This is a genomic window from Allobosea sp. (assembly GCF_048595345.1).
Lineage (GTDB): Bacteria > Pseudomonadota > Alphaproteobacteria > Rhizobiales > Beijerinckiaceae > Allobosea.
The window spans coordinates 1-54,748 of record NZ_JBMDWH010000214.1 but is presented as its reverse complement, the minus strand read 5'-3'; the positions used below and the strand labels follow the sequence as shown (position 1 = coordinate 54,748).

51 protein-coding genes and 2 pseudogenes (1 of these 53 cut by a window edge) are annotated in these 54,748 nt (G+C 66.9%); 35 read left to right on the top strand and 18 right to left on the bottom strand.

Annotated elements, in window-relative coordinates; genetic code table 11:
* The 5 genes in view from ACOJTB_RS18690 to ACOJTB_RS18670 are tightly spaced (at most 47 nt apart) and all read left to right on the top strand, a layout consistent with a single transcriptional unit that may run on beyond the window.
* On the top strand, positions 1-697 hold the 3' portion of the coding sequence (locus ACOJTB_RS18690; RefSeq protein WP_420104026.1) for a branched-chain amino acid ABC transporter permease. It extends 290 nt beyond the left edge of the window; 697 of the gene's 987 nt are visible here — the last part of the coding sequence; the start codon falls outside the window, past its left edge; the stop codon is at positions 695-697.
* Positions 694-1,416, top strand: coding sequence for an ABC transporter ATP-binding protein (locus ACOJTB_RS18685; protein WP_420104025.1), 723 nt, complete (start codon positions 694-696; stop codon positions 1,414-1,416). The genes ACOJTB_RS18690 and ACOJTB_RS18685 overlap by 4 nt, the downstream gene beginning before the upstream one ends.
* Before the next feature lie 47 nt (positions 1,417-1,463).
* Positions 1,464-2,165 (top strand): ABC transporter ATP-binding protein, encoded by a 702-nt coding sequence (locus ACOJTB_RS18680; protein WP_420104048.1) that lies wholly within the window; start codon positions 1,464-1,466, stop codon positions 2,163-2,165.
* 41 nt (positions 2,166-2,206) lie between these two features.
* A complete protein-coding gene (locus ACOJTB_RS18675) occupies positions 2,207-2,602 on the top strand; it encodes a carboxymuconolactone decarboxylase family protein (protein ID WP_420104024.1) in 396 nt (131 codons plus the stop codon).
* A gap of 40 nt (positions 2,603-2,642) precedes the next feature.
* A complete protein-coding gene (locus ACOJTB_RS18670) occupies positions 2,643-3,434 on the top strand; it encodes an N-acyl homoserine lactonase family protein (RefSeq protein WP_420104023.1) in 792 nt (263 codons plus the stop codon).
* A gap of 80 nt (positions 3,435-3,514) precedes the next feature.
* On the opposite strand, the gene ACOJTB_RS18665 is transcribed toward ACOJTB_RS18670, so the two are convergent.
* The 3 genes from ACOJTB_RS18665 to ACOJTB_RS18655 all read right to left on the bottom strand — a co-directional run bounded on the left by ACOJTB_RS18665 (position 3,515) and on the right by ACOJTB_RS18655 (position 6,417).
* Complete coding sequence (locus ACOJTB_RS18665; protein WP_420104022.1) at positions 3,515-4,738, bottom strand: alpha/beta fold hydrolase; 1,224 nt, start codon at positions 4,736-4,738, stop codon at positions 3,515-3,517.
* Entirely contained in the window at positions 4,738-5,649 is a 912-nt protein-coding gene (locus tag ACOJTB_RS18660; protein WP_420104021.1) for an NAD(P)-dependent oxidoreductase, read from the bottom strand. Before ACOJTB_RS18660 ends, ACOJTB_RS18665 begins: the two co-directional genes overlap by 1 nt.
* A 72-nt stretch (positions 5,650-5,721) precedes the next feature.
* On the bottom strand, positions 5,722-6,417 hold the full coding sequence (locus tag ACOJTB_RS18655) for a GntR family transcriptional regulator (RefSeq protein WP_420104020.1): 696 nt from the start codon (positions 6,415-6,417) through the stop codon (positions 5,722-5,724).
* A gap of 113 nt (positions 6,418-6,530) precedes the next feature.
* On the opposite strand from ACOJTB_RS18655, the gene ACOJTB_RS18650 reads away from it, so the two are divergent.
* Both ACOJTB_RS18650 and ACOJTB_RS18645 read left to right on the top strand, forming a co-directional pair.
* A complete protein-coding gene (locus tag ACOJTB_RS18650) occupies positions 6,531-7,502 on the top strand; it encodes a Bug family tripartite tricarboxylate transporter substrate binding protein (RefSeq protein WP_420104019.1) in 972 nt (323 codons plus the stop codon).
* Between the two features lie 394 nt (positions 7,503-7,896).
* Positions 7,897-8,787 carry an AraC family transcriptional regulator gene (locus ACOJTB_RS18645; protein ID WP_420104018.1) on the top strand — a complete coding sequence of 297 codons (891 nt, stop codon included), beginning with the start codon at positions 7,897-7,899 and terminating at the stop codon, positions 8,785-8,787.
* A 49-nt stretch (positions 8,788-8,836) separates the two neighbouring features.
* On the opposite strand, the gene ACOJTB_RS18640 is transcribed toward ACOJTB_RS18645, so the two are convergent.
* Positions 8,837-9,199 (bottom strand): winged helix-turn-helix transcriptional regulator, encoded by a 363-nt coding sequence (locus ACOJTB_RS18640; protein WP_420104017.1) that lies wholly within the window; start codon positions 9,197-9,199, stop codon positions 8,837-8,839.
* Between the two features lie 229 nt (positions 9,200-9,428).
* On the opposite strand from ACOJTB_RS18640, the gene ACOJTB_RS18635 reads away from it, so the two are divergent.
* The 7 genes from ACOJTB_RS18635 (at position 9,429) to ACOJTB_RS18605 (ending at position 16,146) form a co-directional block, all read left to right on the top strand.
* Positions 9,429-10,265: an alpha/beta fold hydrolase gene (locus ACOJTB_RS18635; protein ID WP_420104016.1), complete on the top strand. Its 837-nt coding sequence runs from the start codon at positions 9,429-9,431 to the stop codon at positions 10,263-10,265.
* Positions 10,266-10,334: 69 nt separating this feature from the next.
* Positions 10,335-11,075, top strand: coding sequence for an alpha/beta fold hydrolase (locus ACOJTB_RS18630; RefSeq protein ID WP_420104015.1), 741 nt, complete (start codon positions 10,335-10,337; stop codon positions 11,073-11,075).
* Positions 11,072-11,350 (top strand): XapX domain-containing protein, encoded by a 279-nt coding sequence (locus ACOJTB_RS18625; RefSeq protein WP_420104014.1) that lies wholly within the window; start codon positions 11,072-11,074, stop codon positions 11,348-11,350. The genes ACOJTB_RS18630 and ACOJTB_RS18625 overlap by 4 nt, the downstream gene beginning before the upstream one ends.
* A complete protein-coding gene (locus ACOJTB_RS18620) occupies positions 11,350-13,320 on the top strand; it encodes an amidohydrolase (RefSeq protein ID WP_420104013.1) in 1,971 nt (656 codons plus the stop codon). The genes ACOJTB_RS18625 and ACOJTB_RS18620 overlap by 1 nt, the downstream gene beginning before the upstream one ends.
* Before the next feature lie 2 nt (positions 13,321-13,322).
* Entirely contained in the window at positions 13,323-13,739 is a 417-nt protein-coding gene (locus ACOJTB_RS18615; RefSeq protein ID WP_420104012.1) for a DoxX family protein, read from the top strand.
* Complete coding sequence (locus ACOJTB_RS18610; protein ID WP_420104011.1) at positions 13,736-15,364, top strand: MFS transporter; 1,629 nt, start codon at positions 13,736-13,738, stop codon at positions 15,362-15,364. The genes ACOJTB_RS18615 and ACOJTB_RS18610 overlap by 4 nt, the downstream gene beginning before the upstream one ends.
* A 107-nt stretch (positions 15,365-15,471) precedes the next feature.
* Entirely contained in the window at positions 15,472-16,146 is a 675-nt protein-coding gene (locus tag ACOJTB_RS18605; protein ID WP_420104010.1) for a hydrolase, read from the top strand.
* 150 nt (positions 16,147-16,296) lie between these two features.
* Here the strand turns inward: ACOJTB_RS18605 and ACOJTB_RS18600 are convergent, their stop codons facing one another.
* Entirely contained in the window at positions 16,297-20,253 is a 3,957-nt protein-coding gene (locus ACOJTB_RS18600; protein WP_420104009.1) for an autotransporter outer membrane beta-barrel domain-containing protein, read from the bottom strand.
* A 219-nt stretch (positions 20,254-20,472) separates the two neighbouring features.
* Here ACOJTB_RS18600 and ACOJTB_RS18595 point away from each other — a divergent pair, with 219 nt between their 5' ends.
* From ACOJTB_RS18595 to ACOJTB_RS18585, 3 genes are read left to right on the top strand one after another with little or no spacing between them, the layout of a single operon-like run.
* The gene (locus ACOJTB_RS18595; RefSeq protein WP_420104008.1) at positions 20,473-20,838 is read left to right on the top strand and encodes a hypothetical protein; all 366 of its coding nucleotides are present in this window, start codon (positions 20,473-20,475) and stop codon (positions 20,836-20,838) included.
* A gap of 38 nt (positions 20,839-20,876) precedes the next feature.
* Positions 20,877-22,040, top strand: coding sequence for an acyl-CoA dehydrogenase family protein (locus ACOJTB_RS18590; RefSeq protein ID WP_420104007.1), 1,164 nt, complete (start codon positions 20,877-20,879; stop codon positions 22,038-22,040).
* Positions 22,040-23,173 carry a CaiB/BaiF CoA transferase family protein gene (locus tag ACOJTB_RS18585; RefSeq protein WP_420104006.1) on the top strand — a complete coding sequence of 378 codons (1,134 nt, stop codon included), beginning with the start codon at positions 22,040-22,042 and terminating at the stop codon, positions 23,171-23,173. Before ACOJTB_RS18590 ends, ACOJTB_RS18585 begins: the two co-directional genes overlap by 1 nt.
* Before the next feature lie 293 nt (positions 23,174-23,466).
* On the opposite strand, the gene ACOJTB_RS18580 is transcribed toward ACOJTB_RS18585, so the two are convergent.
* Positions 23,467-24,129 (bottom strand): DUF1684 domain-containing protein, encoded by a 663-nt coding sequence (locus ACOJTB_RS18580; protein ID WP_420104005.1) that lies wholly within the window; start codon positions 24,127-24,129, stop codon positions 23,467-23,469.
* Between the two features lie 218 nt (positions 24,130-24,347).
* The gene (gene hutC, locus ACOJTB_RS18575; protein WP_420104047.1) at positions 24,348-25,082 is read right to left on the bottom strand and encodes a histidine utilization repressor; all 735 of its coding nucleotides are present in this window, start codon (positions 25,080-25,082) and stop codon (positions 24,348-24,350) included.
* Between the two features lie 273 nt (positions 25,083-25,355).
* Between hutC and ACOJTB_RS18570 the strand changes: the two genes are divergently transcribed.
* From ACOJTB_RS18570 to ACOJTB_RS18540, 7 genes are read left to right on the top strand one after another with little or no spacing between them, the layout of a single operon-like run.
* The gene (locus ACOJTB_RS18570; RefSeq protein ID WP_420104004.1) at positions 25,356-26,357 is read left to right on the top strand and encodes an ornithine cyclodeaminase family protein; all 1,002 of its coding nucleotides are present in this window, start codon (positions 25,356-25,358) and stop codon (positions 26,355-26,357) included.
* Positions 26,358-26,410: 53 nt separating this feature from the next.
* Positions 26,411-27,298 (top strand): glycine betaine ABC transporter substrate-binding protein, encoded by an 888-nt coding sequence (locus ACOJTB_RS18565; RefSeq protein WP_420104003.1) that lies wholly within the window; start codon positions 26,411-26,413, stop codon positions 27,296-27,298.
* Positions 27,299-27,320: 22 nt separating this feature from the next.
* Positions 27,321-28,829, top strand: a complete 1,509-nt coding sequence (locus ACOJTB_RS18560; protein WP_420104002.1) for an HAL/PAL/TAL family ammonia-lyase — start codon at positions 27,321-27,323, stop codon at positions 28,827-28,829.
* 2 nt (positions 28,830-28,831) lie between these two features.
* The gene (locus ACOJTB_RS18555) at positions 28,832-29,455 is read left to right on the top strand and encodes an ABC transporter permease (protein ID WP_420104046.1); all 624 of its coding nucleotides are present in this window, start codon (positions 28,832-28,834) and stop codon (positions 29,453-29,455) included.
* Between the two features lies 1 nt (position 29,456).
* The gene (locus tag ACOJTB_RS18550) at positions 29,457-30,116 is read left to right on the top strand and encodes an ABC transporter permease (protein WP_420104001.1); all 660 of its coding nucleotides are present in this window, start codon (positions 29,457-29,459) and stop codon (positions 30,114-30,116) included.
* Positions 30,113-31,057 carry an ABC transporter ATP-binding protein gene (locus ACOJTB_RS18545; RefSeq protein WP_420104000.1) on the top strand — a complete coding sequence of 315 codons (945 nt, stop codon included), beginning with the start codon at positions 30,113-30,115 and terminating at the stop codon, positions 31,055-31,057. Before ACOJTB_RS18550 ends, ACOJTB_RS18545 begins: the two co-directional genes overlap by 4 nt.
* Positions 31,054-31,866, top strand: coding sequence for a phosphate/phosphite/phosphonate ABC transporter substrate-binding protein (locus ACOJTB_RS18540; protein WP_420103999.1), 813 nt, complete (start codon positions 31,054-31,056; stop codon positions 31,864-31,866). The genes ACOJTB_RS18545 and ACOJTB_RS18540 overlap by 4 nt, the downstream gene beginning before the upstream one ends.
* 202 nt (positions 31,867-32,068) lie before the next feature.
* Here the strand turns inward: ACOJTB_RS18540 and ACOJTB_RS18535 are convergent, their stop codons facing one another.
* Positions 32,069-32,977 (bottom strand): LysR family transcriptional regulator, encoded by a 909-nt coding sequence (locus ACOJTB_RS18535; protein WP_420103998.1) that lies wholly within the window; start codon positions 32,975-32,977, stop codon positions 32,069-32,071.
* Positions 32,978-33,086: 109 nt separating this feature from the next.
* On the opposite strand from ACOJTB_RS18535, the gene ACOJTB_RS18530 reads away from it, so the two are divergent.
* Both ACOJTB_RS18530 and ACOJTB_RS18525 read left to right on the top strand, forming a co-directional pair.
* On the top strand, positions 33,087-33,407 hold the full coding sequence (locus ACOJTB_RS18530; RefSeq protein WP_420103997.1) for a nuclear transport factor 2 family protein: 321 nt from the start codon (positions 33,087-33,089) through the stop codon (positions 33,405-33,407).
* A pseudogene (locus tag ACOJTB_RS18525) lies at positions 33,407-34,180 on the top strand (SDR family oxidoreductase); the annotation flags it as partial. The gene ACOJTB_RS18530 and the pseudogene ACOJTB_RS18525, both read left to right, overlap by 1 nt.
* Before the next feature lie 69 nt (positions 34,181-34,249).
* On the opposite strand, the gene ACOJTB_RS18520 reads toward ACOJTB_RS18525, so the two are convergent.
* The 3 genes from ACOJTB_RS18520 to ACOJTB_RS18510 form a co-directional block, all read right to left on the bottom strand.
* Positions 34,250-35,662, bottom strand: a complete 1,413-nt coding sequence (locus tag ACOJTB_RS18520) for an amidase family protein (RefSeq protein ID WP_420103996.1) — start codon at positions 35,660-35,662, stop codon at positions 34,250-34,252.
* A gap of 31 nt (positions 35,663-35,693) precedes the next feature.
* Positions 35,694-37,724, bottom strand: coding sequence for a molybdopterin-containing oxidoreductase family protein (locus ACOJTB_RS18515; protein WP_420103995.1), 2,031 nt, complete (start codon positions 37,722-37,724; stop codon positions 35,694-35,696).
* A 122-nt stretch (positions 37,725-37,846) separates the two neighbouring features.
* Entirely contained in the window at positions 37,847-39,430 is a 1,584-nt protein-coding gene (locus ACOJTB_RS18510; protein ID WP_420103994.1) for an ABC transporter substrate-binding protein, read from the bottom strand.
* Positions 39,431-39,668: 238 nt separating this feature from the next.
* Here ACOJTB_RS18510 and ACOJTB_RS18505 point away from each other — a divergent pair, with 238 nt between their 5' ends.
* On the top strand, positions 39,669-40,043 hold the full coding sequence (locus ACOJTB_RS18505; RefSeq protein ID WP_420103993.1) for a cupin domain-containing protein: 375 nt from the start codon (positions 39,669-39,671) through the stop codon (positions 40,041-40,043).
* A gap of 3 nt (positions 40,044-40,046) precedes the next feature.
* Here ACOJTB_RS18505 and pdxR read toward each other — a convergent pair whose 3' ends face one another.
* The gene (pdxR, locus tag ACOJTB_RS18500) at positions 40,047-41,609 is read right to left on the bottom strand and encodes a MocR-like pyridoxine biosynthesis transcription factor PdxR (RefSeq protein ID WP_420103992.1); all 1,563 of its coding nucleotides are present in this window, start codon (positions 41,607-41,609) and stop codon (positions 40,047-40,049) included.
* A 157-nt stretch (positions 41,610-41,766) separates the two neighbouring features.
* Between pdxR and fdxA the strand changes: the two genes are divergently transcribed.
* A complete protein-coding gene (fdxA, locus tag ACOJTB_RS18495; RefSeq protein ID WP_420103991.1) occupies positions 41,767-42,096 on the top strand; it encodes a ferredoxin FdxA in 330 nt (109 codons plus the stop codon).
* 37 nt (positions 42,097-42,133) lie between these two features.
* Positions 42,134-42,907, top strand: a complete 774-nt coding sequence (locus ACOJTB_RS18490; protein ID WP_420103990.1) for a ferredoxin--NADP reductase — start codon at positions 42,134-42,136, stop codon at positions 42,905-42,907.
* A 64-nt stretch (positions 42,908-42,971) separates the two neighbouring features.
* Here ACOJTB_RS18490 and ACOJTB_RS18485 read toward each other — a convergent pair.
* From ACOJTB_RS18485 to ACOJTB_RS18470, 4 genes and pseudogenes are all read right to left on the bottom strand, one after another.
* Positions 42,972-43,103 (bottom strand): annotated as a pseudogene (locus ACOJTB_RS18485) (DUF6538 domain-containing protein); the annotation flags it as partial.
* Positions 43,104-43,391: 288 nt separating this feature from the next.
* Positions 43,392-44,705: a type II toxin-antitoxin system HipA family toxin gene (locus ACOJTB_RS18480; protein WP_420103989.1), complete on the bottom strand. Its 1,314-nt coding sequence runs from the start codon at positions 44,703-44,705 to the stop codon at positions 43,392-43,394.
* A complete protein-coding gene (locus tag ACOJTB_RS18475) occupies positions 44,705-44,953 on the bottom strand; it encodes a helix-turn-helix domain-containing protein (protein WP_420103988.1) in 249 nt (82 codons plus the stop codon). Before ACOJTB_RS18475 ends, ACOJTB_RS18480 begins: the two co-directional genes overlap by 1 nt.
* A 388-nt stretch (positions 44,954-45,341) precedes the next feature.
* Positions 45,342-46,232: a LysR substrate-binding domain-containing protein gene (locus ACOJTB_RS18470; RefSeq protein WP_420103987.1), complete on the bottom strand. Its 891-nt coding sequence runs from the start codon at positions 46,230-46,232 to the stop codon at positions 45,342-45,344.
* A gap of 139 nt (positions 46,233-46,371) precedes the next feature.
* On the opposite strand from ACOJTB_RS18470, the gene ACOJTB_RS18465 reads away from it, so the two are divergent.
* The 6 genes from ACOJTB_RS18465 (at position 46,372) to ACOJTB_RS18440 (ending at position 51,905) form a co-directional block, all read left to right on the top strand.
* The gene (locus ACOJTB_RS18465; protein WP_420103986.1) at positions 46,372-47,124 is read left to right on the top strand and encodes an SDR family NAD(P)-dependent oxidoreductase; all 753 of its coding nucleotides are present in this window, start codon (positions 46,372-46,374) and stop codon (positions 47,122-47,124) included.
* Complete coding sequence (locus ACOJTB_RS18460) at positions 47,117-47,992, top strand: transketolase (protein ID WP_420103985.1); 876 nt, start codon at positions 47,117-47,119, stop codon at positions 47,990-47,992. Before ACOJTB_RS18465 ends, ACOJTB_RS18460 begins: the two co-directional genes overlap by 8 nt.
* The gene (locus tag ACOJTB_RS18455; RefSeq protein ID WP_420103984.1) at positions 47,989-48,999 is read left to right on the top strand and encodes a transketolase family protein; all 1,011 of its coding nucleotides are present in this window, start codon (positions 47,989-47,991) and stop codon (positions 48,997-48,999) included. The genes ACOJTB_RS18460 and ACOJTB_RS18455 overlap by 4 nt, the downstream gene beginning before the upstream one ends.
* 71 nt (positions 49,000-49,070) lie before the next feature.
* On the top strand, positions 49,071-50,087 hold the full coding sequence (locus tag ACOJTB_RS18450) for a TRAP transporter substrate-binding protein (RefSeq protein ID WP_420103983.1): 1,017 nt from the start codon (positions 49,071-49,073) through the stop codon (positions 50,085-50,087).
* Between the two features lie 4 nt (positions 50,088-50,091).
* Positions 50,092-50,649, top strand: coding sequence for a TRAP transporter small permease (locus ACOJTB_RS18445; protein WP_420103982.1), 558 nt, complete (start codon positions 50,092-50,094; stop codon positions 50,647-50,649).
* Entirely contained in the window at positions 50,646-51,905 is a 1,260-nt protein-coding gene (locus ACOJTB_RS18440) for a TRAP transporter large permease (protein ID WP_420103981.1), read from the top strand. Before ACOJTB_RS18445 ends, ACOJTB_RS18440 begins: the two co-directional genes overlap by 4 nt.
* A 383-nt stretch (positions 51,906-52,288) precedes the next feature.
* On the opposite strand, the gene ACOJTB_RS18435 is transcribed toward ACOJTB_RS18440, so the two are convergent.
* Together ACOJTB_RS18435 and ACOJTB_RS18430 are read right to left on the bottom strand one after the other, a co-directional pair.
* The gene (locus ACOJTB_RS18435) at positions 52,289-53,500 is read right to left on the bottom strand and encodes an IS91 family transposase (protein ID WP_420103980.1); all 1,212 of its coding nucleotides are present in this window, start codon (positions 53,498-53,500) and stop codon (positions 52,289-52,291) included.
* A 57-nt stretch (positions 53,501-53,557) separates the two neighbouring features.
* On the bottom strand, positions 53,558-54,379 hold the full coding sequence (locus tag ACOJTB_RS18430; protein ID WP_420103979.1) for a tyrosine-type recombinase/integrase: 822 nt from the start codon (positions 54,377-54,379) through the stop codon (positions 53,558-53,560).
* Positions 54,380-54,748: the final 369 nt, after the last annotated feature.

The following is a 54,748-nucleotide window of genomic DNA, read 5'->3' as shown; positions in this document are numbered from 1 at the left end:
TTTCGCGGCGCTGCTGATCAGCCTGCCGACCATGCGCCTGCGCGGCCATTACTTCGCGCTCGCGACGCTGGCCTTCGGCGAGGTGATGCGGGTCATCGCCAACAGCTGGGGCGGGCTCACCGGCGGCCCTGTGGGCATCTCGGTGCCTTTCTCGCAGCCGAGCTTCGCGCTGCTCCAGTTCAAGGAGACGCGGTCCTATTACTGGCTGATGCTGGCGGCGCTGGTTCTGGTGACGCTGATCTTCGTCGCGATCAAGCGCAGCCGCCTCGGCTACCGCCTGCGCGCGATCAAGGAGAACGCCGATGCCGCCGAGGTGATCGGCGTCGACACCACCCGCACCAAGATCCTGGCTGCAGTCATCTCCGGCGCGCTGACAGCCTGCATGGGCACGCTCTATGCCCAGTTCCAGTTCTTCTTCGATCCCGACACCGTCTTCGGCGTCGCCTCGGTCTCGGTGCGGATGGCGATGATCGCCATCGTCGGCGGCATCGGCACCGCGGCCGGGCCGATCCTCGGCGCCCTGTTCGTGATCCCGTTGGAGGAGGCGGCCAATCAGGTCTTCTCCAGCCAGGCGGCGGGGCTGTCGCAGCTCGTCTTCGGCGTGCTGCTGATCCTGGTGATCCTGATCGAGCCGCGCGGTTTCATGGCCATCGGCCCGCGCCTGGCACGTCTCTTCGCACGGGGAGATCGCCCATGAGCGAGCCGCTTCTCCAGGTCTCGGGCATCGGCAAGCGCTTCGGTGGCCTGCAGGCCCTCTCCGACGTCTCGCTCTCGGCCGGTGCGGGCGAGATCGTCGGGCTCATCGGCCCCAATGGCGCCGGCAAGACCACGCTGTTCTCGACGCTGGTCGGCCTCCACAAGCCCGATAGCGGCACGATCCGCCTGGGGGGCCGCGACCTCGTCGGCTACAAGCCCCACAAGATCGCCGCCGCCGGCATGGTGAAGACCTTCCAGAACGTCGCGCTCTTCCTCGATTCCTCCGTGCTCGACAACGTCCTCACCGGCGGGCTGATGCGCCATGGCGTCCAGGAGGCGCGCGAGCTGGCGCGGACCTGCCTGGAACGGGTCGGCATCGGCGCCATCGCCGGCAAGCTGGCGCGGGACCTCTCCTTTCCCGAGCGCGCGCGCGTCGAGGTTGCCCGCGCGCTGTGTACGCAGCCGCGCATCCTGCTGCTCGACGAGGCGATGGCCGCGCTCAACCAGTCCGAGATGGACGAGTTCATGGCGCTGCTGCGCCAGCTGCGCGAGGAGGGGCTGACCCTGATCATCGTCGAACATCACATGCGGGCGATCATGTCGCTGTGTCAGCGCCTCGTGGTGCTCAACTTCGGACAGCTCATCGCCACCGGAACCCCGGCCGAGATCGCGCGCGACCCTGCGGTGATCGAAGCCTATCTCGGCCGCTCGGCCGCATGAGGATGGGCGCCATGACCTTGTCCTCCGCGCCGACCTCTTCCGCCCCGCTGCTGGCGGTCAGCGGCCTGAAAGCCGGCTATGGCGCCGTCGACGTCCTGCACGATGTCGACATCTCGGTCGGCGCCGGCGAATTCGTCTGCGTCATCGGCGCCAACACCGCGGGCAAGAGCACCTTGCTGCGGACTGTTTCCGGGCTTGTCGCCGCCCGCGGCAGCATCCGCTTCGACGGCACGGAGTTGGTCGGCCGGCCCGCCCACGAGATTCCGGCGCTGGGCATCGCACATGTGCCGGAAGGCCGCCACGTCTTCCCCGAGATGACGGTGGAGGAGAACGTCATGCTCGGCGCCTATTCGGTGCGCTCCAGCCGCGACCTCGCCGAGCGTCGCGAGGCGGTGCTCACCATGTTCCCGCGCCTGCGCGAGCGCATCGGCCAGCTCGCCGGCACGCTGTCCGGCGGCGAGCAGCAGATGGTCGCGATCGGCCGGGCGCTGATGCTGAAGCCGCGCCTGCTGCTTCTCGACGAGCCGAGCCACGGGCTGGCGCCGAAGATCGTCGACGAACTGCACGACACCTTCCTTGCCGTCAGCCGCACCGGCACCGCCATTCTGCTCGTCGAGCAGAACACGACGCTGGCCCTCTCGGTCGCCAGCCGCGGCTATGTGCTGGAGAGCGGCCGCGTCGTCCTCTCCGGAACGAGCGCGGAGCTTTCCGGCAACGACGCCGTCAGAAGCGCCTATCTCGGGCTCTGAACGCCAGAGCCCTCCCGATTTCGAAGCGAAAGGACCATCCGATGTCGCATAGCGATCAGTTCAACAAGGGTCTCGAAGTCCGGCGCAAGGTGCTGGGAACGGACTATGTCGATGGCAGCCTCGCCAAGGCCGACGACTTCATGATGGCTTTCCAGAACATCACCACCGAATGGTGCTGGGGCTATGCCTGGACGCGGCCGGGCCTGGAGCACAAGACCCGTTCCATGCTCAACCTCGCCATGCTGACCGCCCTCGGCAAGCCGGCCGAGCTGAAGCTGCACGTCAAGGGCGCGCTCGCCAACGGCGTCACCGTCGACGAGATCAAGGAGATCTTGCTACACGCCACGGTCTATTGCGGCATCCCGGCGGGTCTCGATGCCTTCAAGGCCGCCCATGAGGTCCTGAAGGCCGAAGGCGCCGTGCCCGCAGGCAAGTAACGTCGCAAGAGAGCCGGCAAGAGCAGGGTGAGGGCTGACGATGGCGAGTTGGGACGTCTATGCCCTGCGCTATGCCGTGCATGAGCGCCGGGCCTTCGAGAACTTCATCCGCCCGCCGGATCCGCATGACGCGCCGATGCCCATGGACTATTTCGTCTGGGTGGCACGGCGCGGCGAGCGGGTGATCGTGATCGACACCGGCTTCACGCCCGAGGGGGGCGCCCGGCGCGGGCGCACCCTGATCCGCCCGGTCGATGCGGCGCTGCGTCAGCTCGGCGTCGAGCCCGGCGCGGTCGAGGATGTGGTGATCACCCATCTTCATTACGACCATGCCGGAAATCTCGATCTGTTTCCCAAGGCCCGCTTCCACCTCCAGGAGGCGGAGATGGGCTTCGCCACCGGCCGCCACATGTGCCAGGCCTGCATCCGCTACCCCTTCGACGTCGAGGACGTCGTGCGGATGGTGCGCGCGGTCTATGCCGAGCGCGTGGTCTTCCATGATGGCGATGCGCTGATCGAGCAGGGCCTGAGTCTGCACAAGGTCGGCGGACACAGCGCCGGCCTGCAGATGGTGCGCGTCGAGACCGGGCGCGGGCCGCTGGTGCTCGCGAGCGACGCGGCGCATTTTCTCGCCAATATCGAGCGCTCGAACCCGTTTCCGATCTATATCGATCTCGGGGACCTGACCCAGGGCTGGCACGCCGCGCGCCGCCTGGCCGGGGACGAGGCCCGCATCATCCCGGGTCATGACCCGCTGGTTCGAGAGATCCACCCGGCCGTGGAGGGGTCCGGTGGGGAAACGGTGGCGCTTCACCTCCCGCCGCTGCGCTGACGCGCGCAAAGCGAGGTCATTCGAGGCAAGGTCATTCGAGGCAAGGTCATGCGAGGCGAGGTCCTGCGGGGCAGGGCGCCTCAGTCCTCCACGGCCGAGCCGGCGACATGGTTCAGTCCCGCCACGAGATGCGGCCTGAACAGGTCGGGATGCTCGCACATCGGGAAGTGGCCAAGGCCCTCCATCACACGGAGCATCGCGCCGGGGATGCGTTCGGCGAGCTTGCGGCCATCCTCCGGGGTCGCCGAATAATCATAGGTCCCGCAGAGCAGCGCGACCGGCGTGCGCGTCGTGTCGATGCGGGGAGCGATAGCGGCGCCATCGAACTCGTCCGAGTAGAAGGCGAGATCGCCCGCATAGATCTCGGGCGCGCCCTGTGAATAGATCCATGCGGCACGGCGCCGGGCGTCGAGCGGGCTGGTCGGGCTCATCAAGCCGCGCACGAAGGCGGCGTTGTGGAGCCCCGCATGCACGCCGACATGGTGCTGGAACGGGTTGCGCCGCCCATTGGAGCGAAAGGGCGGTTCGATGGCCACGATCCCGGCCACGAGATCCGGCCTCTCGGCCGCGAGGAGCAGCGCCAGCGCCGCCCCCATCGAGCCGCCGGCGACGATCGCCTTCTCGCCGATCACCTGTTCGATGATCGCCGCGCACCAGCCGAGATAGCGCGCCCCGGTCAGGCGATAGGGCTCGCCCTGCCAGCCCTCCGGAGGCATCGAGCGGCCGTGGAAGGGCATGTCGGGTGCCACCATGTGCCATGTCGCGCCGAGATCGAGATCCGAGAGCTGCCCATGGAACTGACGCGCATCGGCGCCTGCGGTGTGAAGGAACAGCACCGGATGGCCGGCGCCTGCGCTCTCCACATGGAGATCGGCCTGGCCTTCCGGCAGCGCCACCCGGTGATAGCGCCCGCTGATCGCGATGAGCGTGCGCGCCATCGGCGCCGCCGGCGCTGCGGGGGAGGTCGTCACCAGCTCGAACAGCCGCTCGAGCACGGCCCTGGCCTGCGCGACGAGCTTCGGATCGCCGGTGATCGTGAAGGCGGGGTTGGCCATGGCGAGCGCGGTGAAGGCTTGATAGCGCGGCAGGGGCGGCGTGCGCAGCACCGGCTGCCAGTCCTGCGCAGGCGCGGCGATCACGATGTCAGCGTTCCCACTGCTGTCGAAGCAGGGCTGGCCGCCATCCAGCCGCAGCAGAATATCATCCCCCGCGCCCTCGATTCGCAGCGTCGCGACGAGCCCGGCCCCGAGGCGCCTGAGCTCCGGATCGCCGAGGGCCTGGGCGAGCCGCGCCCGCAGTTCCATCAGCCGGTCTTTCCGCCGTCTGCCAGCGCCTTGAGATGCCGGTGGATTTCGGTGTGGTCCGCCTGCGCCGGCAGTTCGGCCTTGGCCTCTTCCCACAATGTCGCAACCGCCTGGATCTGCGGCAGCGGCAGCTCGAGATGCTCGGCGAGGTCGGCGGCGATGTGGAGGTCCTTGGCCATCAGAGCCAGAGAGAAACCGGAATTATAGGCTTCCGAGATGATGAAGGGCTTCATCTTCACCTCGGTCGAGTTGTTGCGACCGGTCGAGGCGTTCAGCACGTCGACGATGGTGTCGGGGGCCAGGCCGAACCGACCACCGACGAGCAGCGCCTCGCAGGCCGCGATCAGCCCCGCCGCGGAGACGTAATTGTTCAGCGCCTTCATCGCATGGCCCGAACCGATCGGCCCGGTCGCGAAGATCGACTTGCCCATCGCTTCGAGCACCGGGCGCACCCGCTCCACCGCCTCTGCCGGTCCGCCGACCATGATAGCGAGCGAGCCGTCGATCGCCCGCTTCACGCCGCCGGAAACCGGTGCGTCGAGCAGGACGAGGCCCATCGGCGAAAGTTCGGCCGCGAGGCTGACCGTATCGGTCGGCGCCGACGAACTCATGTCGATGACGGGGGTGCCCTCGGACAGCGCCGCCGCTGCGCCGCCGGGCCCCAGAAGCGCTTCGCGGACGATGCGCCCCGTCGGGAGCATGGTGATGACGGCATCCGCCCCCGCAACGGCCTGCTTCGCCGCGGAGAAGGCGGATCCCCCCGCTTCGACGAGGGCCGCACGCGCCGCTTCGGCCGGATCGGCGCCACGCACCGAAAAACCGGCCGCGATCAGGCGGCGCGCCATCGGCAGGCCCATCTGGCCCAGTCCGATGAAAGCGATGGTGGCGGGCGCAGCGAGCGCGTTCGACATGGCGGAATCCTCCGACGGCGCGTTATCGCTGCGCCTGATCGGTCGAATTACTGCTCGCCATCAGACAATCTGTCAATCTGTCTGCGGTGGTGACGGCTGGTCTCCGGCGAGCACGGCCAGCGCGATCTTGGCCGCCATCTGGATGTGATGCTTGGCGCGCTGCTCGGCACGGTCCCCGTCCCGCGCGGCGATCGCCTCGAAGATCGCCTCGATCTCGGACACGCTGTCGGCCAGCCGCCCCTTTTGGGTCATAGAGGTCACGCGCAGGAGCGTGATCCGGTTGTGCAGCGTGGTCAGCGACTGTTTGACGAAGACATTATGCGCTCCGTTCATCAGCACGCTGTAGAACCGGGTCTTGGCCGCGACGAGATGGGCGCGGTCGGCACTCTCGGCCGCCCGCCGGAAGCCTGCCACCGCCGCCCGCAACTCCTCGAGCGCCGCCATATCGCCACGCTGGGCAAAGGAGCGCGCCGCGAAGCCTTCCAGCAGCGCGCGGACCTCGTAGAGCTGCCGGGCCTCCTCATAGCTGATCGACGAAACCTCCGGGCCGCGATGCGGCACCGTGACGACCAGCCCCTCGGCCTCCAGCTGCCGCAGCGCCTCGCGTACCGAGGTCCGGCCGACGCCGATCTGCTCGCACAGCTCGCGCTCCACCAGGCGCTGCCCCGGCTTGAAATGGCCGCTGGAGATCGCTTCGCGGATGCGATCCTCGACGAGAAGGCGGAGGGTGGCGGCCTGCCGCGGAATGCGCAGATTGACGTCGTTCATGAGCAACACATTGCCGCGGGCGAAGCCGCCGTCAATCTCCCCTCTTGACGCCGCGTTTGTCGGATTGTCTGATGGCAGTCAATTAAAACAATACATCATCCGGAGGAAGCGACATGAAGATTCTGTGGGCGGCGGCGGCGGCCGTTTTCGCTGCTGTGGCGGCAGTGCCGGGCCAGGCGGAGACCTATCCGAGCCGGCCGGTCACGATGGTCGTGCCCTTCGCGGCCGGCGGGACGACGGACGTGCTCGCGCGGATCATCGCCGAGGCGATGGGCAAGGAACTCGGCCAGAACGTCATCATCGAGAATATCGGCGGCGCCGGTGGGCGCACCGGCACGGAGCGGGTGGTCCGCTCGGCCCCTGACGGGCAGACCATCCTGTTCGGCAATATGGGCCCGATGGCGGCGAGCAAGGCGTTGTTCGCCGATACGCGCTATGATCCGCGAACGGATCTGAAGCCGATCGGCATCGTCGCCGACGTGCCGATGGTCCTTGCGGCCAGCAAGAAAAGCGGCGTCGCCGATCTCAAATCCTTCCTGGACAAGATCAAGGCCGAAGGCGGCAAGATCAGCTTCGGCTCGGACGGATACGGTGCGACCTCCGACATGGCGCCGACCCTGCTCCTTCATCTGACCAAGCTGAAGGCAACCGTGGTGCCGTACCGTGGAGCCGGCCCGGCGATCCAGGATCTGATGGGGGGGTTCGTCGATGGCGTCATCGATCAGACCGCGACCCTGCTGCCATTGCATCAGGCGGGGTCGGTCACGGCCCTCGCGGTGAGCGGCGAGGGGCGGCTGGCACAGGCGCCCGACGTGCCGACCTTCAAGGAGGCGGGTCTTCCGGCCTTCAACATGACGGTCTGGAACGCCCTCGCGGTGCCGAAGGACACCCCGCCCGCCATTGTCGACAAGCTGGTGGCGGCGCTCGACAAAAGCCTGTCCTCCGAATTCGTGAAGAAGCGCTTCGACGACCTCGCCGTACCGGTGCCGCCGGCGACCATGCGGGGACCGGCCCCGCTGGGCAAGCTCGTGACGGCGGAAGTCGATCGGTGGGCGGACGTGTTCAAGGACGTGCCCAAGCAGTGAGCCAGATGCTCGGCCTCGCCCATCTCCCCCACTGCGGTTAAAATCGCCTGTCGACGGAGTCCGATCCGGCAGGCCCGTCCCTTCGCTGCGGACCCGAGATGGAACCCACGCCCGTCCGAGCTGGCACCGGCTCTCCCTTGAGGGCCACGTCTCGTGACCGGCGCGGTTGGCGGGATGGGCATGATCGGCCGGGGAGGGCGACCTCATGCGCAACGCAGCGGGGCGTTTGGTGCCGGAGACCGATGAAGTGCTCCGGCAGGACGACCGGGTCGGTGCGGGCATGCCGCGCCCAACGAAAGCTGCCATTCATCGGCGGCCGAAAGCGGACCTCGGTCACGCCTCGGCCGAGAGTAGCGATTGACAATCGGCGCAGGCTCCTAGGCTAATCGGGCCCATGTCCGCTCAACTTCAAGAGACCTGCCGAGCCGCCTCTCTTGACAGCCTCGGCTGCGATCTGGGCGGTCTTCTGCGCAATGAGCGGCTGCAGGCTGGACGCTCCGTCGTCATGCGCAAGACGTCGAGGCGGCCCCTCGGGCGGGTCACGACCAATGAGAGTATCCGGGGGGCATTGCTGGGCGTTTCGCTCTCGGGGCATCACCGTCGCTCGATCGTGATCGACGGCCGCGAAAAGTCCTTCACCTTCCATCCGGGGCAAATCTATCTGCGCGACTTCGCAGAACCCTACCGCGCCGAGCTGCAGACCGCGTTCGATTTCCTGCTGGTCGAAATTCCCTATGACGATCCGGCAGACGAATGGCTGGAGGCCCGTTCTCTCTCGCTCTTGCCGCGCCTCCAGGCCGACACCGACCCCGTGCTGCCGCATCTGGCCGCGGCGCTGCTGCCGAGCCTTTCGGAAGCATCCCTCGTCTCGACCCTGTTCGTGGACCAGATGGTGCTGGCCATGCAGGCGCATCTGATCAGCCGGTTCGGCCCGGTTCCCTCTTCGCCCCGCCGCAGGCCTCTGCTGTCGCGGGCTCAAGAGGCCCGTGCCAAGGAGTTGCTCGCCGGCCATCTCGACGGCGATGTTCTGGTCGGAGACATTGCTGCGGCGTGCGGGATGTCTCGCAGCAGCTTCATGAAGGGCTTCCGCGCGACCACCGGCACGACGCCGATGCAATGGCTCACGCAAAGGCGGATCGAGGCGGCCAAAAGGCTCCTGGAAGGCAGTGAACTGTCGCTGGCGGAAATCGGCGCGCGATGCGGCTTCGCCGACCAGAGCCACTTCACCCGCGTCTTCTCCGCGAGGACGGGTGCTCCGCCGGGAGCCTGGCGCCGCGGGGCCTGAGGCGGGGCTGGCCCGGCTGGACGATCGGGCCAAAAGCCCGGACGATCGATCAAGACCCTGACGTCTCTTTCTGGCCAGTTTTGGAGAGGCCGGCAGACATCAGGCTTTCGCTGCTGGCGAGAGCCGCGTCGACCGCCAGACCCGAGGGCGTCAGGGAGTACTCGACATGCAGCACGCGTCCGCTGAGGTCGCGGCGCTCGACATAGCCTGCCGCTTCCAGCGCCTTCAACCGTGCCGACAGGACCCGTGCCGAGAGGCCGGGCGGGAGCTGCCGGCGGAGCGCACCGAAGCGAAGCGCACCATGGCGCGCCAGCGCGAGCACGATATGGCTCGTCCATTCCTGCGCGAAGAACTTGAGGAAGCCATCGGCGGCGCAGGCTTCACGGGCATCGGGGCCGGCGGGCCGCTCCACGCTCTCGTCGGCGTCCGGTATCCGAGAGGTAACTAATGGCGTTCGCACGATGGCCTCGCTAACATATCGACGAAAGTTCGTTAAAGCACAGCGGGACTATTGAAGCCAACTCGGTTTCCTCGGCGTGAAGATCGACTTTCCGGTGCTTTAGGCGCAAACCGGAAGACCTGCACGTCCGATCTTGAACCATGAAATATTTGTGAAATCAGCTCAGAAGAAGGATTTGAACATGCCGATCGTCAAGACAGGAGATGGGGTCGAGATCTTCTACAAGGATTTCGGGCCCAAAGACGCGCAGCCCATCATGTTCCATCACGGCTGGCCCCTGTCATCCGACGATTGGGACGCGCAGATCCTGTTCTTCCTCGGCAAGGGCTATCGCGTCGTCGCGCATGACCGCCGCGGCCATGGCCGCTCGGCTCATGTCTGGCAGGGGCACGACATGGACCATTACGCAGCCGACGCCTTCGCCGTCGTCGAGGCGCTCGACCTTCGCAACGCAGTCCATATCGGCCATTCCACCGGCGGCGGTGAAGTCGCCCGCTATGTCGCCAAATATGGCGAGCCGGGCGGGCGCACAGCCAAGGCGGTACTGGTCAGCGCCGTGCCGCCTTTGATGCTGAAGACCGAAGGCAATCCTGGCGGGCTGCCGCTCGAGGTGTTCGACGGATTTCGCAAGGCCACTGCCGAAAACCGCGCGCAGTTCTTCACCGATGTGCCAGCGGGTCCGTTCTACGGGTTCAACCGCGACGGCGCGAAATCCTATCCCGGCGTCGTGCAGAACTGGTGGCGGCAGGGGATGATGGGCAGCGCTGTCGCCCATTACGAAGGCATCAAGGCCTTTTCCGAAACGGACCAGACCGAAGACCTGAAGGCGATCTCCGTCCCCACGCTCGTGCTCCATGGCGAGGATGATCAGATCGTGCCGATCGACGCCTCGGCCCATGCCTCGATCAAGCTGCTGCGCAACGGCACGCTCAAGACCTATCCCGGCTTCAGCCACGGCATGCTGACGGTCAATGCGGATGTGCTGAACGCCGATCTGCTCGCCTTCATCGAGAGCTGAGCGACGGGCCGGCGCCCCGTTCGAGGGACGCCGGCCACACTTTCCCAGTCATCGCAAAGGATTTTGGTCATGACGACCCTCTCCAAACGCGCCTGTACCGTGGTGCTCGTCCACGGAGCCTGGGCCGACGGCTCGAGCTGGCGGCGCGTCATCGCCCGTCTCCTTGCCGATGGGCTCGATGTCGTCGCCGTCCAGAATCCGACGAGTTCGCTCGCCGATGACGTCGCTGCGACGCAAGCCGTTCTCGCGACGGTGAACGGCCCGGTTGTTCTCGTCGGGCATAGCTGGGGCGGAACCGTCATCACCGAGGCTGGCAACGATCCGAAGGTTGCGGGCCTTGTGTATGTCGCGGCCTTCGCACCGGACGTCGGCGAATCCACGGGCGATCAGGTGGGCGCCCATGCCCCGCCGCCCGGCCTCTCCGGTGTCGCCGATGACGGCACGGGCCGCCTGCGCATGAGCGTCGCCAGCTGGATCGAGAATGTGGCGCAGGACCTGCCGGAACATGAGGCGCGCGTCCTCGCGGCGATCGCCCCGCCGCTCGGCGCTGCCACCTTCGGCGACAAGATCACGCAAGCGGCCTGGAAAAACCGGCCGAACTGGTACGTCCTTTCGAGCGGGGATCGCGCGGTCAGCGTGCCGCTCCAGCGCGAACTGGCGGTTCGGCTCAAGGCCCGCACGATCGAGCTTGCCGCGAGCCATATGGCCCTGCTGTCGCAGCCCGATGCAGTCGCCGCCGTCATCCGCGACGCTGTCGATAGCATCGCGGGCGCCAGCGAGGCGTCCTCGGCAGCCCCGGCCGCGCGATGAAGATCTACCTGATGTCCCTCGGCGCCGGCCTTCTGGTCGGCGCGATCTACGCCTTGATCAATGTGCGCTCTCCGGCTCCGCCCGTGGTGGCGCTCGTTGGACTGCTCGGGATTCTGGTGGGCGAGCAACTGCCGCCTCTGGCGCGAAGCCTCTGGTCGAAGGCGCCGGCCGCTCAATCCTGCGAGCATCAGGTCAAGCCGCATGTCTTCGGGCATCTCCCGGGCGGCAAGGCGTCCGGCAGAAAGCCTGGATCCGAGCTCGAGGGGAACGGCTGATGCCGACCCGCCGCGCCATTCTGGGCGGGCTCGCCGTTCCCGGCCTGGCCGCCTCTGCCCTGGGCCAGCCTTCACCCTCCGGAGACAAGCCGATGTCCGCCGATCTCATTCTGCATAGCGGCCTGATCACCACGCTCGACCGCGGCAATCCCGCGGCCAGCGCGGTGGCGATCAAGGACGGGCGCTTCCTCGCGGTCGGCAGCGAGTCCGAGGTGATGGCCCATGCCGGGCCGGAGACGAAAATCGTCGATCTCGAGGGCAGGCGCGTTCTGCCGGGCCTGATCGACAACCATCTCCACATCATTCGCGGCGGGCTCAACTTCAACATGGAGCTGCGCTGGGACGGCGTGCGCTCGCTGGCCGACGCGATGTCGATGCTGAAGCGCCAGGTCGCGGTGACGCCGCCGCCGCAATGGGTCCGCGTGGTCGGCGGCTTCACCGAGCACCAGTTTGCCGAAAAGCGCCTGCCGACGATCGACGAGCTCAACGCCGTCGCGCCCGAGACTCCCGTCTTCATCCTGCATCTTTACGACCGGGCGCTGCTGAACGGCGCCGCCCTGCGAGCCGTCGGCTACACGAAGGACACCCCCAACCCGCCGGGAGGCGAGATTACCCGCGACGCCAACGGCAATCCGACCGGCCTGCTGCTCGCGCGGCCCAATGCCGGCATTCTCTACGCCACGCTCGCGAAGGGGCCGAAGCTGCCGTTCGATTATCAGGTCAATTCGACCCGGCATTTCATGCGCGAGCTCAACCGGCTCGGCGTCACCGGCGCTATCGATGCCGGCGGTGGTTTCCAGAACTACCCTGACGACTACGCCGTCATCCAGAAGCTGGCCGACGAGAACCAGCTGACCATCCGCCTCGCCTACAACCTGTTCACGCAGAAGCCGAAGCAGGAAAAGGAGGACTTCCTCAACTGGACGAAGACCTCCACCTACAAGCAGGGCGACGACTATTTCCGCCATAACGGCGCCGGCGAAATGCTGGTGTTCTCTGCGGCCGATTTCGAGGATTTCCGTGAGCCGCGCCCCGACATGCCGCCCGAGATGGAGGGCGATCTCGAAGGGGTCGTCCGCATCCTCGCCGAGAACGGCTGGCCCTGGCGCTTGCACGCGACCTATGACGAGACGATCTCCCGCGCCCTCGACGTCTTCGAGAAGGTCGACCAGGATATTCCGCTGAAGGGCCTCAACTGGTTCTTCGACCATGCCGAGACGATCTCGGAGCGCTCGATCGACCGGATCGCCGCGCTCGGCGGCGGCGTCGCCGTTCAGCACCGCATGGCCTATCAGGGCGAGTATTTCGTCGAGCGCTATGGCATCGGCGCTGCCGAGGCGACGCCGCCCGTTGCACGGATGCTGGAGAAGGGTATCAGGACCTCGGCCGGCACCGACGCCACCCGCGTCGCCTCCTACAACCCCTGGGTTTCGCTCGCCTGGCTGATCACCGGCAGAACGGTCGGTGGGCTGCGCATCACGCCGCAGCGCAACTGCCTCGACCGCGAGACGGCGCTGAGGATGTGGACCGAGAACGTCACCTGGTTCTCGAACGAGGAGGGCAAGAAGGGACGCATCGCCGCCGGCCAGCTCGCCGATCTCATCGTGCCGGACCGCGATTTCTTCTCCTGCGCCGAGGACGAGATCTCCCATATCAGCGCGGATCTGACGGTCCTCGGCGGCAAGGTCGTCTACGGCGCCCGCGATTTCGCGAGCCTCGACGAGAGCGCCCCGCCGCCGGCCATGCCGGACTGGTCCCCGGTCAGGACCTTCAAGGGCTATGCCGCCTGGGGCGAGCCGGAGGGTGGCGGCAGGAACTCGCTGCGTCGTGTGGCCATGGCGAGCTGCGGTTGCGCCAGCGCCTGCGGCGTCCATGGGCACGACCATGCCGGCGCCTGGTCGAGCAAGCTGCCGATTTCGGATCTGAAGAGCTTCTGGGGCGCGCTGGGTTGCGCCTGCTGGGCGGTGTGACCATGGCCGCGACCCATGCCGCTTCGCGGACCGGCGCGTTTCACCGCCTCGCGCTGCTCCTGCTTTGCTCCGCCTATATCCAGGGACCGCTGACCAAGATCCTCGATTTTCCCGGCGCGATGGCCGAGATGGAGCATTTTGGACTGGCCCCGGCACCGCTCTTCGCGGTCGGCGTCATCGTCTTCGAACTGGCGATGAGCGCACTGATCCTGATCGGGCGCTGGCGGTGGTTGGCGGCGCTGGCGCTCGCAGCCTTCACGCTGGCCGCCACTTTCGTCGCGATCCACTTCTGGGAGCTGCCGGCCGGGCAGGGGCGGGCCATGGCCATGAACGCCTTCTTCGAGCATCTCGGCCTGATCGGCGGCTTCATTCTGATCGCGCTCGACGACCGGTCGAGCCACAGGGGAGGCGCCCGATGAGCGCCGCCACGCCGCCCGCGCCGTCGGCTTCAGGTTTCGCACCGCTCCGCCAGAAGGTCTTCGCGGTCCTATGGGCCGCGACGATCATCGGCAATATAGGTTCCTTCATGCGGGACGTGGCGAGCGCCTGGCTCGTCACCGATCTCTCGGGGGCGCCCGCCGCCGTCGCACTCATCCAGGCGGCGGCGACGCTGCCGGTCTTCCTGCTGGCGATCCCCGCCGGCGTGCTCTCCGACATTCTCGATCGCCGCAGGTTTCTGATCGCGACCCAGCTCCTGCTCGGCTGCGTCAGCCTTTCGCTCATGGCGCTGGCGAGCTTCGGCCAGCTCAGCGTGCCTGCGCTCGTCGGCCTCACCTTCCTCGGCGGCGTCGGCGCGGCGCTGATGGCGCCGACCTGGCAGGCGATCGTGCCGGAGCTGGTGGAGAAGGCCGACCTCAAGAGCGCGGTCGCGCTCAACTCCCTCGGCATCAACATCTCGCGCGCCATCGGCCCGGCGCTAGGCGGCTTGATCCTCGCCGCCTTCGGCGCCGGCTTCACCTATGGCGCCGATGTGCTGAGCTATGTCATCGTCATCGGGGCGCTGCTCTGGTGGCGCCGGCCGCAAGGCGCCGACGATGCGCTGAGCGAGCGCTTTGCCGGTGCGTTCCGGGCCGGGCTGCGCTATGCGCGGGCGAGCCGCGAACTCCATGTCGTGCTGCTGCGCGCAGCGATCTTCTTCGCCTGCGCCAGCGCGGTCTGGGCCCTGCTGCCACTGGTGGCGCGCAACCTTCTCGGCGGCGGCGCCGGTTTCTATGGCGTGCTGCTCGGCGCGGTCGGCGCGGGCGCGATCGGCGGCGCGGTGCTGCTGCCCCGCCTGCGCGCCCGGCTCGACGCGGACGGGCTGCTCCTGCTTTCTGCAGTCGTCACGGCCGTGGTGATGACGACGCTGACGCTCGCGCCGCCGCAATGGCTCGCGATCATCGTCCTGCTGCTGCTCGGCGCGGCCTGGATCGTGGCGCTGACGACGCTGAACGGCGTCGCGCAGGCGATCCTCCCGAACTGGGTGCGCGGCCGGGCGCTGGCGGTCTATCTCACCGTGTTCAACGGCGCGATGACCGCTGGCAGCCTCGGATGGGGCGCGGTGGCGGAAGCTGCCGGCATCCGTGGCACGCTGCTGATCGGCGCCGCGGCCCTGCTCGTGGCCGGGCTCGTGATGCATCGGATCAAACTGCCGGCCGGCGAGGCCGATCTGGCGCCGTCCAACCACTGGCCCGAGCCGCTCACCGCCGGCGAGATCGAGCATGATCGCGGCCCGGTGCTGATCCTGATCGAATACAGCGTGCCGCAAGCCGATCGCGAGGCCTTCCTTAGCGCCATTCATGCGCTCTCGGTCGAGCGGCGGCGAGACGGTGCCTATGGCTGGGGCGTCACCGAGGATACGGCCGATCCCGGAAAGCTGGTCGAGTGGTTCATGGTGTCGTCCTGGGCCGAACACCTGCGCCAGCATCGCCGCGTCTCCAAGGCCGATGCCGATCTCCAGGCCGAGGTCCGGCGCTTCCATGTCGGCGAGGCCGGGCCGGTCGTTCGCCACTTCCTTCATCTCGAGGCGCTGCAACAGGGCGCTCGGTCGATCGCGACGGAATAGCCGTGAGCGTCGGTGCCAACCGGCTCCATCGCCCGGCTCCTTCGCCGCCGGCTGGGCGGCCGTCACCTTCTGAAAGCCCCACCGAAGAATTCCAAGAGGAGAACATCATGTCCCATCTCGAAGTCCTGACCCCGCAGAACAGCCAGCTTATCTTCATCGACCAGCAGCCCCAGATGGCCTTCGGCGTGCAGTCGATCGACCGGCAGGTGCTGAAGAACAACGTCGTCGGCCTCGCCAAGGCGGCCAAGACCTTCGATATCCCCACCACCATCACGACCGTCGAAACCAAGGGCTTCTCAGGCCACACCTATCCCGAACTGCTCGCGGTGTTCCCGCAGAACAAGATCCTCGAGCGCACATCGATGAATTCCTGGGACGACCAGAACGTTCGCGACGCGCTCGCCGCCAATGGTCGCAAGAAGGTCGTCGTCGCGGGGCTCTGGACCGAGGTCTGCAACACCACATTCGCGCTCTGTGCGATGTTGGAGGGCGGCTACGAGATCTACATGGTCGCCGACGCCTCCGGCGGCACCTCGGCCGATGCGCATAAATACGCCATGGACCGGATGGTGCAGGCCGGCGTGGTGCCGGTGACCTGGCAGCAGGTGCTGCTAGAATGGCAGCGCGACTGGGCCCGCAAGGAGACCTATGACGCCGTGGTCGCGATCGCCAAGGAGCACTCCGGCGCCTATGGCATGGGCATCGACTACGCCTATACCATGGTCCACGGCGCGCCCGAGCGCGTGTCCCATGGCGAGACGATCGGACCCCGCCCCGCGTGACAGGCTGTTATCGGGACGTCAGATAGCGACTTCGTCGAGCATGAAGCGCGCAGAACGGTCCCGTGTGCAGTTCCGGCTGCTGCGGGGGCGGCTGCCGATCGCATGCGGGAATGAGCGCCTTCGAGGTCCTGCTTGGCACAGCGAGGGGCTTTACCAACTGTAGCGGAGCGCGCCCTTGCCGCCGAAGCTGCGGGAGTTGGCGGCAAACTCGCCTTCGAAGAGGGCGGCGAGCGAGAGGCCTTTGCCGAGGGTGAGTTCGGCCGAGGCGGTCGTGCGCAGGGCGTTGCGGTCGAGCGCTGCGCCATTGACCGAGAAGGTGGCGCCGGGCAGGCCCAGGAAGGTCGCGATCGCGCTGTTGCCGATGGTGTAATTGTGGACCCAGGCAATGCCGCCCTGCAGTTTCAGCGGCAGATGGGCGACGGCGAGGTCCGCATCGGCGCGCAGGCCGAGTTCGCTGCGCGTCCGCGTCGTGTCCCGGCCGGCATAGCTCAGCGCGAAGGGCGAGGTGCCGGTCAGCGCGGTCTCGCTGTAGCCGGGCAGCGCGACCGTGGTGACTTGGGCGGCGGCATAGGGCGTGACGCCGAAGGCGGCCCACCCGAAACGATGACCGGCCTCGACCCGCCCCGACCAGGTGTTGGCGTTGAAGCGGGCCTGGAGATGATCGGCGCCGGTGATCGAGCGGTCCGTCGTGACATCCTGCCAGGCATAGCCGAGCGCGGCGCTGACATAGCTCGCGCCGAAGCGTTGGCGGATGAAGGCGCCGGCCTGGAACAGATCCGACGAGCCCGAGCCCAGCCCGTAGGTGTTGAAGCTGGTGGCCCCGCCGCCGAGCGCGAAGCCGGCGATCGTATCCCGCGAGATCCGGTAATCGGCGCCCGCGATGGCGCCGTAGATGCGGTTGGTGCTGGCGGCCGTGCCCGCTCCGGCATCGGCCCCGACGAACTGCGCCGTGCCGAAGCCGCCGGCCCAGACGCTCCAGCGCCAAGCATCGGGGTCCGCGGCCAGAGGCAGCTGCTTGGCGGGGAGGTCACTTCCCTTGCCGCTCGAGGACGAGTAGCCTGCGAAGCCGGTGGGCCCCGGAGCGATCGAGACCCCGCGCCCCTCCGGCGAGACATCCGCGAGCGTCGCCATGAACTGCCCCATCGCGTTGACGCTGGTCTGCGGCGTGCCGGTGGCGGGCTCGCCGGCGGCTTGCGACAGGCCCGCCGGCGTCAGGCTGCCGAAGACGACCGGAATCCCGCCCGTGCGGTCGAAGAACTGTGTCAGGGCGTTGGCGGCGGCGGTCTGGTTCGGGTTGAGGCCGCGATTGGGAATGGGCGAGGTCGGCGCGGGCGTGGGGGGCACCGCGGCGGTGGATGCGGGGGCGGGAGCTGCCGTCGGCGCGGCTGTCGGAGCCGGCGTGAAATCCAGCGCGAGGTTGAGATAGGCGTTGTTGGCGTCGTAGCCGAGGCTGGACTTGAATCCCGAGGGCAGATTGGTATCGACCTTGCTGCCGAAGGTGCCGCTCACCCCACCCGTCGCGTTGAGGATGGTGTACTGCTTGGCGACATAAATTCCGGCGGCGAAGGACGCCGCCACCGTCGCTCCGCCCAGCGTCGCCGTGCCGCTGACGTTGACCCGGTCCGAATCCGAGGGCGAGACCTCTACCGCATAGGTCGAGCCGGCGCTGAAGGACAGGTTGCCGGCGACCGAAAGCGTGCCGATCGAATTGCCCGGCGCCAGCGTGCCGCCGGCGATCGTCGTGGTGCCCACCGTGCCCGAACCGCCGAGCGTACCGCCGGGATTCACCGTTACGCTGGATGAGGACGCGATCGAGCCGTTGACGGAGAGCGTGCCGGCCGAGACCGAGGTGGGACCGGTATAAGTGCTGGTGCCGGTCAGGGTCAGCTTGCCCGCGCCGATCTTGCTGACACCGCCATTCCCTGAAATGACGCCGGCGAAGCTCGTCGTATCGGAGCGATTGAAGGCGAGCGTTCCGAGATTCACCACGTCGCTCAGAATCGAGCCGCTCGTACCGCCGTCGCCGATCTGTAGCGTTCCATCGACGATGACCGTACCACCCGTAAAAGTGTTCCCGCCGGTCAAAGTGAGTGTGCCGACGCCGCCCTTGCCCAAGCCGCCCGTGCCGGAGATCGTACCGCCGAAGCTTATTGAGTCGGAGCGGACGAAGGCGAGTGTGCCGTTGTTCACGACATCGCCAGTAATGGAGCCGCTCGTGCCGCCATCGCCGATGCGGAGCGCGCCGGCGTTGATCGTCGTCCCGCCCGTGTAGGTGTTCGTCCCCGTCAGCGTCAGCGTGCCCGTGCCGTTCTTGCTGACCGAGCCGGTGCCTGAAATCGCGCCAGCGAAGCTCGTCGTGTCGGAGCGGTCGAAGGCGAGGACGCCGTTGTTCCACACTTCGCCGATAATGGCGCCGCTCGTGCCGCCATTGCCGACACGGAGCGTGCCGGCATTGATCACCGTCCCACCCGTATAGCTGTTCGTCCCGGTCAGGGTCAGCGTGCCAGCGCCGTTCTTGGCGACCCTGCCGACGCCTGAAATCGCGCCAGCGAAGCTCGTCGCGTCGGAGCGGTCGAAGATCAGGACGGCGGTGTTCACGACATTGCCGGCGATGGAGCCGCTGGTGCCACCATTGCCGACGCGGAGCGAGCCGTTGGCGATCGTCGTCCCGCCGGTATAGGTGTTCGTTCCCGTCAGGGTGAGCGCGCCCAAGGCGTCTTTGGTGAGCGATCCGGTGCCTGAGATCGTGCCGGCGAAGCTGGTCGTGTCGGAGCGGTCGAAGGCGAGGACGCCGTTGTTCACGACATCGCCCGTGATGGAGCCGCTGGAGCCACCATTGCCGACCCGGAGCGTGCCGCTATTGATCGTTGTTCCGCCCGCATAGCTGTTCGTCCCGGTCAGGGTGAGCGTGCCAAGGCCGTCTTTGGTGAGCGATCCGGTGCCCGAGATCGCGCCTGCGAAGCTGGTCGTGTCGGAGCGGTCGAAGGCGAGGACGCCGTTGTTCACGACATTGCCTGTGATGGAGCCGCTGGTGCCACCATTGCCGACGCGAAGCGTGCCGCTATTGATCGTTGTTCCGCCCGCATAGCTGTTGGTCCCGGTCAGGGTGAGCGCGCCCAGGCCCTCTTTGGTGACCGACCCAGTGCCCGAGATCGCGCCTGAGAAGCTGGTCGCGTCGGAGCGGTCGAAGATCAGGGCGGCGTTGTTGACCACATTGCCGGCGATGGTGCCGAGCACGCCGCCATTGCCGACGCGGAGCGCGCCGGCGCTGATCGTCGTCCCACCCGTGTGGCTGGTGTTTCCGGTCAGGGTCAGGACTCCGCCGCCGGTGATGCTGACCGAACCGCCGCCGGAGATGTTATTGACCAAGGTATAGTCGTTCGATTGGTCGAACTGGAGCGTCGTGGTGTTGGTGCCGAGCGAGATGCCGCCCGTCAGGATCGCGCCGGCCTGGAGCGACAGGATGTTGTCTCCGCCCGTGAAGACCAAAGACGCACTTTGATACAAGTTGTTGACGTCACGGCCGCCGGCAACGGTCGCGCTGGCGCCGAGCCTCACTGTCAGGCCGGCGCCGACGATGCCCGCGCCACCTCGGGCGACACCCGGGCTGACACCCTGCCCGCCCCTGACCGTCGCTGAGATGAGGGCGGTGCCGCCATTCGTAAAGACCAGGCCCGCGCCGCCCGCGCCGTCATCACCTTCGATCTGATTGGTAAAAGCGTCGCGGCCCCCCGTTCCGCCGGAGCCACCGGAGACAGTCGCATTGATCGCCGCCGTTCCTCCCAGGGTGACTTCCAGGCCCGTGCCCCCTGTGCCACCCGTACCCCAGTTGGATGCACCTGAGCCACCAGCGCCGCCCGCGCCGCCCGTTACGGCCTGATTGACGGTCACGGTCCCGGTCTGGCCATACTGGTAGCCTACGAGGCCTGCGGCGCCATTCCCCGGCGCCGACAAGTCATCCGCCCCGTTCGCTCCATTCGCGCCAGTCGTCGTCGTGTTGATGGTCACGTCCGCCGCCTGCGCCACCGCCAACGGCACAGCCTGCGCCAGCAGGAGGACCGGGAGGCCGGCAGCGAAAAGGGCGCGCCGGGCGGCGCTGCCCAGCATCGCGGCCCGCAGCCCGGCGCAGACGGATCGGCGGCGATGCGCGCTCGCTCTGGAGACCGTGGAAACCCGATCAGATGCAGCGACCGCCATCATGCCCCCCGGCACTTGAGGGCGCCTCGTCACGCCCGCCGAATCGCCGGGCAGCAGCCCCGGCTCTCCCTGCGATTTGCCATCTCGTATGGTTAGCGGAGGGTTAAAACGGAAGCGGTCTGCTCCCGCATGGGCCGGATGATGACGCATGGTCCATGGCCGCGTCGCTACTCGGCTCGGCCGCTTGCCGAATTGCCCGGCGTCGACAGCGTTCACAACAGCACGTTCGACGTGGGGATGACGGCTCTGCTCGGGCTGCTCGGGGTCGCCCTGATCAGGCTCGGCTGCGAACCGGCGCCGCTTGCGCTGGGTTTCGTGCTCGGTCCCCTCATGGAGGAGAACTTGCGTCGTGCCATGCTGCTCTCGCGGGGAGACCCGATGGTCTTCGTGACGCGACCGATCAGCGCGAGCCTGCCGGTCATTGCGGTGCTGCTCCTCGTGATGCTGGTCCTCCCGTCACTGCGCAGCCGACGAGAGGTCGCGTTCCAGGAGTGAACGAAGACGCTTACAATCGCGCATCGGAGATTGGATTGATGCAGACGACGGCCGGGCAGGGGTTTGACGAGATCAGGGAAGCGGTCCGCGGGTTGTGCGCGGCGTTTCCCGCCGAATATCATCGCAAGATCGACGAGGCGCGCGGCTATCCTGACGCTTTCGTCGAGGCGCTGACCAAGGCCGGCTGGCTGGCGGCGCTGATCCCGGAAGACTATGGCGGCTCCGGGCTCGGCCTTGCCGAGGCATCGGTCATCATGGAGGAGATCAATCGGGCCGGAGGTAATTCCGGCGCCTGCCACGGGCAGATGTACAATATGGGTACGCTCATCCGGCACGGCTCGGAAGAGCAGCGCCGGCGTTACCTGCCGAAGATCGCGACGGGCGAGTTGCGCCTGCAATCCATGGGCGTCACCGAGCCGACCACCGGCACAGACACGACCCGGATCAAAACCACGGCCGTGAAGAAGGGAGATCGCTATGTCATCAATGGCCAGAAGGTGTGGATCAGCCGTGTCCAGCATTCGGATCTGATGATCCTGCTGGCGCGCACCACGCCGCTCGATCAGGTTACGAGGAAGTCGGAGGGCATGTCGATCTTCCTTGTCGACCTGCGCGAGGCGGTCGGCAAGGGGCTGGAGGTTCGCCCGATCCTAAACATGGTCAACCACGAGACCAACGAACTCTTCTTCGACGATCTGGAAATCCCCACCGAGAACCTGATCGGCGAGGAGGGGCAGGGTTTCAAATATATCCTCACCGGGCTCAACGCCGAGCGCACGCTGATCGCCGCCGAATGTATCGGCGACGGCTACTGGTTCATCGACAAGGTGACGGATTACACCAAGGATCGCATCGTGTTCGGCCGCCCGATCGGGCAGAACCAGGGCGTGCAGTTCCCGATCGCGGAGGCCTTCATCGAGATCGAGGCTGCAAACCTGATGCGCTTCGAGGCCTGCCGCCGCTACGATGCGCGCGAACCCTGCGGCAGCCAGGCGAATATGGCGAAATACCTCGCGGCCAAGGCCTCCTGGGAGGCGGCGAACGCCTGCCTGCAATTCCATGGCGGCTTCGGCTTCGCATGCGATTACGATGTCGAGCGCAAGTTCCGGGAAACGCGGCTCTATCAGGTCGCGCCGATCTCGACGAACCTGATCCTCTCCTATGTCGCCGAGCATATCCTCGGCCTGCCGAGGTCGTTCTGATGACGGCCTCCCACCGGCCTCTGGAAGGGCTGCTCGTCGTCGCTGTCGAGCAGGCGGTCGCAGCGCCCTTCTGCACCTCGCGCCTGGCCGATGCCGGAGCCCGCGTCATCAAGATCGAGCGGCCGGAGGGCGATTTCGCCCGCGGCTACGACGATGTCGCCAGGGGCCAGTCCAGCTATTTCGTCTGGCTCAATCGCGGCAAGGAATCGCTGGTGGTCGATCTCGCCACACCGGCAGGCAAGGCGCAGCTCGGCGAGCTGATCGCCAGGGCGGACGTGCTGGTGCAGAACCTCAAGCCCGGCGCGCTCGGCCGCCTCGGCTTTGCGCCCGAAGCGCTCCGCCAGCGTCATCCGCGTCTGATCTGCTGCTCGATCAGCGGCTATGGCGAGACCGGCCCGCTCGCCGATCGCAAGGCCTATGACCTGCTGATCCAGGCGGAATCCGGCCTGGCCTCGATCACCGGCGGGCCGGAAGGGCCGGCCCGCGTCGGCATCTCGATCGTCGATATCGCCACCGGAGCCACGGCCCACGCCGCCGTGCTGGAAGCCCTGATCGGGCGCGGCATCACGGGGCAGGGCGCCGATATCCGCGTCTCGATGTTCGATGTCATGGCCGACTGGTCGGCGGTGCCGCTGCTCCACGCCGAGGCGGGCAAGCCGCCGCAGCGCGTCGGGCTCGCCCACCCCTCGATCGCGCCCTATGGCGTCTTCACAACGCGCGACGGCAAGCCGATCCTGATCTCGATCCAGAGCGAGCGGGAATGGGCGAAGCTCTGCGACGAGTTCCTCGGCGATGCCGCGCTGGCCCGCGACCCGCGCTTCTGCAGCAATGTGATGAGGGTGCGCCGCCGGGGCGAGACTGACGCCCTGGTGGCGGCCGCTTTCGCCCGAATGGATGCCGGGGAGGCTGTCCAAGCGCTGACGCATGCCGATATAGCCTTCGCCTCGGTCAACGACATGGCTGCGCTCTCGGCCCACCCGCATTTGCGCCGCATGACCGTCGAGACGCCGGCCGGCCCGGTCTCTCTGCCCGCGCCTGCTCCGATCGTCGAAGGGCAGGGACGGGCTTATGGGCCGGTACCTCGCATCGGCGAGCACAAGCCTCTGGACGAAAACACCAGGACAGTCGCGTGAGCGAACTTATCGACATCGACCATCTCCGCTTTTGGATCGGTCGGGAGGACGAAGCAGGTGGCGTCGTCTTGATCTGGCGCGAGGCTGACACGCCACTCTGACCAAGCGCTCATCCCGCAACCCGGACGAGTCTGGGATGGGAGAGACGCAGGGCGTGACCGCGCAGCAACGGCAGACCATGCCGCGGGATCGGCTGCTGCTGATGCGGCTTCTGGGTCGTCTGAGGCGGCTCGTTTTTGCCTTGGCAGCACAGCGCGCGACCACTCCCCCGAGATACCGCAGGCCTCTGTTCCTCAAAAAGGAGTCGTGCGTTCGCCGGCGCGGATCGGAACCGGCAAGCGATTTTCGGAAGGCGAGAGCGGACACACCCAGGCTTCCGAATAGGCACAGGACGGATAATAGGCGAAATTGAAATCGAAGATCATCTGGCCGTCGCCGGATTGGCCGAGATCCGCGCTCTTGATGGTGTCGAGCAGATAGCGCCCGCCGGCGAAGGTCTCCTTCGCGTTCGTCGCATCGCCGAAGGGAACGAAGACCCCGCCGCCATACCCCTCGATCCAGTAGAGCGTGAGCTCTGCACCGAGCCGCTCGCGCAGCCCGCGCGTCAGCGCATAAGGCGTGAGCCTCATGCGGCCGTCCCTGCCGAGTTCGATGTCGATGACGTCCAGGTCCGAGGCCGGGCCCAGCGCCACTTCGAAACGCAGGGCCGGATCGTAGGGAAAGTAGTTCAGAGTCTGAAAATGAGCGCGCCGGCCGGCGTCCAGCGGCGACTGCGCGTGCCCGCCGAACAACCGATCGCGAACCTGCCGCCAGTGAGCCCAGCCCTCGGCGGGAGGCATCGCCCGCACCGCTGAATAGAGGTCGGAGATCCGGCGCCGCCAGTCATGCAGGCTCGACAAGGTGTCGAGCGTTGTCTGGGGCGACGGGGTGGCTCCCGCCTGGACGCTTTCGGTCATCGCTGATGCTCCAGGCTCTCCATGTGAGCGGATGAGCCACTTTGATGGCTTCGACGCAGTCCTGGATCATACGTCGACCACGGATTTCGGATCGCCGGATTGTGCGTTCGCGACAATCGTGCGTCCGAACCGACGCGGTCGCGATGCTTTACGCTGATGCTGGAGCATCGGATCTTCCCGGAGAGGGCTCGTCCTGTTCGGTCCGGTGCTTTGAGGCTTCAGAGTTTCGATGGCGCGAAACGGGCGAACAGCTGGTAGCAGTCTCCGGGATGGGTGATCGTCACCGCGGTGATGCTGTTCCCCCCGCGCCAGGTTCTCCGCGACAGGTTCAGGCACGCCGAGCCGGCATCGATGCCCAGTAGCAGCGCGATCTCCCTGTCCGCATTGTTCGCCGAGATGCGGTGCTCCGCCTCCGTCCATGGAATCTGTCCGACGAGCCAGGTATTGGGGGGCAGCAATGAAAAGTCCTGCTGTTCCGCCTCCGGCACCTCGGCGAGGTTGATCAGGCGGTCCTCGACGGCGAAGGGCCTGCCATCGCGTCGGTGCCTGCATCGCAGTGCCAGAACCGGAGTCTTGATCGCCACGCCCAGCCGTTCGGCCTCGGGCCGACGTGCCGCCACCCGCTGCCGGAATAGGAGTTCATAGCCATAGGAATCGCCGCTGTTCTCGACCTCGGCCTTGAGGTCCGGCACGTCCAGCAGGGCTTGCTGCACCCTGGGCCTCGCGACGACGCTGCCGGCCTTCCGCTTGCGCTCCACCAGGCCCGCCGCCGCCAGGTCGCTCATCACCCGGTTCACCGTCATGCGCGAGCAGGAAAACTGCTGGACCAGCTCGTGCTCGAACGGAACGCGATATCCCGGCGGCCAACGCCCGGAGATGATGTTGTCCTCGATCTCGCTGCGGATGCGGCGGTACAATGTCGAGGCCTGTGCCGTCCTGGAGCCTGACATCATCTCTGGATCTGCTCTCCGCGGCCCGTTTTCACCGCATGCCGTCACGGACGATCATCCCGCCATACGACGAACCTTCGGGGATCGCCAACCGGCATCCTCCGTCCGGGGCCGCGATCGACGAGGTACGGAGGCGGCTCCACCGAAGGCGAGCGGCAGTTGCTCGCGGCGCGGGCAAGGTGTGCCGAAAGTTTCGTCAGTCGTCGAAAATATCCCCTTTCTCGACCGCTATTTGTATGTACATAATCGAGAGATAAGGGAACGGGAACAGCCGCCATGAAGCCGATCTACATCGATTTCCTCAATCGGCTCGATGTCGAAGAGCTCGCCATGACCGACGCCGAGATCCTCGCGGCGATCGAGACCAGCCTGGCCACCCAGGGCCGCGGCGAGGCGGTCATCGAGCCGCGCGTGCATCTGGAGCCGGGCGTTGCCGACGGGCATTTCAATGTGCTGCGCGGAGCCTTGAAGGAGCCGATCGACAGCGCGGGCGTGAAGGTCGTCGGCGACTTCGTCGACAACTACAAGCTCGGTCTTCCCTCGGAGCTGGCGACGCTGCTTCTGCTCGATCCGCGGACCGGTATCCCCAAGGCATTCCTCGATGCAAGCGGCATCACCGACATGCGCACCGGCGCGGTGACGGCGATCGGGGCGAAATATCTGGCCCGCAAGGGCTCGAAGGTCCTCGGCCATATCGGCGCGCGCGGCACCGCCTACTGGAATGTCAGGCTGCTCGACCACCTCTTCGATTTCGATGAGATCCGGGTGCATTCGCGCCGGCCCGAGAGCCGCAACGCCTTCGCCGAAAAGCTCAGCCGCGACCTCGGAAAAACGGTGGTCGCGACGGAGGACTGGCACAGCTGCGTGGCGGGCGCCGATATCGTGGTCGAGGCCTCGCGCCTGTCCGAGCCGACGCCGATGCTCAAGACCGAATGGATCAAGAAGGGCGCCTTCGTCGTGCCCTACGGCACCATGAGCGCGGTGGAGCTCTCGCTGACGGACATCATGAACAAGCTCGTCGTCGACGACTGGGGCCAGTGCAAGGGCGGCAAGTTCGGCAGCCTGCGCGCGCATGTGGAGGCCGGAAAGCTGTCCGAGGCGACGCTCCATGCCGAACTCGGCCAGATCGTCGCTGGCCTCAAGCCGGGCCGGACGAGCGACGACGAAACCAACCTGTTCTGGCATCGCGGCCTGTCGCTCTCCGACATCGCGCTCGGCCATGCCATGCTGGAGAAGGCGCGCGCGATGAAGATCGGCCAGCGCCTGCGCTATGCCTGAGCGGTCGTCCGCATAACGTCGAGCACTACCGAAAACGAAAAAGGAGAGGGGTCATGAAGATGTTCAAGATGCTGGGCGCGGCGGCCGCCGCGATCGTCCTTGCGGGCGTTGCAGCGCCCGCCTCGGCGCAGACCGTGAAAGTCGGCAGCAAGAACTTCACCGAGCAATATGTGCTGGCCGAGATCTACGCCGCGGCGCTCGAGAACGCCGGGATGAAGGTCACCCGCAAGATCAATCTCGGCGGCACGCTGATCGCCCATCAGGCGCTGACCGCAGGCGAGATCGACCTTTATCCGGAATATACCGGCACCGCCCTGATCTCGGTGGTGAAGGGCAAGATCCAGAGCGACCCGACCGCCGTCTACAACGAGGTCAAGACCTTCTACGAGCAGAACTTCAAGATCACCTGGCTGAAGCCTGACGCGATCAACAACGGCTATGCGCTGCTGGTCCGTCCGGAAACTGCTGCGACCTACAAACTGAAGACGCTGAGCGATCTCGGGAAGGCCGCGTCCAATCTGGTGCTCGGCGCCGGCCCGGAATTCAGCGAGCGCGCGGACGGCCTGCCGGGGCTGAAGGCGACCTATGGAGCGGAGTTCAAAGAGTTCCGGCAGTTCGCCAAGCTCGGCCTGCGCTACGACGCGCTCGCGGCCAAGCAGATCGATGTCGCCAACGGCTTCGCCACCGACTGGCAGATCGCAGACGGCAAGCTCGTGCCGCTGGACGACGACAAGGGTCTCTTCCCGCCCTATTTCGTCGCTCCCGTCGTCAGGCAGGATGCGCTCGCCGCCAACCCCAAACTCGCCGAAACGCTGGATGCCCTGTCGGCGATGCTCGACAACGACACGATGCGCAAGCTCAACGCCAAGGTCGAGAAAGACCGCGAGGAGCCGAAGGATGTGGCCAAGGCCTTTCTGAAGGAGAAGGGCGTCATCAAGTAAGCCCGCGTCTGGAGCGCTCGCGATGTCGCCGCCCGTTCTGCTCGGAGCGTCGCTCGTCACCATCAGCGATATCGCCGATATTGCGGATGGACGGCGCGTGGCCGCCTTTGCTCCGGCCGCCGAAGCGCGCATCGCCGCATCCGCCGATGCGCTCGGCCGGCTGGCCCAGGCCGGCGAGCGCATTTATGGCGTCACCACCGGGCTCGGCGCGGCGGTCGATACCACGCTGACCCATGACGACGGCGTACAGATGCGGGTGCCGCTGGCGCGCTGCGTCGGAGTCGGGCGCTCTGCGACCTTGCGCGAATGGCGGGCCATCGCCGCCGTGCGAGCCGCGCGGCTGGCGCAAGGCCGTTCGGGCGCGAGCCTTGCCGCAAGCCGCGGCCTGCTCGATCTGCTCGCCCATGATGTTCGCCCGGTCGTTCCGATGATCGGCTCGCTCGGCGAAGGTGATCTTGCACCCCTCGCGGCCATCGCGGCGGTTCTCAGCGGGCAGGGCCAGGCGATCGTCGACGGGCATATCGTCCCGGGCGCCGAAGCGCTGGCGCAGGCCGGGCTGAAGCCGGTGGGGCTTGCCGGTAAGGACGGGCTCGCTCTGGTCTCCTCCAACGCGGCATCGGTCGGGCTGGCCACGCTTTGCGTGGCCGATGCGGAACTCGTGTTTTCGGCGGCCATCGCCGCCTGCTCACTGTCCTTCGAGGCCTATCGCTGCTCTCTCGCGCCGCTCGCTGCCGAGGCGCTGCGCCTCAGGCCCTTGCCGGGCCAGGACGAGGTGGCCGCTGCCCTGGGCCGCCAGTTCGAGGGCGGAGACCTCGTCGGGCAGGGCGCTGCGCGCCGCCTGCAGGATCCGCTGAGCTTCCGCTGCGTCGCGCAGGTCCTGGGCGCCATGCGGGTTGCGCTCGATGCTGCGCGCCGCATCACCGAGATCGAACTTGGCAGCAGCGACGACAATCCCGCCATTCTGGCCGAAGGCGTCTCTTTGCCGAATGCGAATTTCGACACGACGCATCTGACGCTCGCCTTCGAAACCCTGGGTCTCGCGCTTGCCCGCAGCGCCGCGATGATCGGCGAGCGGGTGATGAAGCTGATGTCGCCTGCCTCGAGCGAGCTGCCACGCTTCCTGAGCCCGCTCCAGAACGGCCGGAACGGCTATGCGACCGTGCAGAAAACCGTTTCGGCTCTGGTCGCGGACATCCAGCACCGTTCGAATCCGATGCCGGCCTTCGTCGTTCCCGTGGCCGACCGGGTCGAGGATTATGCCACCATGGCGACGGCCGTCGTCGAGAAGACCGCGGTCATCGTCGAGAGGCTGAGGCTGCTGGTCGCCGTCGAACTGATGGTCGCGGCCCAGGCGGTCGATCTGCGCACCGGCATCGCTCTGGGGGCCGGCACGGCGCAGATCCACCGGATCGTGCGCTCAGCCGTCGCGGGGCTGTCCGAAGACCGGCCGGCCACGCCCGACATCGAAGCGCTCGACGCGCTGATCGCTACGGGTGCCTTCACCCTCGCTGTCGCGGGGAAGGACGTGTGATGCTGCGCTGGGTCCCGACGCATCTTCCCGAGATCGCCGAGGCGCTGTGGGAGCACATGCTGCTGGTCGTGGTGTCGGTCGCGATCGCCTTCGCCATCTCGCTGGTGCTGGGCATCTACAGCGCCCGCCGGCCGCGGCTCTATGCCGTCATCATGTTCCTGACGGGCGCGATCTTCGTCGTGCCGAGCTTGGCGCTGTTCGCGCTGCTGATCCCGCTGCTCGGCCTCGGTTTCAAGCCGGCGGTCGTCGGCCTCGTCTCCTATTGCCTGCTCGCGCTCATCCGCAACGTCGCGCTCGGCATCCGCTCCGTGCCGCCGGAGGTGCTCGATGCCGCCACTGGCATGGGTTACGACCCCTGGCGGCGCCTGTTGAGGATCGAGCTGCCGCTGGCCATGCCGCTGATTATTTCCGGCGTCCGCATCGCGACGATCACGGTGATCGGCATCGCGACCGTCGCGGCCTACATCAACGCCGGCGGGCTGGGGACCATCATCTTCGCCGGCATCGACCAGCGTTATCCCGAGAAGATCCTGACCGGGGGCCTGCTGGCCTCGGCCATGGCGGTGATCGCCGATTTCGCGCTGACCCGTGTCGAGCGGCGCATCCGGCGCGGGCGGGCGAACTGAGATGACGCTGCTCGCCGGAACCTTCGCCTGGGTCGCCACCAACTGGTCGCTGATGCGGACCGCGCTGCTCCAGCACGCCGAAATGAGCCTGTGGTCGCTCGGTCTTGCGCTGGCCATCGGCATTCCGCTCGCCATCGCGGTGCTCGGCCGCGAGCGGCTCGCCGCTGTCGTGATCAATCTCGTCAACACGCTGCGGACCATTCCGAGCCTCGCCATTCTGGCCGCCGCCCTGCCGATTCTCGGCATCGGCCTCGTGCCGTCGGTGGTCGCCCTGGTGGTGCTGGCGCTGCCGCCGATCCTGCTCAACACCTATGTCGGCCTGCGCGAGGTCGATCCCGATCTCGTCGATGCGGCGGCCGGAATGGGCATGACGCGCGGCCAGATCCTGCGCAAGGTTCAGCTTCCGCTGGCGGCGCCGGCGATCTTCGCGGGCATGCGCACCGCCGCGATCCAGGTCATTTCGGGCGCGACGCTCGCAGCCTTCATCGGGGGCGGCGGCCTCGGCGACTTCATCACCGCCGGGATTGCGGTCATGGACCAGCAGCGGCTTCTGGCCGGTGCGATACCGATCGCGGTTCTGGCGCTCGGCGTCGAGATCCTGCTGGGCTTCGCTGAGCGGCGCTTGTTCCGGAACGTTCACGAGGGGGCGAGCGCGCGATGATCAGGCTCGAAGGCATCACGAAGCGCTTCGGCGCCTCCCCCAGGCCCTCGGTCGACGATGTCTCGATCGAGATGCCGGAGGGCACGACGACGGCCCTCATCGGTCCCTCCGGCTGCGGCAAGACCACGACGATGCGGATGATCAACCGCATGATCGAGCCGACATCGGGCCGCATCTTCATCGAGGGGCAGGACGTCACCGGGCTCGATCCGGTGCTGCTGCGCCGGCGCATCGGCTATGTCATCCAGCAGATCGGGTTGTTCCCGCACATGACGGTGGCGGAGAACATCGCGACGGTGCCGAAGCTGCTGGGCTGGACACGCGCCAGGACGGACGCGCGCATCGACGAACTCCTCTCCCTCGTCGGGCTCGAGCCGGAGCGTTTCCGCGCGATGATGCCGCATCGCCTGTCGGGAGGGCAGCGTCAGCGCGTCGGCGTAGCGCGGGCCCTGGCGGCCGATCCGCCGGTGATGCTGATGGACGAGCCCTTCGGCGCGATCGACCCCATCGCCCGCGAGCGCCTCCAGGACGAGTTCAAGGAGATCCTCAAGCGCGTCCGCAAGACCATCGTCATGGTCACGCATGATCTCGACGAGGCGATGAAGATGGGCGACCGCGTGGCGATCATGCGTGACGGGCACCTGGTCCAATATGCGACGCCGGACGAGATTCTCGCCGCGCCGGCGGACCCGTTCGTGGAAAGCTTCGTCGGCCCGGACCGGGCGCTGAAACGGCTGAGCCTGCGGACCGTCGGAAGCGTTCTCCAACCCGGAGTGCTGCCGGGCGCCCCGGTCATGAACTCGTCAGGTTCGCTGCGCGAAGCGCTGGCGCGGCTGATTGGCTCCAGCGCCCCGGGAGTCAACGTCGCCGCGGCCGACGGCGCCGTGATCGGTCATGTCTCGCGCGAGGCGATCCTTGGCGGCGGGAACGAAGCCGCATGAGCTGGGTCGCCAATGCGCGGATGTATTCCGTCACGGCCGACGCCACGGCGGCCTGGACCGAGATTTTCGAGTGGGTGGCGCAGCAGAGCGGCGTCAACCTTGCGACGATCGCGCATCCGACCAGCCTGCCCATGGCCGAATTGTGGACACGGGCCGATCTGGGGGCGGGTTTCATGTGCGGTCGTCCTTGGCTGCGGGCGCAGCCCAGGCCCGTTCCTCTGGTCGCGCCGGTGCCGTTGCCTGCGCGCTATGGCGGCACGGCCCGCTACATGACCGATCTCGTCGTGCTCGGGAGAGGCCCTTTCGAGACGTTGGAGGCGACCTTCGGCCACCGTATCGGCTACACGATCGAGGAATCCCAATCGGGCTTCAACGCGCCCCGCCATCATCTGCTGAGCCACCGCTCCGCAGAGCGCCCCGCGCTCTATGCCGAGAGCATCGGGCCGCTCCATACGCCGCGCGGGGTGGTGAACGCGCTGCTTTCTGGAGCGATCGACATCGGCCCGCTCGATTCCTATGCCTTCGACCTGATGCGCCTCGACCCGGCCGATCCGGCCCATCGGCTGCGCAGCGTCGCGACGACGGCTCCGGCGCCCATCCCTTTCATCGTCGCCGCGCCGACCTGCCCCGAAACGGTGACAGTCCCGCTGCGTGAGGCCTTCCTCGCCGCCGGGCAGTCACCGGCACTGGCAGCGGCGCGTCATCGCCTGCTGCTGCAGGAGTTCAGGCCGGTGGATATCAGCGCCTATGACCTTCTCTCGCACTGGGATCGGGAGGCCTCGGCACAGGGTTACGCGCAGCCCGCCTGAATGCAGACCCTCCAGCATCGCGCGATTTGGGCAGGTGTTGCAGCATCCATTGGGCTTCTCGCCGACGATCGCCTGCATGCGCCGACTGCGGACACAAGCCGGTCGCCCTCAAGCGGACCTTCGATTGGCCTGCTCATCGTGCCAGGCGCTGCCGGCCAACTCCGGCGCCTTTCCGGTAAGCGCAGTGGCGCAGGGGCGTTCATCACTCAGGACGCTCACGCGCGGCGATCTCTCGCGCGAGAGTCAGGAAGGCCTTCATGCCGGCCGAAAGGTTTCGGCGGCCGGGGTAGTAGAGGCAGAGCCCGGGGTAGGGGGGCGTCCAATCGTCCAGGATGCGGATGAGATCGCCGCTTGCGATGTCGGCGAGGACGTCCTGCTCGAGGAAGAAGCCGATGCCGATGCTCTCGCGGGCGGCGATCCGTGCGAGGCTGCCTTCGTCCAGAATGATCGGGCCGCGGACCTCCAGCTGAGCGATCTCCCCGTCTTTCTCGAAGCGCCAGCGAAACAGCCCGCCATCCGGCAATCTCACGCGGATGCAGATATGACGGAGAAGGTCCGGCGGAACCCGTGGCTTGCCGTGGCGCTCGAAATAGCCCGGTGATCCGACGACCGCATAACGCTGCGGGCGACCAAGCGGCACGGCGATCATATCGCTGGGCACGAGGCCCGCGACCCTCACGCCCAGATCGAATCCCTCGCTGACGACGTCGACCAGTCGGCCCTCGGTGACGATGTCGACGGTCATGTCGGGATAGCGTCGCAGGAACGCGACGACGAGCGGCGACATGATCTCGCGCGCGGCGAACGGCGCGGCGTTGATCCGGATCGTGCCCGACGGCGTCTCGCTGTGCGACCTGACGCTGTCCAGCGCGCTGCGCATGTCCTGCAGCGTCGGGCCGACCTGCTCGACGAAGAGGCGGCCTGCCTCGGTCAGCGAGACGCTCCGGGTCGTGCGGTTGAACAGGCGCACGCCCAGATCCGCTTCGAGCTTGCCGATCGCATGGCTGAGCGCTGTGGCCGAGAGGCCGAGATCGACGGCCGCCGCACGGAAGCCGCCCTTGCGCGCGATCGCCAGAACCGCCTCCAGGTCATTGACGGCCAACCGATCCATTGTCCCGATTCTTTCATCTCTCCATCCCGCAGTATCCCGCTTATCAGAACAATCGTCGAGGCCTATCTTAGGTCGCATCAGACCATTGTTGGTCGAGTGGAGGCACAAGATGGACCTGCCGAATTGCATCCGGGCCTATTTCGAGGCCGATCAGCGCGACGACGCCGCGGCGCTGATGGCGACCTTCTCACCGGAGGCGGTTGTCGAGGACGAGCGCCATCGTCATGCCGGGCTCGATGCCATCCGCAGCTGGTGGATCGAGGCGAAGCGGAAGACCCCGCATGTCAACGCGCTGCTCGACGCGACCACGACCGGCGACGTCACGCGGGTCCGCACCCGTGTCAGCGGCGACTTCCCCGGCAGCCCGGTGACCCTGCTCCTCACCTTCACCGTCGCGAACGACGCGATCGCACACCTGGAGATCGCGTGATGACCGGCTTCATCTCGCTCGAGGGCAAACGTGCCCTGATCACGGGGGGCACCAGGGGCGCCGGCGCGGCCACGGTCGCGCTGTTTCGCGAACTCGGCGCGACAGTGCTGACGAGCGCCCGCTCACGACCCGATACGCTGCCGGACGACCTTTTCGTCCCGGCCGATCTGACCACCGAAGACGGCGCGAGAACGGTCGCCGACGCCGTTGCCGAGCGCCTCGGCGGCGTCGATATCCTCGTCCACATGCTGGGAGGCTCGTCCGCCCCGGCCGGCGGATTTGCGGCGCTCACGGAGGAGGAGTGGCAGAAGGAACTGGCCCACAATCTTCTGCCGGCCGTTCGCCTCGACCGCCTGCTCCTGCCGGACATGGTGGCGCGCGCAAGCGGCGTCGTCATCCATGTCACGTCGATCCAGCGGCTTCTGCCTCTGCCGGAATCGACGACGGCCTATGCCGCGGCCAAGGCGGCGCTTTCCGCCTACAGCAAGGCGCTGTCCAAGGAGGTCTCGCCCAGAGGCGTGCGTGTCCTGCGGGTCTCGCCCGGCTGGATCGAGACCGAGGCCGCGACCCGGTTCGTCGAGCGCGTGGCGCAGAAGGCGGGCACCGATTACGAGGGCGGAAAGACGATCATCATGGACGGGCTCGGCGGCATCCCCCTCGGGCGCCCGGCGCGGCCGGACGAGGTCGCCAGCCTGATCGCGTTCCTGGTCTCGGACCGCGCCGGCGCGATCACCGGCACCGAGCACATCATCGACGGCGGGACCGTGCCGACCGGCTGCGCCGCGCTATGGGGCACGATCCGCCACACGCGCTCCGATCAGATGGCGGGAGCGTTTCCGGAGCTATGAAGGCAGCCGGCTCCGCCAGACGGGCGCGGGTGAAGCGGCGAGGAAGGCGCGCGCGGCGCTCATGACCCGGGCATCGGACAGGCGCGGCCCGGCGATCTGGAGGCCGACCGGCAAGCCGCTGGCCGTCAGGCCGCAGGGGACGGAAACGGCCGGGCAGTGCGCCAGGTTGAACGGGTAGGAGAATTCGGCCCAGCTCAGCCAATCCCAGCCATGGGCCGGCCAATGGTCCGGCACTTGCCGCCCATGCGGGAAGGCCGCGACGGAGGCCGAGGGCGTCAGCAGCAGGTCCCAGCCTTCGGCGAACCAGCGCCCGATCGCACTCGCATAGGCATTCCGGCGGGTCTGGGCTGCATGCAGGACCGGCCATGAGACGGCACCCGTCTCGCGCAGACAGGCCATCAGACCCGGATCGGTCGCGGTCTCCGCAGCCTCGTCGGCCGGCGCGTAGGGGAAAAGAGGCGCTGGCCAGAGCGCCCGGATGAGGTCCGGGCCCATGGTACCCCAAGGCGGCTCGACCTGTTCGACGTGCGCCCCGAGCCCCGCCAGGAGGCGAGCGGCCCTGGCGACAACCTCGGCGACATCCGGATCGACGCGGGCATGGCCGAGATCGGGGCTGAAAGCGACCCGCAGACCGGAGAGATCCGCTGGAGCTTCAGCGGCGCGGAAGCCCCCGGGCAGAGTCGTGTGATCGGCGGGGTGGGGACCGGTCATCACCTCGAGCATCAGTTCGACATCGGCCGGGTCGCGGGCGATCGGCCCGATATGCGACAAGGCGCCGTTGTTGGGCACCGGCACATAAGGCACCATGCCATAGGTCGGCTTGAAGCCGACCACCCCGCAGAAATGCGCGGGCAGCCGCACCGAGCCGGCGCCGTCGGTGCCCAGATGCAGAGGGCCGCAGCCGGCGGCGGCGAGCGCGGCGGCCCCCGAGGAGGAGCCGCCTGCGGTGTAGCCGGGCTTCCAGGGATTGTCGGTGGAGCCCGTCAGCGGGCTCGTGCTGACGGCGGTCCAGCCCTGCTCGGTGGTGGTGGTCTTGCCGAGGATGACGGCCCCGGCCGCACGCAGCCGAGCCACGGCGGGCGCATCTTCGGCTGCCACCGTCGCGTCCGTGAGGCGGGAACCGCGCCGCGTGGGCAGCCCCGCCACCGCCTGGACGTCCTTGATGGTGACGGGGACACCATGAAGGGGACCGAGCGGCGCGCCGCTCATCACGGCGGCTTCGGCGGCGCGGGCGGCGGCCAGGGCTCCTTCGGCGTCGAGCGCGGCGAAGGCGTTGAGGCGCGGATCGAGAACCGCGATGCGCACAAGCACGTCTTCGACGATCTCGACCGGTGAGGCCTGCCTGTGGCGCACCAAAGCGGCCATCTCACGGGCCGCCAGGGTCGCAAGATCGCCGTTCGCGCCCATCGCGACTTCTCCCGCTCCCCGCCTTCCCCGTTCAGGCGCTTCGCTCCCAGGCCTCCACGTCGAGGAAGGTGCTCTGGTAGCAGGCGCCTTCGCCGATATCGGTCAGACGGTCGGAGCACAGCATGTTGACGGTGCCGTCGATGGCCTCGCTTCCCGGCCGCTGGCCCGGAACCAGAATCACGCCGGGCTGGACGTCGTCGGCCACCTTGAGCCGCAAGCCGATGGCGGCGCGCTCGTTGAACAGGCGGACCTTGGCACCGCTCTCGAGCCCACGACGGGACGCCTCCTCAGGGTGGATGACGCAGAAGGGCTCTCCCTCGCGCCGGCGCAGGAACGACACGCCGGAAAAGGCGGTGTGCGGCTGGAAGTAGGATGGGGCGGTGAGCAGGCGCAGCGGCCATTTCGCGGCGTCGGCCTGTTCCTGTTCGTCGGGCTGCCAGTCCGGCATGGGCGAGACGCCCTGGTTGGCGAGCGCCTGGCAGTAGATTTCGAGCTTGCCGGAAGGCGTGGCGAAGCTCTGGCCCTCCGGCGGGGCTGCCTTGACCGGAACCCCGTCGAACAGGCTCGCCGGATCGACGGCGGCAACCGCACCGGTCGAACCCTTGAAGAATTCCGGAAGGATCTCCTTCTGCGATTTGGAGAAGATCGGGTCCGTCACGCCCATGCGGCGCGCCAGCTCCTGCGCGAGCCGGAAGTTCGACCAGGACTGCCCCTGCGGCTCGATCGCGGCCGGCGCATATTGCATGTAGTAGTTGCCGTAGCCGCGGTAGAAATCCTCGGTTTCCAGATAGGTCGTCGAGGGCAGGACGATGTCGGCATAGGCCGCCGTGTCGGTCATGAACGGGTCGTGGACGACGGTGAAGAGGTCCTCGCGCGACAGTCCTTCGCGGACCTTCCCGGCCTCCGGACAGGTGACCGCGGGGTTGTTCGCCGCGATGAAGAGGCCACGCAGCGGCGGATCCTTCATATCGAGCAATTCGCGGCCGAGCAGGCTCTGGTTGACCAGCCGCGTCGCGGGCGGGCCGGAGGGCTTGCGGACGGAGGAGAAATTGAAATCCATCGATCCTGCGGTCAGCAGCAGCGCCCCGCCGCCGCGGCGGCCATAGGCGCCGGTGACGGCCGGCAGCGTCGCGACGGCGCGCAGCGCTTGGCCGCCGCGGGCCAGCCGCGTCATCCCCTCGCCGATGCGGATGAAGGAGCGCTTCGCCGCGCCATACATCGCAGCGAGCTTCTCGATATCGGCGACGGGCAGCCCGGTGACCTGCGAGACATGCGCCGGGGTGAAACGCGGCACGATCTCACGCTCCCATGGCTCGAAACCCAGCGTATTCGCAGCAAGATAGTCACGGTCGCAGAGGCCGTCGCGGACGAGGATATGGACGATACCGAGCGCCAGGGCCGCATCGGTGCCGATGCGGATCGGCAGGTGCCAGTCGGCGCTCGCGGCGGTCCGGCTGCGGCGCGGGTCGATGACCACGACCTGGACGCCCCGCTTGCGCGCGACCTCGAGTTTCGCCCAGAAATGCACGTTCACCGCCATGAGATCGCAGCCCCAGGCGATGACGAGATCGGACTCCACCACCGATTCCGGATCGGCGCCGCCGACGGGTCCGAGCGTCAGGTCCCAGGCGGTCTCGCAGCAGCTGTCGCAGACGGTCCCTGCCTGAAGCCGGCTTGTGCCCATGGCGTGGAACAGGCCGTTGACGATGTGGCGGTTCATCTGGCCCTGATGGGCGCTGTAGGCGTAGCCGAGCAAGGCGAGCGGACCCGACTCCGCGATGATCGCCTTCCATTTCGTCTCGATCTCGTCGAGGGCCTCGTCCCAGCCGATCGGGACGAACTGTCCGGAACCCTTCGGGCCGGAGCGGCGCAGCGGGGTCTGCAGGCGCTCCGGCGAATGCACCAGCTCGGCATCGCGGTTGACCTTGGCGCAGGCGAACCCGGCGGTGAAGGGCTGGTCCGGATCGCCCGAGATCCTGGTGATGCGCCCGTCCTCCACTTCGGCGGTGAGGGAGCACATGTCCGGGCAGTCATGGGCGCAAGCCACGCGAACGGTCTTCATCAGGCATCCTCCGGCAAGCGGCGGACATGTTCCGCAGCATGCGCCGCTTGATTTCGCAGATCGAAGCCGTCCGACCGCAATGGCCACTTGCGACGGGAACGGCAGGCCACTCGGCGGCTCGCTCAGACCCGCCTGACGTTCCAGGGGAAGGGCGCGCAGCCCTCGACCACGCCGGTGATGCCGGAGCGGTAGGCCGTGCGGATGTTGAAGACGCCGAGCGGCACGGCCGGCGCATCCTCGGCCACGACGTTCTGGATGCTGTCGGCCAGCGCGGCGCGCTCGGCCTCCGTTCCGGCGGAGAGCCACTGGCGCGTCAGATCCTCGACGAGCGGGCTGCCGTACCAGCCGAACCACCCGCCGGCACCCTGTCCGCGAATGTAGCCGCTGGTCGCCGGCGTCGTGATGCCGATCGCCTGCCACCAGGTATGGAAGATGCTCCAGCCGCCCTTCTCGACGGATTCCCTGTTGCTGCGCCGCTGCAGCACGGTGCCCCAATCGGTCTCGACCAGCTCCGAATTCAGCCCGAGCGAGCGCAGCAGCTCGTGGGTGATCTGGCCCATGGGGCGGATCGTCGGGAAGTCCGTGGGATTGATCACCACGATCCTCTCGCCATTGTAGCCGGAGGCACGCACCAGCGCCTCGGCGGCGGCGAGATCGGGCTTGTCGCTGATGTGGTTCTTCGCCGGAGTGACGCCGTAAGGCGTGCCGCACGGCAGGAAGGATTTGCACAGCGTATAGGCACTCGGATCATTGTCCGTCACCGCGCCCATATAGTCGGCCTGCTTCACGGCGGAGAGGACCGCGAGGCGCAACTTGGCGTTGTCGAAGGGCGGTTGCGCGCTGTTGAAGCGGATCAGCCCGACATAGCCGTTGGGATCCCCGTTTGCGACCTTGATATTGGGGTCCTTGCGCAAGAGCGAGATCATGTCCGGCAGAACCTGCTCCCACCAGTCGACCTCGCCGGTCTGCAGCGCCGCGAAAGCCGTCGCGCTGTCGGGGATCGCGGTCCATTCGACCCGGTCGAAATAGGCGACCTTGCCGCCCGAGGTGCGCTCGGGCGCCTCCTGCCGCGGCACGTAGCCGTCGAACTTCGCATAGACCGCCCGTTGCCCCGCCATGTACTGGTCGACGAGGAAGCGGTAGGGCCCGGAGCCCACCATCTCCGTGACCTGCTTTGACGGGTCGGTGGCCGCGATGCGGGCGGGCATGATGAAGGGCTCGTTGGTCGCCGGCTTGGCCAGCGCGTAGAGCATCAGCGGGAACGGCTTGCTCAGCCTGATCGCGAAGCTCCTGTCCGATTTGACGACCCACTCGTCGACATTCGCCGCCAACAGCTGGCCGAGCGCGTCGCGCGCCGCCCAGCGCTTGAGGCTGGCGACGCAATAGACCGCGCGCACCGGCTCTCCGTCATGGAATTTCAGCCCGTCGCGCAGGCGGATCTCCCAGACGAGCCCGTCGCTCGAGACGTTGTGGCCCGCCGCCATCTGCGGCAGCGGCTCGAACTTGGCGTTGAGGCCATAGAGCGTATCGAAGATGTGGTAGCCGTGGTTCTGCGTGCCGGCTGCGGTCGTCCAGATCGGGTCGAGCACCGACAGCGCCGCCTGCGGCACCAGCTTGAGCGTGCGTGAACGGTCGCCCTGGGCGAGGGCAGGGGCGGGGAGCAACGAGGCTGCGGCGAATTTCAAGGCTGTGCGACGGCTGATCACGGAGGCCTCCCAACGGTTTCGCGTCATCGCCCCGGCTGATCACATCTGAATGCCAGGTGATGGAGGGCAGCGTCCGTCCTGATTGGAAGCCTTTGAAAGAACCACTTTTTGCAGTGCCGCATGACCACGTCGGGGCCCTGCGAAAGTGGCCCTGTCGGCCGGTGACGAGTGGTCCTGTTCAGTTCCGGGGCTGCGCCGGTGAACTGGCGTGCTTCCCTGATGGAGGACGACCGCGGAAATGGACGAGGTCCTGTTCACACCTCTGCCGACGGCGCCCTTGGGCCTGCCCCTCGCCGGCTATGTCAGGCCGCGTGGCTTTCACGTCGTCGAGGGCGAACCGCTCTGCCGCAACTGGCGGCACTATCATGTCGAGGAAGGCGGGCAGATCCTGTCGGCCGGGCTGTGGGAGGCGACACCCGGCGCCTTCGCCTTCCGCTTCAAGCACTGGGAGTTCTTCCATGTCATCGCGGGCGTGGTCGTCGTCACCCCCGAAGGCGGCTCTCCGAGGACGCTGCGAGCGGGCGATGCCATGGTCATCGAACCCGGCTTCACGGGTCGCTGGGAGATTGTCGAGACGATGCTGAAGCACTATGTCACGCGGGCCGTCGCGTGATGCTCACCCTCCGGCCATCGCCGTCGATAGCGGCATTTGAGCGGAGGCGAGGCCCGGTTCGGACCAGGACGGCGCATCGGTGAGACCTCGGACGATGAGGCCGAGTTCCTTCGCCGCGGCGCGCAGCCTGTGGTTGTCGAAGCCGGAATAGCCGAGCACCAGCCCCTGGCGCGCTGGCGCCTCCATGTAATGCGGGCTGACCGGCTTGACGGTGAGGCCCTGCCGAGCGGCCGCCTCCGCGACCGCGATGTCCGAGATCGCCTCGCGGAAATGGATCACGAGCTGAATGCCGCATTCCGGGACCTCGATGGTCGCAAGATCGCCGAGATGCCGGTCGATCGCCTCGACCAAGACGTCGCGGGCCTCCCTGTAGCGCTGGCGCATGCGCCGGATGTGGCTCGTGAGAAAGCCCTGGCGCATGAACTCGGCCGTCATCGCCTGCTGCAGCGTCGGCGGAGAGCGGTCGCTGAGGTAGCGGGCGCCGCGGAACACATCGACGAGTTGGTGCGGGACGACCGCGAAGCCGAGGCGGATGCCCGGAAACAGCAGCTTGCTGAGGGTGCCGACATAGACGACGCAGCCATTGCGATCGAGCCCCTGAAGCGAGGCCAGAGGCCGGCCGGCATAGCGGAACTCGCTGTCGTAATCGTCCTCGATGATCCAGGCACCGTTCTGCGCTGCCCAGGCCAGCAGCTCGAGCCGTCGCGACATGCTCATCACCGCCCCGGTCGGATACTGATGCGAGGGGGTGATGTAGACGGCGCGAGCCCCGCCGGTGGCGGCGATGCCGGCCGCCACGTCGAGGCCGTGCTCGTCGACGGGCACGGGGACGATCCCGGCACCGGCGGCGGACAGAGCCGCGCGGGTCGCTCCATAACCGGGGTCCTCGATCCAGACCGGGTCGCCAGGGTCGATCAGGGTGCGGATCGACAGGTCGATCGCCTGCTGCGCGCCGGAGAGGACGATGACCTGGTCCTCGTCGCACTGCACGGCACGGGCCGCGCGCAGATAGGCGGCGATTTCCCGGCGCAGCGAAACCTCGCCCCTGGGATCGGCATAGGAGAGGTTCACCGGGTCGAGATGGCGCATCTGTTCGGAGCCGATCCGCCGCCAGGCCTCGATCGTCTTGGCGTCGACCGAGCAACAGCCGGCTGCGAAGGGCAGGTTGCCAGGCGGCGTCAACTCCGCCGCGAAACGGCCATAGCGCGCGCCGGCGAGGGAGACCACCTGCCGCCCGGCGCTGCCGCCGGCGCCGGGCGGCTGCCCCGCCGTGACGATGGCGGCAGGCACATCGTCCGACACATAGGTGCCGGAGCCCTCGCGACCCACCACATAGCCCTCCGCCAGCAGCTGGTCATAGGCCGAGACCACGGATGTGCGCGAGACGCCGAGGCGCTGAGCGAGGTCACGGCTGGAGGGCAGCTTGCTGCCCGGAGCCAGCGTGTTCGCCACGATCGCTTCGCGAAGGGCGAGGTAGATCTGCTGAAAGATCGGCCGCCTGCTGTCCTGATCGAGCGGGAGATGCAGCAGTTCGGACCATTTGGCGCGGGACGGCGTGGGTCTCATCGGGCGGTCTCCCTTGGAAGGATTCCAAGCAACCGCCATGCCACAGCAAGCCGTTCCTTGGGTAAAGTGGCCTGTTCGCTCCCCGTGAAACTGGCTCTTCTGAAAACCACTGCGCTGGGGTCTGGTGGCAGGCACCGTCGCTGCCTTCGGAGGTTTCATGCCCTATGTCGTCACCGAGAACTGCATCCGTTGCCTGTATATGGACTGCGTCGCCGTCTGCCCGGTCGACTGTTTCCGCCTAGGCGATGCGATGCTGGTGATCCACCCGGAGGAATGTATCGACTGCGGCGTCTGCGAGCCCGCCTGCCCGGTGCAGGCGATCCGCCCCGACGGCGATCCGGAGGCCGGGCGCTGGCAGGCGTTCAACGCGCGCTTCGCTGAAGCATGGCCCCGGATCAGCGAGAAGCGCGCGCCTCCCGCCGATGCAGAGGTCTGGCGCGAGCGTCCAGGCAAGGAGGCGCTGATCCTGGGAGCCGACGGCCCGTGAGCGCCGCGCTTTGCATCCGACGCAACTCGGAGGGCCGATGAGCCATATGTCGACCGAAACGGTCCTGTCGGTCCACCACTGGAACGACACGCTGTTCAGTTTCCGCACGAGCCGCAACCCGGCTTTCCGCTTCGAAGCTGGCCAGTTCGCGATGATCGGCCTGATGGTCGAGGGGCGGCCGCTGCTGCGCGCCTACAGCATGGCCTGCGCGGCTTACGACGAGCAACTGGAGTTCCTCAGCATCAAGGTCCCGCACGGCCCGCTGACCTCGCGGCTGCAGGCGATCGCGCCCGGAGATGAGGTTCTGATCGGCCGCAAGGCGACGGGAACCCTGCTGCTCGACAATCTGACGCCCGGCCGCCGGCTCTATCTGCTCTCGACCGGGACGGGACTGGCGCCCTTCATGAGCTTGATCCGCGACCCCGCCACCTATGAGCGTTTCGAGAGGATCGTGCTGGTGCATGGCGTCCGCCGGGTGTCGGAACTCGCTTATGAGGACGTCATCCGCAGGCAGCTCCCGAACGACGAGCTGATCGGCGGGATGGCTGCGGCCCAGCTGGTCTATCACCCCACCGTGACGCGCGAGGACTACCCCCATCGCGGCCGCGTCACCGAGCTGTTCTCGTCACCGGGCTGGTTCGCCTCGCACGGCCTGCCGGTGGCCGAGCCCGAGCACGACCGGGTGATGCTCTGCGGCAGCCCGGCCATGCTCGCGGACATGAAACCCATCCTCGAGCGCCGCGGCTTCCTCGAAGGGTCGAGCTCGGCGCCGGCGACCTACGTGGTGGAACGCGCTTTCGTCGAGAAGTGACCATCGTCGCAGCTGGAAGCGGGCTGAACGACCGGGCTGCCGGATTGATCAGCACCTGCAGCGCTCTCCGTCGCGCCAGCGCGGCGTTGCGGGTGCGCAGGGAGCGGCGCACGTCCGGCCTGCCGAAGACGCCGGTCAAGTCTGAGGGAACGGCCTTACGACACCACCCATGCGCGCCGCGCCGATGCAGGTACATCGCGACCCCGATTCCAATCGGGACCCTCCATCCCGAACGTGACAGGACGGCGTGACGGAAGACGCGAAATCGATTCGAGCCGATTTCAACGTTTTCAAAAGCTTAGGAGTGGCGGAGACGGAGGGAGTCTCCGCCGAATAACCACAAGTCCTTGCAGACGCGCTCGAAAGGGTCGAGGCGCCGCCGATGGTTACATCTGCGGTTACAATACGGATCCTGAAGGCCTTCGCAAGGCGGTTCTCGCTGGATCCACCGTCGGGGAATCAGGGCTGATCGAGAGATGACCTGCTATGCGCCGAGGCCGGCTTCCAGCACCCGCAGGCGGGCCAGAGTGCCGGCTTTCACGGCCGCGTGTAGGCTCTGCGGAAACCGGGGGGGTAGCTCGGCTTCGATCTGGTCGATCGCCTTCGCCATGCCGGATGCGATATCTTCGATAGCCTGGCGAATAAGGGCATTCGGCAGGCCGGCCTTGTCCGCCGTCTGGAAGAAGTGCCGCGCCGCGATCTCGTCGATGCGATAGTGCCGGTTATCCCCCACCGACATGGCGAGCTTCATCTGCCGGCGCTCGATCTGATGCGCTTCGAGGCTGGGCTGGGCCGTCAGCACGTCATAGAGCGGCGTCAGCGCAAAGCCGCCGGGATGGAGGAAGACGCTGAAGTTCTTGGCGTGCCCGTCCGTCGCGCCGATCAGCCAGAAGGCGAGCTGCGCCTGAAATAGCGTCCGGTGATCCTCGGCGGGCCTGTCGCTGCCTTTGAGCAGATTGGCGATCTCCAGCAGGCCCGGACCGCCATCGGCCTGATATTTGCGCGACGGCGGGACCGACAGCGCTTGGCAGCAATCCTCCTGCGGCAGGCGGATCAAGCGACCGTTGCTCCAGACCCTGTCGAAGCGCTCGATCACCAGCGCCGTGGTCCTACCGAAAGTCGCGATCTCCGCTTTGGCCACCGGCAGGCCGAGATGTCCGAGCAGTCGCAGGCAGTAGAATTCATTCTCGACGCTGTCGGTCAGGTCGATGCCGTTCGGCAGCCTTCCAATCTGCGTCTTGAGGATGTGGGTCGTCGGCGTTGTGCCGTGCGGCTTTAGCCAGCACCCGTCGAAACGCAGCAGCGCCGTCTTCTCCTGCGCGCCGGCGACCGAAATCCTGAAATCATCGTCCCTGGAAAGGCCGAGCGGCGCCTGAACCAGATTGCTGAGAAGCTTCTCGATCGCTTCATCATCAACCGGTTCGCCTGATATCGCGGTGCTGTCTTGAGGTTCCTCCTCTTCGCCGGCGACGAATTGCAGCGCCCCGACGCAGTCGCGACCGATCGCCGCCAGCAGACTGTAGGCATCGTACCCGGCCGCCCCGACCTTCTCGGCCACACGCCGTCGCAGCGCATCTGAGTCCGGCAGCAGATTCTCGAACACTGCGACGACGGGCTCGCCGCGCCAGGCATCTTCGCGCAGCGGCAGCGAGAGCGAGACCGGAAAGGCGTTGCCGCGTTCCAACCAGGTCGGATCATAGCGAAACGAGATCGCGCCGCTCGGTTCCTTCAGAAGGTGACCGACCAGGCGATTGTTCTGATAGACCCGCAGTGGCGTATGTCGGCGCGTTCTGGCCATCAGCCGATCAGATCCTCGACCCCGCCCGTGCGGCCGCGCGCCGTTACCTGGAATTCCAGATCGAGCGCTGCCAGTATTGCGAGAACGGTATCGATCCTGGTTGCGGGATTGCCGGTCTCGATCAGCGAGATCGTTTCCTGGCGCAGGCCCGCTCGCTCGCCGAGCTCGCTCTGGCTGAGCCCCATTCGCTTACGGTTGCGGCGGATGATTGCGCCGATCTGATCGGGGCTGCGGGCGAGGTCGACCATGGCATTTCTCCTGCCACGATTATGCGCCAATTCTGATATTGAAGCAATATCGAGATTGACGCATAATTTGGATTTATGTGTCAATCACTATAATCTAATTATATTCAGATTGGCGCATAAATCTCAAATCTGAAATTGACGCCATAGCAGGTCGCAACTTGTAGGAAGTTGGCCCTATTCTGACGTTCAGAACGTCCGCTTTCGGGCGTTGCGATGAGCTCTGTAGGCAAGCCACTGAGTGAGGCACATCGCTGACGATGGAAATTTCTGCCGTTGGCGGTCAACCGCTGCAGGATTGTCCCTGAGCGCGATCGGTGTGCTCAAAGGTCGCGTGGGCAACTTGTTGAAGAGCGGGTCTTCAGCTTAAGGGAGTAGGCGTTTGCAAAGTCTAAGACCACTTGTGTGGAGGTAGTCCCAGCTCTGCGATCAGCCAGTTTGCGAAGTATCGAACTGCTCGTCGCGGCATCGCGACCCGCGGAAAGACAAGGAAATGTCCGACATAGCGCACATCTTGGGCGTGGCCTGAGAACGGTGCAACGAGCATTCCATTGGCCAACTCTCGTTCAGCGAGACGGGTCGATTCCAAAGCGACGCCCAGTCCGTCGACCGCAGCCGCTATCGCCATAAAGGAGCGATCGAAGCGTGATCCACGCGGCGTCTGCGAGCCGATGCCGTTTGCCTCGAACCACGCGGCCCAGCGAACCCTCTTATTGTCGCTTTCGATGAGCTTCGCGGCCCTGAGATCGTCGATCGAGCGAAGGCGGTCGGCCAGTTCTGGTGTGCAGAGAGGTGTGATGGTTTCCTCGCCGAGCGGGATGACGACGAGCCCTTCCTGACGCGGTGGGCCGTAGCAGATATCGGCATCGAACTCGTCATGCTCGAAGCGAGGATAGTCAATTCCCGCCGCCAGCCGAACCTCGAGCCCCGGCTGCGCCGCAAAAAGGTCACGCAGCCTGGGCATCAGCCATTGTGTAGCCATCGAGGGCGCACAGTGCAGGCGCAGCAGGTTGCCGGACCGAGCACCGACCGTCTCAACACCCTGCCGCATCTGGTCGAATGCGGCTGAGACATGCACAAGCAGGGCCTCACCTGCCCCGTTCAGTCGGATGGCGCGGCTCTGCCGGTCGAACAAGGCCGAGCCCATCAAAAGCTCCAGCTTGCGAACCGCATGACTGATCGCGCTCGGAGAGATGCCGAGTTCCTCGCCGGCAGCACGGAAAGACCCGGTTCGCGACGCAGCCTCGAAGGCCTGGAGCGAAGACAACGGTAGCCGACGCATCTACGAACTCCGACGCTGGGAGGGGTCAGCCGCCTCTCAGATGAACTGAATTCATGCCATAGCAGATTTTTTGCGTTTTGTGAGGCGATAAGCATGAGCCAGTGTCGCGCCTAATCAAGAAACGACTTTAGGGACGGCAATGCTCCTGCAGAACAGAACGGCGGCGATATCCGGCGCTGCCAGCGCGCGCGGCATCGGCCTCGCCACCGCCAGGCTTTTCGCGGCGCAAGGCGCACGCGTCGCCATCCTCGACATCGACGAGCGTGCAGCGCGCGAGGCTGCCGCTTCGCTCGGGCCACAGCATCTCGGTCTGTTCTGCGACGTCGCCGACAAGGCGTCGTGTCAGTCAGCGGCCGATCAGGTCGTCGCGGCGTTCGGCGGTATCGATGTTCTGATCAACAATGCCGGCATCACCCAGCCCGTGAAGACCCTGGACATCGACGAGGTGAGTTGGAACCGGATCCAGGACATCAACACCAAGGGCGTGCTGTTTCTGAGTCAGGTCTTCATACCGCTTATGCAGGCGCGGGGCGGCGGTTCGATCGCCTGCATGTCGTCCGTTTCGGCGCAGCGCGGCGGCGGCATCTTCGGCGGTCCGCACTACTCGGCCGCAAAAGCCGGCGTCCTCGGTCTCGCCAAGGCGATGGCGCGCGAATTCGGCAAGGACGGAATCCGTGTCAACTGCGTGACCCCCGGCCTGATCGAAACCGACATCACCGGTGGCAAGCTGACCGAGCAGATGCGGGCCGACATCATCGCCGGCATACCGCTGGGCCGCCTTGGCAGCGCTCAGGACGTCGCCGGCATCTATCTCTTCCTTGCGTCGGATCTCTCGGCTTACGTCACCGGCGCCGTCATCGACGTGAACGGAGGCATGCTGATCCATGGCTGACGCGTGCTCTGGCGCTGCTGGCGGCAGCGCGCCGATCGGCCACAACGTTTCCCTCGAACGTCGCGCCTGGAACATCCGGCGTCTCGCCGTCCGGATGGGCGAAGTCCAGGGTCAGGGCTACATCGCCCAGGCGCTCGATATCGCCGACGTGCTTGCGGCCGCTTACTTCCACGCCATGCGCTACCGGCCGGACGATCCGGAGTGGGAGGGCCGCGACCGCTTCCTGCTCTCGAACGGCCACTACGCCATCGCGCTCTATGCGGCGTTGATCGAGGCCGGGATCATTCCCGACGACGAGCTGGAGACCTATGGCTCAGACGAGAGCAGATTGCCGATGTCGGGCATGGCCGCCTACACTCCCGGGATGGAGATGTCCGGCGGCTCGCTCGGCATAGGGCTGTCGATCGCGGTCGGCCGCTGCCTCGGTCTCAAGCGCAAGGGCTCGGACGCCACCGTCTATACCCTGTTCTCGGACGGTGAGCTCGATGAGGGATCGGTTTGGGAGGCGATCCTCTCCGCCGCGCATCACAAGCTCGATAATCTGATCGCCATCGTCGACATCAATAATCAGCAAGCAGATGGCCCCTCGACCAAGGTCATGGGGTTCGAGCCGCTCGCCGAGAAACTCGGAGCCTTCGGCTGGTTCGTGCGCAGGGTCGATGGCAACGATCTCGACGCCGTGCGGGACGCCTTCGACGCCTGCAAGGCCCAGCGCGGTGGGGCGCGGCCGTCCATGATCATCGCGGACACGCTGATGGGGAAAGGCGTCCCCTTCCTCGAGGCAAGAGAAAAGAACCACTTCATCCGCGTCGAGCCGCAGGAATGGCAGCTCGCGCTCGACGCCCTCGACGAGCGGAGGCCGGCATGAAATCCGCACCGCCGCCAGCCGCGGCTAAGCCGCGGCTGACAACCTCGGCGATGATCGCCTCGATCGCCGGCGAGGGGCAACGCACCAGGCCAGCGCCTTTCGGCCACGCACTGGTCGAGCTCGCCAAGCGCGACGAGCGCGTGCTCGGCATGACGGCCGATCTCGGCAAGTACACCGACCTGCACATCTTCGCGCAGGCGTTTCCCAAACGGCATTACCAGATGGGCATGGCCGAGCAGTTGTTGTTCGGCGCGGCGTCGGGGCTGGCGGCGGAAGGCTTCACACCTTTCGCGACGACATATGCGGTCTTTGCCTCGCGTCGCGCATACGACTTCATCCACCAGACGATCGCGGAGGAAGACCGCAATGTGAAGATCGTCTGCGCGCTGCCCGGCCTGACCTCCGGCTATGGCCCATCGCATCAGGCGGCGGAGGATCTCGCGCTCTTCCGCGCGATGCCGAACATCGTCGTGATCGATCCCTGCGACGCTCACGAGATCGAGCAAGCCGTGCCCGTCATCGCCTCCCATCAGGGCCCGGTCTACATGCGCCTGCTGCGCGGGCAGGTTCCGCTGGTGCTCGACGAATACGACTACCGGTTCGAACTCGGCAAGGCGAAGCTCCTGCGCGACGGTGCCGAGGTCCTCTTCATCTCCTCGGGCATCATGACGATGCGCGCGCTCGAGGCGGCGAAGGCGCTGGAGAAGGACCGCATCGGCGCCGGCGTTCTGCACGTATCGACGATCAAGCCGCTCGATTCCGAAGCGATCCTCGCAGCGTGTTCGAAGCCCGGCCGCCTCGTCATCGTGGCCGAGAATCATACCGTCATCGGCGGGTTGGGCGAAGCCGTCGCCGGGCTCCTGATGCGCGAGAGGGTTCACCCGGCCTTCCGGATGATCGGCCTGCCCGATGAATTCCTCGCAGCCGGCGCCTTGCCGACGCTGCACGACCGCTACGGCATCTCGACCGATGCCGTCTGCGCCAGGGTGAGAGGCTGGCTGGGTTGAGCTGCTGCGGCGAGCGCCGCGCAGGACGGACAGAAGAGCCGCAGCAAGCGGCGACGAAGAGGGAGGACATCATGACGAAGACGGACAATCCCAGCGCGAGCCTGAGCCGCCGAAGCCTGCTCACGGCGGGACTCGCCGCGCCGGTGATCCTCACCCTGCCGCGCGGTGCGCAGGCCCAGGTGACGATGACGCTCGGCCATAACGCTGCCGCCGGCAATCCGCGCTGGATCGCCGCCGACAGGTTCGGCGAACTCCTCAAGGAGCGGACCAATGGGCGGCTCGCGGTGCGAGTCGCGGGCGCCGAGCAGCTCGGCAACGAGCAGTCGCTGCTGACCAGCCTGCGTACGGGCGCGGTCGACATGACGGCCAACAGCCAAGGCTCCACCTCCGCGCTGCTGCCGGAACTTGCCTCGCTCGGCCTGCCGTTCCTGTTCCCGACCTCCGCGGCCGCGTTCAAGGTGCTCGAGGGGCCGATCGGGACGGAACTCGACCAGCGCTTTGCAAAGATCGGCATGGTCCCGCTTGGCTGGTGGGACAACGGCATCCGCCACGTCACGAACAGCAAGCGCCCGATCGTGAAGCCGGCCGACCTGAAGGGCCTCAAGATCCGCACGCCGCCCGATCCAATGACGATAGACATCTTCCAGGCACTCGGCGCGGGGACCGAGCAGATCTCGTTCGGCGAGCTTTACGTCGCGCTGCAACAGGGTGTGGTCGACGGGCAGGAGAATCCCCTCGTCAACATCGCTTCGTCCAAGCTTTTCGAGGTCAACCCCTTCATATCGCTGACAGCGCACAAATGGGAGTGCTCGCCCTTCCTGATGTCGCAGATCACCTGGATGCGGCTGTCCCCGGCCGATCGCGACGTGGTCAAGGCGACGGCCAAGGAGGCAGGAGAACTGCAGCGCAAGCTCTTCCTCGACGCCGAGACCAAGTTCGCGACCGAGTTCAGGACGAACGCCAAGCTCCAAGTCAACGAGGCCGACCAGGCCGCCTTCCGAGAGGCTTCGGCCAAGGTGTACGACACCTGGAAGGCCAAGCCGTTCGGCGATTTCGTCGACCGTCTGGCCAAGGCCGCCAGGGCCTGACGCGATGACCGGGAAGCTCGAAGCGGGGTGGCGCGATTGCGTCATCCGCCTGGCGAACGGCGTCGACTTCGTTGTCGCGAAGCTCTGCGAGACCGTCGTGATCGCGGTCGGCTCCGTCCTGCTCGCCCTCCTCGCGGCCAATGTCGGCGCGCGATATGTGCTCGACTCGGGCGGCTTCCGCTTTGCTCAGGAACTGCCTGAGCGGCTGTTCCCGGTCTTTATCATGGCCGGCGTCGTGCTCGGCGTTCAGAAGGGCGGACACATGGCCGTCGAGACTGTGCTCGCCATGCTCGGCCGCGAAGGGGCGCGGCTTATGCTGGTGGTCGGCCACCTCATCGTCATCGGCAGCTATGTCTTGCTCAGCCACGATATCCTGCTACTGGCCGAGATGCTTTGGATCGACCGTTCTCCGGTGATGGGGATCCCCGCCAGCTACGGGTATTACACGATCGCCATCGGCTTGGGCCTCGTCATCGTCGTGACGGCGACACAGGCAGCCCGCGTGACGCTGATGGGACCTGAGGCCATGCCCGTGCCTGGTCCCGAGGAGCAAGTCGCATGAGCTTCACTCTCATCGTCGCCTTCATCCTCCTGATGCTGCTGGCCATCCCGGTCGGGCATGCCCTGATCGTCGCGGCGGGAACGGCTCTGCTCGTGCAGGGGCAGATCCCGCTAACGATCATCGCGCAGCAAATGTATCAGCAGACCCAATCCTTCCCGATGCTGGCTCTGCCCTTTTTCATGCTGGCGGGGTCGCTCATGCTCGGCGGAGCGCTCGGCAACGAACTCCTCGCCTTCGCCTCCAAGGCTATGCAGCGCTGGCGCGGCGGACCGCTGTCGACCACGGTGGTCGCTTCTGTCGTGTTCGGCGGCGTCTCGGGTAGCGCCGTCGCCAATGCCAGTGCCCTCGGGTCGGTGCTGATCCCATGGCAGAAGCGGCAGGGATACCCCGCGCCTCTCTGCGCGGCCAACAACGCCACCTCGGCGATCATCGACATCTTGATACCGCCCTCGATCCCGCTCATCCTGTATTCGCTGGTCTCCAACGTCTCGATCGCCGACCTCTTCACCGCCGGCATCCTGCCTGGGCTGCTGATGGCGGGCGGCTTCATCGTGCTGTGCAGCTGGATCGCTCGGCGCCGCGGCTATGTCTCGCAGGAAGCGCCTGTCTCAAAGGCCGAGCTCGCGCGGCTGGCCTGGCGGAGCATGCCGGCCCTTCTCATGCCATTGTTCATCCTGCTCGGCCTGCGCTTCGGCATCGCGACCCCGACCGAGATCGCCGTGCTCGCCGTGATCTACGCGCTCGTGCTCAGCATCGTGCTCTACCGCGACATGAACTGGACCCGCTTCCGGACCAGCATGATCGAGGCCGGTGTTGCCACCGGCGTGGTCATGCTCGTCATCATGGGCTCGGCCATCGTCGGCTGGATCCTGACTTTCGACCAGGTGCCGCAACGCTTCGCCGAATGGGTCTCGGCGACGATCTCCAACCCCTATTTCGTCATCCTCGCGATGAACGTGCTGCTCCTGCTCGTCGGTATGCCGATTGACCTGCCACCGGCGATCCTTCTGCTCGGGCCGATCTTCGTACCGCTCGCCGCCTCGATCGGCCTCGATCCGGTCCAACTCGGCATCATCATGGTGCTCAACCTGGGCATCGGCCTCTACACGCCGCCGATCGGCACAACGCTGTTCATCTCGACTTCGATCGCGCGGACGTCGCTCGGCGAAACGACACGCGAACTCTGGCCATTCTTCGGCGTGGCTATGCTCGTCTTGCTGCTCGTTAGTTATGTCCCTGCGCTTACGATCTACTGACGGGATCCTGCTTGGAGCGCTTACGTCCGGTTTCAGGGCGTCGCTTCAGGTCAGCTTGTGTGAAGGGTTTCGGATGCCGGCCCGTGCGAGCGGGGTCGGACCGGGCTGAGGGCCGGCGTCCGAAAGCCTCCAGGGGAGGAAGCCGCGGCCCGGGGCCGTGGGCTATGGGGATTTCGCCGCGCGGTATGGTCTGCGGGATCGTGCGAGGCGCGAGGCGACGGTGTGATGCTCCGACCGAGCGGCCCCGAAGCGGAGGTTTAGCTGCACATTTGGTGGATCCGACACCGCGGCCATCTCTGTTTCCGCGATCGGTCCGAACGGGATTGCCCGCCCTCTGGCCGAGATCGGCAGTGCTTCCTGAAGGTGCCGCCATGGGGCCATCGTCATGATGTGTCGATCCTGACGGCGAGGATGGTGCGCGGCGCGGTGCCCGGCGCGAAGCGCTCGACGAGGATCATGCGGCCGCCGCAGCATGGGCATGGCAGGTGCGGTTCAGAGGCCTGCTCGGGTTGCGCTGCGGCGACCGGGACGTCGTCTCTAGCGATGTCGTCCAGCGTCGCCGCCGCGATGATCTCTCTGATGCGGGCGATGGTATCGGCGCGGCGGCTGGAGGCGAGCAGTCCGTAGTGGCGGATACGGTGGAAGCCGTCGGGCAGGACGTGGAGCAGGAACCGGCGGATGAACTCGGGGGACGTCAGCGTCATGGTCTTGCGCCAGATCTTCCCGGCCGAGCGGGCGCGATAGTCCTTCCAGCGGAACGTGACCCCGTGCCGGTCCATGGCAACGATGCGGCGGTTGGCGATGGCGACGCGGTGGGTGTAGCGGGCGAGATAGGCCAGCACAGCCTCAGGGCCACCGAAGGGACGCTTGGCATAGACGACCCAGTCGGCGCGCCGCAGCGGTGCCAGCAGGGCGGCGAAGGCATCAGCTTCGGCGAGCGTAGCGAGATCGCCATGGAAGATAAGCCGCCGGGCCGCGTGCAGGGTGGCGAGCCCTTCGAGGAAGAGCCTGCGGAACAGCCGCGAGAGCACGCGCACAGGCAGGAAGAAGCCGGGCCGGCATGAGATCCAGCGAGCGCCGTCGGCGCTGAGGCCGCCGCCGGGCGCGATGATGTGGAGATGGGGATGATGGGTCATCGCCGCCCCCCATGTGTGCAGGACGCTGGTGAAGCCGATGCGGGCGCCGAGATGCCGGGGATCGCTCGCGATGGTGGCGAGCGTCTCGGCCGCGGCCTTGAACAACAGCCCATAGACCTCGGCCTTGTTCTGGAAGGCGATCACCGCGATCGGTGCCGGCAGAGTGAAGACGAGATGGTAGTAGGCCACGGGCAGGAGATCGGCCTGCCGGTCGGCGAGCCAGTCCTTGGCCGCTGCGCCCTGGCAGCGCGGGCAGTGCCGGTTGCGGCAGGAGTTGTAGGCGATGGTCGGGTGATCGCAGTCGCTGCAGCGCATGACATGGCCGCCGAGCGCAGCCGTGCGGCAGGCCCGGATGGCACCCATCACCTTGAGCTGGCCGCGGCTGAGCCGATGACGCGCGAGATAAGCCTCGCCATGCCGGTTCAGGATGTCCGCGACCTCCAGCGAAGGCCGCGCCATGATCGGCGCAGGACCGCTATGGCGGTGGAGGCGGCGCCAGCAGCGCGAGCGGGCTCGTCACCTCGCGCAGGGTCTTGAGCGCGACGCGGGTGTAGACGGCGGTGGTGTCGAGCTTCCGGTGCCGAGCAGGACCTGGATCACGCGGATATCGGTCTTCCGCTCCAGCAGATGCGTGGCGAAGCTGTGCCTGAGCGTGTGCATCGAGACCCGCTTGTCGAGCCTGGCGGCCTCGGCCGCGGCATGGCAGGCGCGGTTGAGCTGGCGCGTCGTGATCGGCTGGCCCGGCTGCTGGCCGGGGAAGAGCCAGCCGCGCGGGCGCTTCACCCGCCACCATTGCCGCAGGAGGTCGAGGAGGTCGGGTGCGAGCATGACGTAGCGGTCCTTGCGGCCCTTGCCCTGCTCGACCCGGATCAGCATGCGGGCGCTGTCGATGTCGGCGACCTTGAGGTTGGCGATCTCGGAGACCCGCAGGCCGCAGCCATAGGCGATGCTCAGCGCGGCGCGATCCTTCAGGCTCCGCGCATGGGCCAGCAGCAGCGCCACCTCCTGCGTGTCCAGTACGACCGGCAGGCGATCGGGCTTCGGGATCCGCGCCATGCGGTCACCGAAACCGGTCCGGCCCAACGTGACGTGGAAGAAGAAGCGCAGCGCCGTGCAGGCCAGGTTCATCCGGGCGTAGCTGGCACCGAGCGAGGCCAGGTGAAGCTGATAGCGCCGCAGATCCTCCGGCTCGGCCCGGTCCGGCGGCAACCCAAGGAAGGCCGTGAACTCACGCACCTGCCGCACATAGTCGCGCTGCGTATGCTCACTGAGGCGGCGGATGGTCATGTCCTCGATCATCCGCTGGCGCAGCGGGCTGACGGTGACGGCGTCGATCATGGAAACCTCCAAGGATCAGGGGAAACGACCCCCAAATCCTCGGATGCAGCGCCTCACAGGCGAAATCTCAGCGAACCCCACGCCGCAGCACCCTGCCGCGAGAGCGGCTTAGTCCATTGGCGCATCTCGCCCGGGCGTACGGCTGGCGGTTTTGGCCCATTGCCGACATTGGGAACGTCCGCTGCCGGATACCCCAATGCGAGAGGTCGCACAGCGATGCGGCGCGACTTGAACCGCTCCGGGTTTGTCGGAGGCCGTTTCGTTTGAGTCATGCTGCCATGGCTGGTTCGTCCAGCATCGCGTAGTAGCGTTCCTCGGCCTCGGCCGGCGGGATGTTGCCGATGGGCTCCAGCAGCCGGCGATTGTTGA

What these genes read in the sequence shown, in the direction of transcription:
- ACOJTB_RS18460 (WP_420103985.1), top strand. Translation starts at nt 47,117, where the DNA reads ATGGCTGACGCGTGCTCTGGCGCTGCTGGCGGCAGCGCGCCGATCGGC.
- ACOJTB_RS18610 (WP_420104011.1), top strand. Translation starts at nt 13,736, where the DNA reads ATGAGCGCCGCCACGCCGCCCGCGCCGTCGGCTTCAGGTTTCGCACCG.
- fdxA (WP_420103991.1), top strand. Translation starts at nt 41,767, where the DNA reads ATGCCCTATGTCGTCACCGAGAACTGCATCCGTTGCCTGTATATGGAC.
- ACOJTB_RS18585 (WP_420104006.1), top strand. Translation starts at nt 22,040, where the DNA reads ATGACGGCCTCCCACCGGCCTCTGGAAGGGCTGCTCGTCGTCGCTGTC.
- ACOJTB_RS18630 (WP_420104015.1), top strand. Translation starts at nt 10,335, where the DNA reads ATGACGACCCTCTCCAAACGCGCCTGTACCGTGGTGCTCGTCCACGGA.
- ACOJTB_RS18645 (WP_420104018.1), top strand. Translation starts at nt 7,897, where the DNA reads ATGTCCGCTCAACTTCAAGAGACCTGCCGAGCCGCCTCTCTTGACAGC.
- pdxR (WP_420103992.1), bottom strand. Translation starts at nt 41,609, where the DNA reads ATGAGACCCACGCCGTCCCGCGCCAAATGGTCCGAACTGCTGCATCTC.
- ACOJTB_RS18470 (WP_420103987.1), bottom strand. Translation starts at nt 46,232, where the DNA reads ATGCGTCGGCTACCGTTGTCTTCGCTCCAGGCCTTCGAGGCTGCGTCG.
- ACOJTB_RS18580 (WP_420104005.1), bottom strand. Translation starts at nt 24,129, where the DNA reads ATGACCGAAAGCGTCCAGGCGGGAGCCACCCCGTCGCCCCAGACAACG.
- ACOJTB_RS18670 (WP_420104023.1), top strand. Translation starts at nt 2,643, where the DNA reads ATGGCGAGTTGGGACGTCTATGCCCTGCGCTATGCCGTGCATGAGCGC.
- ACOJTB_RS18685 (WP_420104025.1), top strand. Translation starts at nt 694, where the DNA reads ATGAGCGAGCCGCTTCTCCAGGTCTCGGGCATCGGCAAGCGCTTCGGT.
- ACOJTB_RS18490 (WP_420103990.1), top strand. Translation starts at nt 42,134, where the DNA reads ATGAGCCATATGTCGACCGAAACGGTCCTGTCGGTCCACCACTGGAAC.
- ACOJTB_RS18635 (WP_420104016.1), top strand. Translation starts at nt 9,429, where the DNA reads ATGCCGATCGTCAAGACAGGAGATGGGGTCGAGATCTTCTACAAGGAT.
- ACOJTB_RS18615 (WP_420104012.1), top strand. Translation starts at nt 13,323, where the DNA reads ATGGCCGCGACCCATGCCGCTTCGCGGACCGGCGCGTTTCACCGCCTC.
- hutC (WP_420104047.1), bottom strand. Translation starts at nt 25,082, where the DNA reads ATGATGTCAGGCTCCAGGACGGCACAGGCCTCGACATTGTACCGCCGC.
- ACOJTB_RS18440 (WP_420103981.1), top strand. Translation starts at nt 50,646, where the DNA reads ATGAGCTTCACTCTCATCGTCGCCTTCATCCTCCTGATGCTGCTGGCC.
- ACOJTB_RS18520 (WP_420103996.1), bottom strand. Translation starts at nt 35,662, where the DNA reads ATGGGCGCGAACGGCGATCTTGCGACCCTGGCGGCCCGTGAGATGGCC.
- ACOJTB_RS18445 (WP_420103982.1), top strand. Translation starts at nt 50,092, where the DNA reads ATGACCGGGAAGCTCGAAGCGGGGTGGCGCGATTGCGTCATCCGCCTG.
- ACOJTB_RS18530 (WP_420103997.1), top strand. Translation starts at nt 33,087, where the DNA reads ATGGACCTGCCGAATTGCATCCGGGCCTATTTCGAGGCCGATCAGCGC.
- ACOJTB_RS18565 (WP_420104003.1), top strand. Translation starts at nt 26,411, where the DNA reads ATGAAGATGTTCAAGATGCTGGGCGCGGCGGCCGCCGCGATCGTCCTT.
- ACOJTB_RS18620 (WP_420104013.1), top strand. Translation starts at nt 11,350, where the DNA reads ATGCCGACCCGCCGCGCCATTCTGGGCGGGCTCGCCGTTCCCGGCCTG.
- ACOJTB_RS18600 (WP_420104009.1), bottom strand. Translation starts at nt 20,253, where the DNA reads ATGCTGGGCAGCGCCGCCCGGCGCGCCCTTTTCGCTGCCGGCCTCCCG.
- ACOJTB_RS18660 (WP_420104021.1), bottom strand. Translation starts at nt 5,649, where the DNA reads ATGTCGAACGCGCTCGCTGCGCCCGCCACCATCGCTTTCATCGGACTG.
- ACOJTB_RS18540 (WP_420103999.1), top strand. Translation starts at nt 31,054, where the DNA reads ATGAGCTGGGTCGCCAATGCGCGGATGTATTCCGTCACGGCCGACGCC.
- ACOJTB_RS18550 (WP_420104001.1), top strand. Translation starts at nt 29,457, where the DNA reads ATGACGCTGCTCGCCGGAACCTTCGCCTGGGTCGCCACCAACTGGTCG.
- ACOJTB_RS18595 (WP_420104008.1), top strand. Translation starts at nt 20,473, where the DNA reads ATGGGCCGGATGATGACGCATGGTCCATGGCCGCGTCGCTACTCGGCT.
- ACOJTB_RS18505 (WP_420103993.1), top strand. Translation starts at nt 39,669, where the DNA reads ATGGACGAGGTCCTGTTCACACCTCTGCCGACGGCGCCCTTGGGCCTG.
- ACOJTB_RS18535 (WP_420103998.1), bottom strand. Translation starts at nt 32,977, where the DNA reads ATGGATCGGTTGGCCGTCAATGACCTGGAGGCGGTTCTGGCGATCGCG.
- ACOJTB_RS18515 (WP_420103995.1), bottom strand. Translation starts at nt 37,724, where the DNA reads ATGAAGACCGTTCGCGTGGCTTGCGCCCATGACTGCCCGGACATGTGC.
- ACOJTB_RS18665 (WP_420104022.1), bottom strand. Translation starts at nt 4,738, where the DNA reads ATGGAACTGCGGGCGCGGCTCGCCCAGGCCCTCGGCGATCCGGAGCTC.
- ACOJTB_RS18605 (WP_420104010.1), top strand. Translation starts at nt 15,472, where the DNA reads ATGTCCCATCTCGAAGTCCTGACCCCGCAGAACAGCCAGCTTATCTTC.
- ACOJTB_RS18465 (WP_420103986.1), top strand. Translation starts at nt 46,372, where the DNA reads ATGCTCCTGCAGAACAGAACGGCGGCGATATCCGGCGCTGCCAGCGCG.
- ACOJTB_RS18560 (WP_420104002.1), top strand. Translation starts at nt 27,321, where the DNA reads ATGTCGCCGCCCGTTCTGCTCGGAGCGTCGCTCGTCACCATCAGCGAT.
- ACOJTB_RS18570 (WP_420104004.1), top strand. Translation starts at nt 25,356, where the DNA reads ATGAAGCCGATCTACATCGATTTCCTCAATCGGCTCGATGTCGAAGAG.
- ACOJTB_RS18545 (WP_420104000.1), top strand. Translation starts at nt 30,113, where the DNA reads ATGATCAGGCTCGAAGGCATCACGAAGCGCTTCGGCGCCTCCCCCAGG.
- ACOJTB_RS18480 (WP_420103989.1), bottom strand. Translation starts at nt 44,705, where the DNA reads ATGGCCAGAACGCGCCGACATACGCCACTGCGGGTCTATCAGAACAAT.
- ACOJTB_RS18590 (WP_420104007.1), top strand. Translation starts at nt 20,877, where the DNA reads ATGCAGACGACGGCCGGGCAGGGGTTTGACGAGATCAGGGAAGCGGTC.
- ACOJTB_RS18435 (WP_420103980.1), bottom strand. Translation starts at nt 53,500, where the DNA reads ATGGCGCGGCCTTCGCTGGAGGTCGCGGACATCCTGAACCGGCATGGC.
- ACOJTB_RS18430 (WP_420103979.1), bottom strand. Translation starts at nt 54,379, where the DNA reads ATGATCGACGCCGTCACCGTCAGCCCGCTGCGCCAGCGGATGATCGAG.
- ACOJTB_RS18455 (WP_420103984.1), top strand. Translation starts at nt 47,989, where the DNA reads ATGAAATCCGCACCGCCGCCAGCCGCGGCTAAGCCGCGGCTGACAACC.
- ACOJTB_RS18475 (WP_420103988.1), bottom strand. Translation starts at nt 44,953, where the DNA reads ATGGTCGACCTCGCCCGCAGCCCCGATCAGATCGGCGCAATCATCCGC.
- ACOJTB_RS18655 (WP_420104020.1), bottom strand. Translation starts at nt 6,417, where the DNA reads ATGAACGACGTCAATCTGCGCATTCCGCGGCAGGCCGCCACCCTCCGC.
- ACOJTB_RS18450 (WP_420103983.1), top strand. Translation starts at nt 49,071, where the DNA reads ATGACGAAGACGGACAATCCCAGCGCGAGCCTGAGCCGCCGAAGCCTG.
- ACOJTB_RS18625 (WP_420104014.1), top strand. Translation starts at nt 11,072, where the DNA reads ATGAAGATCTACCTGATGTCCCTCGGCGCCGGCCTTCTGGTCGGCGCG.
- ACOJTB_RS18675 (WP_420104024.1), top strand. Translation starts at nt 2,207, where the DNA reads ATGTCGCATAGCGATCAGTTCAACAAGGGTCTCGAAGTCCGGCGCAAG.
- ACOJTB_RS18650 (WP_420104019.1), top strand. Translation starts at nt 6,531, where the DNA reads ATGAAGATTCTGTGGGCGGCGGCGGCGGCCGTTTTCGCTGCTGTGGCG.